The following is a 54,553-nucleotide window of genomic DNA, read 5'->3' on the forward strand; positions in this document are numbered from 1 at the left end:
TAAAATTGCAAAAAACTGCAGTTTTTTAGTTATTCATATCCAAGCACAGCTTTTATACAAACTTATCCACAGAAACCACCACATCCAGAGCTAGATTAGCCACTCCTCTACGAGCAACTCATGCCATTGGCTGGCTTTTCTGTAACAGATGAATGGAAGATCATCATTCGATAATAAGGGATACCTACCTATATAAGGAACTACACGATCAAGAGTAGGCAGTTGAGGCAGTTGAGGCAGTTGAGGCAGTTGAGGCAGTTGAGGCAGTTGAGGCAGTTGAGGCAGTTGAGGCAGTTGAGGCAGTTGAGGCAGTTGAGGCAGTTGAGGCAGTTGAGGCAGTTGAGGCAGTTGAGGCAGTTGAGGCAGTTGAGGCAGTATCAAAATCCATTAAAAGAAAAGCCGGGACAAGCCCGGCTTTTTCTTTATCACTCAGCAGCTGCTTCAGCAGCGGCCGGGCGGTCTACCAGCTCAATGTAAGCCATAGGGGCGTTGTCGCCTGCACGGAAACCGCATTTCAGAATGCGAGTATAGCCGCCGGCGCGCTCCAGGTAGCGCGGGCCCAGTTCATTGAACAGCTTAGCCACGATCGCGTTATCGCGAGTACGGGCAAATGCCAGGCGACGATTAGCAACGCTATCAGTCTTGGCAAGGGTGATCAGCGGTTCAACTACACGACGCAGCTCTTTTGCCTTAGGCAGAGTCGTCTTGATGATCTCATGACGAACCAGGGAGCTGGCCATGTTGCGGAACATAGCCTGACGATGGCTGCTGTTCCGGTTCAGTTGACGACCACTCAAACGATGGCGCATGACCTTATCCTTCTAACTAAATCTGTGAAACCCGTAATCTGGATTACTCGTCAGCGATGCTGGCGGGCGGCCAATTCTCGAGGCGCATGCCAAGAGACAGACCACGGGAGGCCAACACGTCCTTGATCTCAGTCAGGGACTTCTTACCGAGGTTAGGAGTCTTAAGCAACTCAACTTCGGTACGCTGTACCAGATCACCAATATAGTGGATAGCTTCTGCCTTCAGACAGTTCGCAGAACGAACTGTCAGCTCCAAATCATCGACAGGACGCAGCAGAATCGGATCAAACTCGGGTTTCTCTTCTTTCTTCTCGGGCACGCTGACATCGCGCAGATCCACGAAGGCTTCCAGTTGCTCGGCCAGAATAGTGGCAGAACGACGGATGGCTTCTTCAGGATCCAGAGTACCATTGGTCTCCATGTCGATGACCAGCTTGTCCAAGTCGGTACGCTGCTCCACACGTGCTGCCTCAACGTTGTAGGCAATACGAACGATGGGGCTGAACGCGGAGTCCAGCAGCAAGCGACCAATAGGACGCTCTTCATCATCGTTGTGAACACGAGCAGAAGCAGGCACATAACCACGACCGCGCTGAACTTTCAGGCGCATGCTGATTTCAGCATTAGCGCCAGTCAGGTGGCAGATTACGTGCTCCGGGTTTACGATCTCGACTTCATCACCGTGAGTGATATCACCAGCGGTAACGGGGCCTGTTCCAGACTTGGTCAGGGACAGAGTTACCTCGTCCTTGCCTTCCAGCTTCACAGCGATACCTTTCAGGTTGAGCAGGATTTCAAGAATGTCTTCCTGTACACCTTCTTTGCTGCTGTACTCATGCAGTACCCCGTCAATTTCGACTTCAGTAACTGCACAACCGGGCATAGAAGACAGCAAAATACGACGCAGGGCATTACCCAGCGTGTGACCAAAGCCACGCTCAAGTGGCTCGAGAGTCACTTTCGCATGAGTCGGGCTAACTTGCTCGATGTCAACTAGCCGCGGTTTAAGAAAATCTGTTACAGAACCCAGCATTGTGTCCTCTCTTTAGAAGCTAGCTTTACTTGGAGTAAAGCTCGACGATCAGCTGTTCGTTAATGTCGGCAGACAGGTCGGAACGCTCTGGCAGACGCTTGAAAGCACCTTCCATTTTAGCGGCATCAACCTCTACCCAAGTCGGCTTCTCGCGCTGACCAGCAACCTCGAGGGATGCTTTGATACGCGCTTGCTTCTTAGCCTTCTCACGAACGCAGATCACGTCCTCAGGGGAAACCTGGAAAGAAGGAATGTTCACAACGCGACCGTTGACCATGATGGCCTTGTGGCTCACCAGCTGACGAGATTCAGCACGGGTAGCACCGAAGCCCATACGGTAAACAACGTTGTCCAAACGACCTTCCAGCAGCTGCAACAGGTTTTCACCGGTGTTACCCTTTTGACGGGCAGCGTCGCGGTAGTAGTTGCGGAACTGTTTTTCCAATACGCCGTAGATACGACGAACTTTTTGTTTCTCGCGCAGCTGAACACCGTAGTCAGACAGACGCGCTTTACGCGCACCGTGTTGACCAGGAACGGTGTCAATCTTGCACTTAGAATCAATCGCACGAACACCAGACTTCAGGAAGAGGTCGGTGCCCTCACGACGGCTAAGCTTAAGCTTAGGACCGATATATCTTGCCATCTTCTTTCTCCAACAATCCTAGACCAAGTAGCTACAGCGTTACACGCGGCGCTTCTTGGGAGGACGACAACCGTTGTGCGGGATCGGAGTCACATCAGTAATGTTAGTGATGCGGAAACCAGCCGCGTTCAGAGCGCGGATGGAAGACTCACGACCGGGACCCGGACCTTTGACCATGACTTCCAGGTTCTTCACGCCGTATTCTTTGGCGATCTCACCAGCACGCTCAGCAGCTACCTGGGCAGCAAACGGAGTGGACTTACGGGAACCACGGAAACCTGAACCACCAGAGGTAGCCCATGACAGAGCATTGCCCTGACGGTCAGTAATGGTCACGATTGTGTTGTTGAAAGATGCATGAACGTGCGCAATACCGTCGCTCACTTGCTTTTTAACGCGCTTGCGAGCACGAGTCGGAGTTTTAGCCATTTTCTACCTTCCCGTTACTTCTTGATAGCCTTGCGCGGACCCTTACGGGTACGAGCGTTGGTCTTGGTACGTTGACCACGAACAGGCAGGCTACGACGGTGACGCAAACCACGGTAGCAACCCAGATCCATCAATCGCTTGATGTTCATGGAAATCTGACGACGCAGGTCACCTTCAACGGTGAATTTACCTACTTGTTCACGCAGACTCTCGATCTGAGCTTCGTCCAGGTCTTTAATTTTCACATTCTCAGCGATACCGGCTGCGGCACAGATGGCCTTGGAGCGGGTACGACCGACGCCATAAATAGCAGTCAAAGCGATGACTGCATGCTTATGGTCAGGAATGTTAATGCCAGCGATACGGGCCACTATTCACTCCTACATATAGTAGATTACGACCACCACAAAGCCCGTGAGCGGATACGTGGCGGTCAACCAATACACAACAAAAGTTGGCTGGCTATATTAGCCAGCACAACTATTTGTTGCAAGTACTAACCGTAAAAAATTAGCCTTGGCGCTGTTTATGCTTTGGCTCGCTGCAAATCACACGCACCACACCGTGACGCTTGATGATTTTGCAGTTACGGCAGATTGCCTTAACGGAAGCACGAACTTTCATTGCTTAACTCCGTAACTACGCCGACCTTTAGCGGCCGTAGCCCTTCAGGTTGGCCTTCCTCAGGACATCACCATATTGATGAGACATCATATGGGTCTGAACCTGAGCCATGAAGTCCATGATAACTACCACGATAATCAGCAGCGAGGTGCCACCGAAGTAGAACTGTACGTTCCAGGCAGTCATCAAGAACTGGGGTACCAGACAGATAAAGGTTATATAGAGCGCACCTGCCAATGTCAGGCGAGTCATAACCTTATCGATATAACGTGCTGTCTGCTCGCCCGGGCGGATCCCCGGGATAAAGGCTCCACTCTTCTTCAGGTTGTCTGCTGTCTCGCGGGGGTTGAACACCAGCGCGGTATAGAAGAAGCAGAAGAAGATAATGGCTGCTGCATAGAGCATCTCATACAAGGGCTGACCCGGCTGCAGGACCATAGAGACCTGTTGCAGGATGTCAGCGATCTTGCCCTCGCCCTGACCAAACCAAGAAGTAATGGTCCCTGGGAAGAGGATGATGCTGGATGCGAAAATCGCAGGAATCACACCGGCCATATTCACTTTCAACGGCAGGTGTGTGCTTTGCGCGGCAAATACCTGGCGGCCTTGTTGACGCTTGGCATAGTTAACGACGATACGACGCTGACCACGCTCCACGAACACCACAAAGTAAGTCACTGCGAAAACAATCAAGCCCAGCAACAACAACAGCAGGATGTGCAATTCCCCTTGACGTGCCTGTTCGGCCGTAGCGCCAATGGCATGAGGCAGACCAGCAACGATACCTGTGAAGATAATCAACGAGATACCATTACCAATCCCACGCTCGGTAATCTGCTCACCCAACCACATCAAGAACATGGTACCGGTGACCAGACTCACAACGGCCGTGAAATAGAAGCCCAAACCCGGATGAGTCACGAGTCCTTGCATCATATTCGGCAGACCGGTTGCAATACCAATGGCCTGGAACGTTCCCAAAACCAGCGTGCCCCAACGGGTATATTGGCTAATCTTGCGACGGCCGGATTCACCTTCCTTCTTGAGTTCAGCAAGAGCGGGGTGAACCACAGTCAGCAGCTGGATAATGATCGACGCCGAAATGTACGGCATGATCCCCAGCGCAAGAATAGAAGCACGCGAGAGTGCACCACCACTGAACATGTTGAACATCTCAATGATGGTGCCCTTCTGTTGTTGGAACAACTCGGCCAGTACGGCGGCGTCAATACCAGGAATCGGCACATAAGAGCCTGCACGGAAAACGATAATCGCCCCGAGAACGAAGAGCAGACGGCTCTTCAGTTCACTCAGACCACCCTGTGCTTTAACATCCAATCCTGGTTTCTTAGCCATTGTACTGATTATTCCTCGATTTTACCGCCAGCGGCCTCGATGGCTGCACGTGCACCTTTGGTGACGGACAGACCACGAACGGTCACAGCACGGTCAATGTTGCCAGACAGAACAACTTTAGCGAACACGATGTTTTTAGTAATAACACCGGCTTGCTTCAGAGTGCTCACGTCGACCACATCACCTTCTACCAGGGCGATTTCGTTCAGGCGCACTTCGGCAGAAACCAAAGATTTGCGAGAGAAGAAACCGAACTTCGGCAGACGGATTTTCAAAGGCATCTGGCCGCCTTCGAAACCGTTGCGGACTTTGCCGCCACCGGAACGAGAGGTTTGACCTTTAACACCACGACCACCGGTCTTGCCCAGACCAGAACCGATACCACGGCCCGGACGGTGCTTAACGCGCTTGGAGCCAGCGGCCGGAGACAGAGTATTCAGACGCATGCTTAGCCCTCCACCTTAACCATGTAATAAACCTGGTTGATCATGCCGCGTACGCAGGGAGTATCTTCCAGCTCAACGGTGTGACCAATGCGACGCAGACCCAGACCACGCAGAGTCGCCTTGTGCTTTGGCAGACGGCCGATAGAGCTGCGAGTTTGAGTTACTTTTACAGTGTTAGCCATGTCGCATTACCCCAGAATTTCTTCAACGCGCAGACCACGCTTGGCAGCGATCTGGGCCGGGGATTGACCCTGTACCAGAGCGTCGACAGTTGCGCGAACAACGTTGATTGGGTTGGTGGAACCGTAGGTCTTGGCCAGCACGTTGTGGATACCAGCAACTTCCAGAACAGCACGCATGGCGCCGCCTGCAATGATACCAGTACCTTGAGAGGCCGGCTTCATGAACACGGTGGAACCGGAGTGAACACCGCGCACCGGGTGGTGCAGAGTGCCGTTGTTCAGCTCAACCTTGTTCAGGTTACGCTTAGCCTGTTCCATCGCTTTTTGAATAGCGGCCGGAACTTCACGGGCTTTACCGTAACCGTAACCTACACGGCCGTTACCATCACCCACCACGGTCAACGCGGTGAAGGACATGATACGACCACCTTTAACAGTTTTCGAAACACGGTTTACTGCAATCAGCTTTTCTTGCAGTTCGCCGGCTTGAGATTCGACTTTAGCCATCTTCGACTCCTAGCTTAGAACTGAAGACCAGCGTCACGTGCAGCAGCTGCCAGAGCAGCGATGCGACCGTGATACTTGAAACCGGAACGATCGAAAGATACGTTCTGAACGCCTTTGGCAATAGCACGCTCAGCGATTGCTTTACCTACCGCGGTCGCTGCATCAGCGTTACCGGTGTATTTAATAGCTTCACTGATGGCTTTCTCTACTGTGGAAGCAGAGGCCAGAACTTCGGAACCGTTGGCTGCAATAACCTGCGCATAGATATGACGCGGGGTACGGTGAACAACCAGACGGGTAGCTCCCAGTTCCTGCATCTTTTTCCGAGCACGAGTAGCACGACGGAGACGAGCTGCTTTCTTGTCCATAGTGTTACCTTACTTCTTCTTAGCTTCTTTAGTACGCACTTGCTCGTTGGCATAGCGTACACCCTTGCCCTTGTAGGGCTCCGGAGCGCGGTAAGCACGGATATCGGCGGCGACTTGGCCAACCAGCTGCTTGTCGACACCACGCAGAACGATTTCTGTGGCAGTCGGGCACTCAGCGGTCACACCAGCCGGCAGCGCATGCTCTACCGGGTGAGAGAAGCCCAGAGCCAGCGCAACAGCATTGCCCTTGATGGAGGCTTTATAACCTACACCAACCAGCTGCAGCTTGCGCTCGAAGCCTTGGGTAACACCGATTACCATGTTGTTGACCAATGCACGGGCAGTACCGGCCTGAGCGTCAGCACCAGCGATGCCGTCGCGCGGGGCGAACTTCAGTACATTGTCTTCTTTGGTCACTTCTACACCGGCGTGAATAGAGCGAACCAAGGAACCTTTACCACCTTTGATGGACAGTTCCTGGCCGTTCAGAGTCACCTCTACGCCAGCAGGAATAGTGACGGGTGCCTTAGCAACACGAGACATTTCCTACCTCCTATTAAGCGACGTAGCAGATGATCTCACCGCCCATGCTTGCCTTGCGGGCAGCACGGTCAGTCATCACACCTTTAGACGTGGACACGATAGCAACACCGAGACCGCCCATAACTTTCGGCAGATCAGTAGTGCGCTTGTAAATACGCAGGCCGGGACGGCTCACGCGTTGGATCAGTTCTACAACTGGCTTGCCCTGGAAATATTTCAGTTCAATTTCCAGTTCCGGCTTCACGTCACCAGCTACGGAGTAGCCAGTGATGTAACCTTCTTCTTTCAGCACTTTGGCGATAGCCACTTTCAGCTTGGAAGAAGGCATGGAAACCGCAACTTTGCTCGCCGCCTGACCGTTACGGATGCGGGTCAGCATATCCGCGATCGGATCTTGCATGCTCATAAGTCTAACTCCCGAGATTCGTTACCAAGAAGCCTTCTTCAGGCCCGGAATTTCGCCCTTCATGGCATGCTCACGCACCTTGATGCGAGACAGGCCAAACTTGCGCAGGAAACCGTGCGGACGACCAGTAATATTGCAACGGTTACGCTGGCGGGACGGACTGGAATCACGGGGCAGCTGTTGCAGTTGCAGGACAGCATCCCAACGCGCTTCTTCAGAAGCGTTCATATCAACAATGATAGCTTTCAGCTCGGTTCGCTTGGAGGCGAACTTGGCTACCAGCTTCGCACGCTTTGCTTCACGTGCTTTCATGGAAGTTTTAGCCATAACCCTAACCTTACTTGCGGAATGGGAAGTTAAAGGCAGCCAGCAGAGCACGGCCTTCTTCATCGGTATTCGCGGAAGTGGTGATGGTGATATCCAGACCACGGACGCGATCGACCTTGTCATAGTCGATTTCCGGGAAGATGATTTGCTCACGCACGCCCATGGAGTAGTTACCACGACCGTCGAACGCTTTAGCGTTCAGGCCACGGAAGTCACGGATACGCGGTACGGAGATGCAAATCAGCCGTTCCAGGAACTCCCACATACGCTCGCCACGCAGGGTTACTTTACAACCTATCGGGTAGCCTTCACGAATCTTGAAGCCCGCAACAGATTTGCGAGCTTTGGTGATCAGCGGCTTCTGACCGGAAATGGCAGCCATATCGGCAGCAGCATTTTCCAGCAATTTCTTGTCAGAGATCGCTTCACCAACACCCATGTTCAGGGTGATTTTCTCGATCCGAGGGACTTGCATGATAGTCTTGTAACCGAACTGTTTGGACAGTTCATTTACTACATCGGATTTGTAGTAATCATGCAGTTTCGCCATCGTTAAACTCCAATTACTTCACAAGTTCGCCGGTGGATTTGAAGAAACGGACTTTTTTGCCGTCTTCAATCCGGAAACCAACGCGGTCAGCCTTGCCAGTGGCAGAGTTGAACAGCGCTACGTTAGATACATCGATGGGGGCTTCTTTGGTGACGATACCGCCAGCCTGACCCAGTGCGGGTACCGGCTTCTGGTGTTTCTTCACCTGGTTGATGCCTTCCACGATTACCTTACCTTTTGCAATCAGGACTTGAGTGACTTTGCCACGCTTGCCCTTGTCTTTGCCGGTAAGAACAATCACTTCGTCTTCGCGACGGATTTTAGCTGCCATCGTTCGACTCCTTACAGTACTTCGGGTGCCAGGGACACAATCTTCATGAACTTCTCATTACGCAGTTCACGAGTCACCGGGCCAAAAATACGAGTACCGATTGGCTGTTGGTTGTTGTTAAGCAACACAGCCGCATTGTTGTCGAAACGGATGACAGAGCCGTCCGGACGACGAACGCCTTTACGGGTGCGTACGACCACCGCGTTATACACATCACCTTTCTTCACTTTACCGCGAGGAATGGCTTCCTTGATGGAAACCTTGATGATGTCGCCGATGCCGGCGTAACGGCGGTGCGAACCACCCAGAACCTTAATACACATTACACTGCGAGCGCCGGAGTTGTCGGCAACACCCAGCATACTTTGCATCTGGATCATCTTAGTGCTCCGCTTTGTTTACTTCTTATCCCTCTCGGGATCTGGCTGCCTTCAAAAGGCGCGAAACTATAACACAGGATTTTTAGAAAAGGTAGCCTAAAAAACAAACGGCCCCGCTAAGGGGCCGTTTGGACTACAAAGTACCGATTAGGCCTTTTCTACAACGGCAACCAGGGTCCAGGACTTGGTCTTGGACAGCGGGCGGCATTCGCGGATTTCCACGAGGTCGCCAGCTTTGCATTCGTTGTTTTCATCATGTACGTGCAGCTTGGTAGTGCGCTTGATGATCTTACCGTAGATCGGGTGCTTTACCTTGCGCTCGATAGCAACAGTGATGGACTTGTCCATCTTGTCGCTGATTACACGACCTTGCAGAGTACGGATCTTGTCAGTCATTACGCACCTGCCTTCTCAGTCAGTACAGTCTTGATACGTGCGACGTCACGACGCACTTGTTTCAGAGTGTGAGTCTGAGCCAGCTGGCCGGTGGAAGCTTGCATGCGCATGTTGAATTGCTCACGCAGCAGACCCAGCAGCTCCTGGTTCAGTTCTTCGACGCTCTTTTGACGCAGATCTTGGGCTTTCATCACATCACCGTCTTAATTACGAAAGTGGTCTGAACGGACAGCTTAGCTGCGGCCAGGGCAAACGCTTCACGCGCCAGAGCCTCAGGTACACCATCCATCTCGTACAGAACCTTGCCAGGCTGGATCGGGCAAACCCAGTATTCCACGTTACCCTTACCTTTACCCATACGAACTTCGAGGGGCTTTTCGGTGATGGGCTTGTCCGGGAACACACGGATCCAGATCTTGCCTTGACGCTTAACGTGACGGGTCATGGCACGACGGGCTGCTTCGATTTGACGAGCAGTCAGTTGACCACGGGATGTCGCCTTCAGGCCAAAGGTACCGAAGGATACTTCGTTACCAGAGTTGGCCAGACCGCGGTTACGACCCTTGTGGGTCTTGCGGAATTTAGTACGCTTTGGTTGCAACATTTACCGAATCTCCTTACTTAGCAGCGCGGCGCTTGTTGTCACGCTTGGGCTTTGCAGGAGCTTGCTCTTGAGCAGCAGCGGCATTAACAGCAGCCAGACCGCCCAGAACTTCGCCCTTGAAGATCCAAACTTTAACGCCGATCACACCGTAAGTGGTGTGGGCTTCAGAAGTTGCGTAGTCGATGTCGGCACGCAGGGTGTGCAACGGCACACGACCTTCACGGTACCATTCGGTACGCGCGATTTCAGCGCCGCCCAGACGACCGGAAACTTCCACTTTGATGCCCTTGGCACCCAGGCGCATTGCGTTCTGTACGGCGCGCTTCATAGCACGACGGAACATTACACGACGCTCCAGCTGGGAAGTGATGCTGTCGGCAACCAGTTTGCCATCCAGCTCCGGCTTGCGGACTTCGGAAATGTTGATCTGAGCAGGCACGCCAGCAATTGCGGCTACAGCTTTGCGCAGTTTCTCAACGTCTTCGCCTTTCTTACCGATCACAACACCCGGACGAGCGGTGTGAATGGTCACACGGATGCTCTTGGCCGGACGCTCGATGGTGATCTTGGACAAGGACGCGTTTTTCAGTTCCTTGGTCAGGAACTGGCGTACTTGAAAATCGCTGTACAGGTTGTCAGCGAAGTCTTTGGTGTTCGCGAACCAGGTAGAATTCCAAGGCTTGGTAATACCCAGGCGAATGCCATTAGGATGTACTTTCTGACCCATTGCTTATCTCCCAGCCTTAGCGTCGGATACCACTACGGTGATGTGAGCGGTACGCTTGAGGATACGATCCGCACGACCTTTGGCACGCGGACGGATGCGCTTCATGGAGGGACCTTCGTCGACCATGATAGTAGCAACACGCAGCGCGTCGATATCGGCGCCTTCGTTGTGCTCAGCGTTTGCAATGGCAGATTCCAGCACTTTCTTCACCAGAGCTGCAGCCTTTTTCGGGCTGAAGGTCAGGATGTTCAGAGCCTTGTCTACGGACAGACCACGTACTTGATCGGCTACCAGACGAGCTTTCTGGGCAGAAGTACGGGCATAACGGTGTTTAGCGATAGCTTCCATCATTTATCCCTTAGCGCTTCTTAGCCTTCTTATCAGCAGCATGGCCGCGATAAGTACGAGTCGGTGCGAATTCACCCAGTTTGTGACCGATCATTTCTTCGGTAACGAAAACCGGAACGTGCTGACGACCATTATGGACAGCGATGGTCAAACCGATCATGTTCGGGATGATCATTGAACGACGGGACCAGGTCTTAACCGGCTTTTTATCCCCGCTTTCCACCGCTTTCTCTACCTTCTTCAGCAAGTGCAGGTCAATAAATGGACCCTTCTTGAGAGAACGTGGCATGGTGATTCCTCTATGTTAACAATTACTTGTTACGACGACGTACGATGTACTTGTCGGTACGCTTGTTCTTACGGGTCTTGAAGCCTTTAGCCTTCTGGCCCCATGGGGACACAGGCTGCATGCCCTTGTTGCGACCCTCACCACCACCGTGCGGGTGGTCGACCGGGTTCATCGCCATACCGCGAACGGTCGGACGAATACCACGCCAGCGGTTTGCACCGGCTTTACCCAGTTGACGCAGCATGTGCTCGGAGTTACCAACTTCACCGATGGTGGCGCGGCACTCGGCCAGAACTTTACGTACTTCGCCGGAACGCAGACGCAGAGTTACATAGTTACCTTCACGAGCCAGGATCTGGATGAAAGTACCAGCGGAACGAGCCAGCTGGGCACCTTTACCAGGCTTCATCTCAACAGCGTGAACGGTAGAACCGACCGGGATGTTGCGCATCGGCAGGGTGTTACCTACCTTGATTGCGGCATCAGCACCAGAAGCGATTGCATCACCAGCTTTCAGGCCTTTCGGAGCCAGGATGTAACGACGCTCACCGTCTGCATACAGCACCAGGGCGATGTTTGCGGTACGGTTAGGATCGTATTCCAGGCGCTCTACTTTGGCCGGGATACCGTCTTTGTCGCGCTTGAAGTCGACGATACGGTAGTGTTGCTTGTGACCACCGCCGATGTGACGGGTGGTGATGCGGCCGTTGTTGTTACGACCACCGGACTTGTCTTTCTTGTCCAGCAGAGCTGCAAAGGGCTTGCCCTTGTACAGGTCTTGGTTGACGATCTTGACGACGTGGCGGCGGCCCGGAGAAGTAGGCTTGCACTTAACGATTGCCATTTTTCAGAACTCCTCTTACTCGGCTGCGCCCATGAAGTCGATGTCCTGACCAGCTTTCAGGGTCACATAAGCCTTTTTCCAATCGGAACGACGGCCTACGCGTGCACCTGCGCGCTTGGTCTTACCCTTCATGTTCAGGGTACGGACGGTCTCAACTTCGACCTCGAACAGTTTCGCAACTGCAGCTTTGACTTCCGCCTTGGTGGCATCAACAGCAACTTTGAACACGATAGTGTTCTGCTTTTCTGCGACCATGGTGCTCTTTTCAGAGATGTGCGGAGCCTTCAGAACTTTCAGCAGACGCTCTTCACGGATCATGCCAGCATCTCCTCGATTTGCTTAACTGCGTCAGCAGTCATCAGAACCTTGTCGAAAGCGATCAGGCTGACCGGGTCGATACCGGCAACATCACGCACGTCAACTTTGTACAGGTTACGAGCAGCCAGGAACAGGTTCTCATCGACTTCAGCAGTCACGATCAGAACGTCAGTCAGTTCCATTTCTTTCAGCTTGGCGATCAGTTCTTTGGTCTTCGGAGCTTCGATGCCGAACTTCTCAACAACGATCAGGCGCTCTTGACGTACCAGCTCGGACAGGATGCTACGGATAGCACCGCGGTACATCTTCTTGTTTACTTTCTGGCTGTGATCTTGCGGCTTAGCTGCAAAAGTCACACCACCGGAACGCCAAATGGGCGAACGGATGGAGCCAGCACGGGCACGACCAGTACCCTTCTGACGCCACGGCTTTTTGCCGCCACCAGACACTTCAGAGCGAGTCAGCTGCGCACGAGTACCCTGACGGGCACCAGCGGCATAAGCAACGACAACCTGGTGAACCAGAGCTTCGTTGAATTCGCGCCCGAAGGTAGTCTCGGAAACTTCAAGAGCGCTCTTGGCGTCTTTCATTACCAATTCCATTACTATCTCCTCAGACGTTACGCTTTGACGGCAGGTTTAACGATCACGTTGCCGTTGGTTGCACCCGGTACTGCGCCTTTGATGAGCAGCAGGTTGCGTTCAGCGTCAACACGAACCAGTTCCAGGTTCTGAGTCGTTACACGCTCAGCACCCATGTGACCAGCCATCTTTTTGCCCTTGAATACACGGCCCGGGGTCTGGTTTTGACCGATGGAGCCAGGTACACGGTGGGACAGAGAGTTACCGTGGGTCATATCCTGGGTGCGGAAGTTCCAGCGCTTAACAGTACCGGCAAAACCTTTACCCTTGGATGTGCCGGTAACGTCTACCAGCTTAACGTCAGCGAGAAGATCTACTTTCAGCTCGCTACCAACAGTGAAAGTTTCACCGTTGTTCAGGCGGAATTCCCACAGACCGCGACCGGCTTCTACACCAGCTTTGGCGAAGTGGCCAGCTTCCGGCTTGGTTACACGGCTGGCTTTCTTGGCGCCAGTGGTAACCTGAATAGCGTTGTAGCCGTCGGTTTCTACAGATTTGACCTGAGTTACACGGTTAGCTTCAACTTCGATAACAGTCACCGGGATAGAAACGCCATCTTCAGTGAAGATGCGAGTCATACCCACTTTGCGACCTACAAGACCGATTGTCATTGTTATCAACCTCTTTCCGTAATTAACCCAGGCTGATCTGGACGTCTACACCAGCTGCCAGATCCAGACGCATCAGGGCGTCAACGGTCTTGTCAGTCGGCTCAACGATGTCTACCAGACGCTTGTGAGTGCGGATCTCGTACTGATCACGCGCATCTTTGTTGACGTGCGGGGAGATCAGGACGGTGAAGCGCTCTTTGCGAGTCGGCAGCGGAATAGGACCGCGAACCTGCGCGCCGGTGCGCTTTGCAGTTTCAACGATTTCCGCAGTGGATTGATCGATCAGGCGATGATCAAAAGCCTTCAGGCGGATACGGATTCTTTGGTTCTGCATTGACAGAGCTCCAATAGATAAAAGAACATAAATCAACACCGCCCGACCGAGATTGCTCCCGCCAGAGGTGTGATTTTTCACGTTTCCTCCCATATCGGGAGGACTGTATGGCTGGCCCCCGCAAGCGGGAAACTCAGCAAGCAGACATATCGTCTGGCTTACCTCATGGGTAAGCGGAGGGGATTATACGGATTTTTTCAATTTGCGCAAGAGAAGGCGAACAGATTGTGCGCAATTTTATGTGACAGATGGATCTCGCCAACGGCTGGGCAAGCCCTTGCCTGACAGGGGTAACGACAATGTTGCAAACAGGCTGGTAGACTGTGCGCCGGCCTTCGTCATCGGAACGACACCCCATGCTCAAAGATCAGAAAAAAGCCTATCAATATGGACTCTGCGCCGTCGCCCTCTGGTCGACGGTCGCCAGCGCCTTCAAGATCTCCCTCGCCTACTTTGAACCGGTACAGCTGCTGCTGGTCGCGGCCTGCACCTCGACCCTGACGCTGGGGGGGATCGTGGCCTGTCAGGGCAAACTGCCGCTGTTGCTCGGCTACATCAAGAGTCGTCCCCTCTACTATCTGGCACTGGGGGTACTCAACCCCTTCCTCTATTACCTGCTGCTGTTCAAGGCGTATGACCTGCTGCCCGCCCAACAGGCACAAACCCTCAACTACACCTGGGCCATCACCCTCAGTCTGCTGGCGGTGCCCTTCCTCGGTCAGAAGCTGCGCCGCCGCGACGGGGTCGCCATCGTGCTCGGCTACTTCGGCGCGCTGGTGATCGCCACCAGGGGGGATGTATTCGGTCTGCAGTTCGACAGCCCCCTCGGCGTCACGCTGGCACTGGTATCGACCCTGATCTGGGCCGGCTACTGGATCCTCAACACCCGCAACCAGGGCGACCCCATCGTCAGCCTGCTGCTGGGCTTCCTCATCAGCCTGCCCTTCATCGTCGCGGCAACCTGGCTGCTCTCGGACTTTGCCATGACCGCTTGGCAGGGGTGGGCCGGCGCCATCTACGTGGGGTTGTTCGAGATGGGTTTTGGATTCGTGCTCTGGCTGATGGCGCTGCGCCACGCCACCAACACGGCCCCCATCAGCAACCTCATCTTCATCTCGCCGTTTGCTTCGCTGGTGCTGCTCAACCTGTTGATCGGCGAAACCATCCACCCGGCCACCCCCATCGGGCTGGCGCTCATCGTCGCCGCCCTGCTGATCCAGCAACTGAAATACGGCAGGCGCTACCGCAAGACCAGCGAGCCGCAAGCCTGACATGCAAAGGGCGTATCCACGGATACGCCCTTTGTTCAATCAATCCACTCCAGCGGCTGGTTCTTGGGCAGCCGGATCTCCACCAGCAAGCCCCCCAGCTCGGAGCGCCCCAGCCTGATGGTGCCATGATGCTGGGACACAATCTTGGCGACGATGGCCAACCCCAGGCCGCTGCCGCTGCCGGTACGGGCCTCGTTGCCCTGGGTGAAGGGTTTGAGCACCCGGTAGTAATCCTGCTCCGGAATGCCGGGGCCATCATCCGACAGGCGCAGCCGCACCCAGTGACCATCGTCCTTGAGCTCGGCCTGCAGCCGGCTCGCACCGTAGCGCAGCGAATTGCCCGACAGGTTGTTGAGGATGCGGCGAATGCTGATGGGATTGCAGGCCACCCGCACCGCCTCGGCCGGCAACTCGAGCTCCACCTCCAGACCCTGATCGGTCTGCACCAGCAAGCTGTCGTGGATCAGCTGGGTCAGGTCGATCTGCTGGGTATCCAGCCCCTCGTCCGGCCGAATGTAGTCGATGAACTGATCGATGATGCCATTGGACTCGTCAATGTCCGCATTGATGCTCTCCTTGAGGTACTCATCCCCGGAGGACATCATTTCAGTCGCCAGCCGGATACGGGTCAGCGGGGTACGCAGATCGTGGGAGACACCCGCCATCATCAGGTTACGCTCCTCGATCAGGCCCTTGATGGAACTCGACATGTGATTGAAGGTGCGAGTCAGCCGACGCACCTCCCGCGAGCCCTGCTCCCCCAACGCATCGGGGAAATTGCCGCGCGCCACCGCCACGGCCCCCGCTTCCAGATCCTCCAGCGGCCGCACCAGCTGGCGGGCAAAGCGCCAGGCTGCGAACAGGGTCACCACCAGCAGCACACTCATGTAGAGGATCAGCGGCTCGATGTCGTCGTCCTCGATCTCGGTCAGCGGGATGCGCACCCACACCTTGTTGGCCTGGGGTGGCTGGATCCAGATGATGTAGTGATCCTGGATCTCGACCCTGACCTTGGTCTTGCCTCCCAGTTCGCGGCTGATGCTCTCTTCCAGATAGGTGTAGGGCTTGGACTCGTTGAGCCCGTGCTGCTCTGCCTCGGTCTGGGTATAGATGTCGCTGCCGGTCGCCACATAGACCAGCGCCTCGGCGTCTTCACTCAGCGCCAGCTGGTTGCTCTCGACCGGGAAGATGAGCTTGACCTGGTTGGCCAGCAGGTGGCTGATCTGCTTGACGGTCGGCGCCAGCAGATAGTTGTAGAAGGTGGCATAGGAGACAAACTGATAGACCACCAGCACGGCGGCCAAAAACCAGAGCATGCGGGAAAACATGCTGCTCACTTTCTTCATTCGCCATCACCGTCCGGCACGAACACATAGCCCAGACCCCAGACGGTCTGCAGATAACGGGGCTGCGCCGGATCCTGCTCCAGCAGGCGACGCAGACGGGAGACCTGCACGTCGATGCTGCGCTCGGTGGCGGTGTATTCACGACCGCGGGCCAGGTTCATCAGCTTGTCACGGGAGAGAGGCTCGCGCGGATGACTCACCAGCACCTTGAGCACGGCGAATTCACCGCTGGTCAGCGCAACCGGATCACCATCGCGGCTCAGCTCGCGGGTCGCCAGGTTGAGCTGATAGCTGCCAAAGCTCACCACCTTCTCGGCGGTAGAGGGGGCACCCGGCAACTCGATGGTGTGCCGGCGCAGCACGGCGCGGATCCGGGCCAGTAGCTCACGGGGATTGAACGGTTTGGGCAGGTAATCATCGGCCCCCATCTCGAGCCCGACGATGCGATCTACCTCATCCCCCTTGGCGGTCAGCATCAGCACCGGGATCTGGTTGCCAGCCTCGCGCAGGCGGCGGCAGATGGAGAGGCCGTCTTCCCCCGGCAGCATCAGATCAAGCACCATCAGGCTGAAGTTCTCACGGGTCAGCAGGCGGTCGGCCTGTTCACCATTGGCGACGCCCCGAACCACGAACCCCTGTTCGGTCAGGTAGCGCTCCAGCAGGGAACGTAATTTCAAATCATCGTCGACGACCAGAACCTTGTATTGCTGACTCATTGCTTGCCTCTCCTCTATATATGCTGCCAATACTAGAGCTCGGGCTCGTAACGGCCAAGCCTAAATATGTTACCGGTTATTGCCCATTCAGCCGATTTTGCGCCCCTTCACCCCGCGTCTTACCACTCAGGCATCCCCTCAGACGCCCCAGTTTTTGCTCGACAGCAAGGCGACAACGGATAAGATCTGCCGTGCCATAAGAGGCTCATCAGCCCCACTGACACAGGTAACGACCGATGAAGACCAAGCTGATCACCCGTGAAGGCTACAACAAGCTCAAACAGGAGCTCGATTTCCTCTGGCGCGAGGAGCGCCCCGAGACCACCCGCAAAGTGGCCTGGGCGGCCAGCCTCGGTGATCGCAGCGAGAATGCCGACTACCAATACAACAAGAAACGGCTGCGAGAGATCGACCGGCGAGTCCGTTACCTGCGCAAGTGCCTCGAGGAGCTGGGGATCGTCGACTACTCCCCCGCCCAGGAGGGCAAGGTCTTTTTCGGTGCCTGGGTCGAGGTGGAAAACGAGGAGGGAGAGACCAAGCGCTTTCGCATCGTCGGCTATGACGAGATCTTCGAGCGCAAGGATTACATCTCCATCGACTCCCCCATGGCCCGCGCCCTGCTCAAGAAAGAGGTGGGCGACGAGGCCATAGTGCGTACGCCAGTCGGTGACGCCTGCTGGTACATCAATGAGATCAGCTATCCCAAATAAGCCAGCGCCGGCCCTGACTACCAAATCGGCTGACGAGGCCAGGAGAGACCAAGCATGTCCGCCCACCGGGTATGACAAGCGTCGTTTTTGCCGGGGTGGCATCCCGCTGCCCGACCCCATATAGTGCTCACACCCGGCGCCTTGCGGCGCCAACCGGCCCGCGTGGCAGTAGCCCGGCTGGTACCTTGAGTACCGCCAGGACAGACCCCTGCCCGGCGACATCGCCTCGCGCCTGCCCGTTGACCAGGACCCGACCAAGAGACCCTCGATGCAAAGCCACGTAATAGAACATCAGATTGCCGGTGAGCTGAATGCCCGCCCGGAGCAGGTGCAGGCCGCCGTTCGCCTGCTGGACGAAGGCGCCACCGTGCCCTTCATCGCCCGTTACCGCAAGGAGGTGACCGGCGGTCTGGACGACAGTCAGCTGCGCACCCTGGAGAGCCGCCTCGGCTATCTGCGCGAGCTGGCCGATCGCCGCCAGGTGATCCTGCGCTCCATCGAGGAGCAGGGCAAACTCACCCCCGAGCTTGCACGCGAATTGAACGAGGCCGACAGCAAGACCCGGCTGGAGGATCTCTACCTCCCCTACAAACCCAAGCGCCGCACCAAGGGGCAGATGGCCATCGAGGCGGGATTGGAGCCACTGGCCGACCTGCTGCTGAGCGATCCGCTAAAGGATCCCGAGCAGGAGGCGGTTCGCTTCCTCAATGCCGAGCAGGGGATCACCGACGGCAAGGCCGCCCTCGACGGTGCCCGCTACATCCTGATGGAGCGCTTCGCCGAGCAGGCCGACCTGCTGGAGAAGCTGCGCGACTACCTGTGGCACAACGCCACCCTGCGTGCTCGCGTCGTGGCCGGCAAGGAGCAGGAAGGGGCCAAGTTCAAGGATTACTTCGAACACGACGAACCGCTGCACAAGGCCCCCTCCCACCGGGTGCTGGCCATGCTGCGCGGTCGCAACGAGGGGATCCTCAACCTGGCGCTGGTTGCCGGTGACGATGAGGGTGCCAGCCCCTGCGAAGGGATCATTGCCCATCACCTCAGGCTCAACCTGCAACACCGCCCGGCCGACAAGTGGCTGCAGGGGGTGGTGAGCTGGACCTGGAAGATCAAGCTCTCCTTGCAGATGGAGACCGAACTGATCGGCCGCATCCGCGAATCGGCAGAAGACGAGGCGATCAAGGTATTCGCCATGAACCTCAAGGATCTGCTGATGGCAGCGCCGGCTGGCATGCGCTGCACCATGGGGCTGGATCCTGGCATCCGCACCGGGGTCAAGGTGGCAGTGGTCGATGCTACCGGCAAGCTGGTCGATCACGCGACCATCTATCCGTTCGAACCCAAGCGCCAGGTTGACCAGAGTCTCAAGACCCTGAGCGAGCTGTGCCAGAAGCTCAAGGTCGAACTCATCAGCATCGGCAACGGTACCGCCTCGCGGGAAACCGACCGCCTGGTGAGCGATCTGTTCGAGCGCTACCCGGCCGCCAAGGCGCAGAAAATCGTGGTGAGTGAAGCGGGGGCATCGGTCTACTCCGCCTCCGAGCTCGCCTCCCAGGAGTTCCCGGATCTCGACGTCTCCATTCGTGGCGCCGTCTCCATCGCTCGCCGGCTGCAGGATCCGCTGGCCGAGCTGGTCAAGATCGATCCCAAGAGCATAGGCGTCGGCCAGTACCAGCACGATGTCGGCCAGAGCCAGCTGGCCCGCCGCCTCGATGCGGTGGTCGAGGATTGCGTGAACGCGGTCGGGGTGGATGTGAATACCGCCTCGGTCGCCCTGCTCAACCGGGTTTCCGGCCTCTCCCAGACCCTGGCCCAGAACATCGTCGCCTACCGGGACGAGAACGGCGCCTTCCAGCATCGTCAGCAGTTGCTGAAAGTGAGTCGGCTCGGGCCCAAGGCATTCGAGCAGTGCGCCGGCTTCCTGCGCATTCGTGGCGGCAGCAACCCGCTGGACGGCTCGGCGGTGCACCCAGAATCCTACCCAGTGGTGGAGCGGATCCTCGCCAAGCTGGAGCAGACCGTGGACAGCCTGCTCGGCAACAGCAGCCTGCTGCGCACTCTCAAACCCGCCGACTACACCGACGAGCAGTTCGGGGTGCCTACCGTCACCGACATCATCGGTGAGCTGGACAAGCCTGGCCGCGACCCGCGTCCCGAGTTCAAGACCGCCACCTTCAAGGAAGGGGTGGAGAAAATCAGCGATCTGGTGCCCGAGATGGTACTGGAGGGGGTGGTCACCAACGTCACCAACTTCGGCGCCTTCGTCGACATCGGCGTCCATCAGGACGGGCTGGTGCACATTTCTTCCCTCACCGATCGCTTCGTCAAGGATCCCCGCGAGGTGGTCAAGGCCGGTGACATCGTCCGGGTCAAGGTGCTGGAAGTCGACGTACCGCGCAAGCGCATCAGTCTGACCATGCGCCTGGATGAAAAAGCCGGCCAGCCAGCCCGCAAACCGGCCGAGTCACGCCACACCGGCAATACCAAGCCGAAGCAGGCACCGCGTCAAAGCCCCCCGGCCGATGGCGCCATGGGCAACGCCTTCGCTGCTGCCCTGTCGAAACTGAAGAAATAAGCCCCCAGAATGCAAAAAGCCCCGCGAGGGGCTTTTTTGTCGCTGTTGCTCGGCCTCATTGGGCCAGCGCAGCCAGAATGGCGTCAGCCTCTTGATGGGCTGCCAGTACTTCCCGCAGCCGGTTGAATGCCTTGCAGGCCTCTTGCGGATACTTGCCATAGGAGACCACGCCGGTATGGCTCCAACCTGCTGCCAGCATCACCTTCTTCTTGAAATGGGTGCCTTCGGTACCGCCCCCACCGAGCTGCATCAAGAACTGCTCCATCTGGAGGTGCGGCGGTGGTACACGGGAGAAGGTGGCAAAATCTTCCGGTTTGACTTCATCAAAGTGCATGACGACTCCTGTGAGCGTGGATGGGATTACCCCTCAGATTAGTTGCAAATGCCTGCTCGCGAGGGAAAAAACCGGGCTGAAATACGGTGGAAACCTCAGACACTCAAGCTCAGGTTCTGCTGGGCAGCAGGCTTGACTGCCTGCTGATAGCGCTGGGCGATGACCTGGTTGCGCTGCTCCATGTAGCCGTTCAGCACGCCCGTCTTGGCGCTGCCATCAGCAGCCAGGGCAGTATCAGGGTTGGATGAGAGCAGTGCCTTGCGGGCCTGTGCCTCCTTGGCCGCAGCACTTCTGGCTACGCTCAGATCCTGAGAGGAGGGCTCGGCAGGCGCCAGTGCAGCGGCACGCACCTGTTGCATCTTGGCGATGGTGGCTCTGGGATCGCCGGGGATGGTCCCGATGTCGATGGAGACGCCACCGCCGGTCGCGTAACGCTTGCCATCCGGCCCCATGGCAAACTCATAGGTAGGGCTGCCCGCATACTGACCACCGGTGCTTTGGTGCGCCTGTTCGTGAGTGCGCACCTCCTGATCCCTGTCGGCCAGCTCCTTGACCTGCAACTCCTGCTTCTGCTGTTGCTCCTGCTGCTTGGGATCCTGCTGTTTGTTGCGCTGGCCATCCTCACCGGTGGCCTCGACGAAGCGGTTATCGACCGCCGCCTGCGGGTTGCCGGTCTGGGCACCGTCTCGCGCCTGCTGGGAAACCTGATTGGGATTGGCCTGGCTGGCTCTGGACTTCTCTTTCTGGGAGCCGACTTCGGACTCGGCGTTGAAAGCCTCGCTCTGACGGCTCTGGGGGATGAGTGCCGCGCGACGATTGTCAGTGCGTGCCGATTCCGTCTGCGGTTGCAGCTGGTTGGGAATGATGGTCGGCAGACTGACATTGATGTTCATGTCACACCCGGATGTCTATCAGGGTTCCCATCATGTCGCTGGCGGTCTGGATCACCTTGGCAGAGGCGCCGGCCTGTACCTCGGCACTCTTGAGGTTCACCAGTTCTTCGGGCAACTGCACCTTGTCACCGCTCGGGGTGTTGAGCCTGGCGATCTGGCTGGACGCCTTGTCGGCGATCTGCTCCGCACGCTGAAAGCCTTGCACACCGCTGTTCAATGCTGAATCTATACGCATGACAACTCTCCTCTGACACTGGATTAATTATCCGCCACGCCAGAGGATTAATGAAGCAAATTGGCTATTTTTCAACCTACAAAATGTTCAATGATTTCAATGAACTGCTGTGGGTGGGAAATAAAGGGCGCGTGTGAGGCCTTTTCCAGCACCACACTGCGGCTGCTTGGGTAACGCTCGTCCAGCAGAGGGATGGACGCCTTGGGCACCAGTGAATCCAGCCGACCGTAGACCCGCAGCCAAGGCAGGCTCAATGGTGTCAGCTCATCGCGCAGATCGACCTCTGCCAGCAAACCGAGTCCGGCCTCCAGTGCGGCCAGCTGGGGAGCGGGCCGCTCCGCCAGCCAGTGGCGCAACTGGCGGATGTCGTCCCTGGCATGTTCGCTACCCATAGCCTGGATCGCTAGGAAGCGTTCGATGGTCTGCTTGAAGTCCCCTGCCAGCATCTGGTTGAAACCGGCCAGCACCTTGGGCGCAATCCCCGGCCATTCGTCACGGGCCATGAAACAGGGGGAGCTGGCCACCGTGATGAGGGAGTGCAGTCGCTCGGGATGGCTCAAGGCCAACTGGCTTGCCACCAGGCCACCGAGGGACCACCCCAGCAAATGGCACTGCTCCGGCAGAATGGCTGCCACCTGTTCAGCCAGCCAGGGCAGACTGTACTCTACCTCGCCTACCAGCGGACTGTTGCCAAAGCCGGGCAGATCCACCAGATGAACGCGATAGCGAGACGCCAGGGCCGGTACAATGCCGTGCCAGACCGCGCCATTCATTCCCCATCCGTGCAACAGCACCAGATCGGGCCCCTGACCAAACCGCTCAACCGACACGCTCATCTAGACTCAGATCCTGTTCACTCTGTTGGGGTCAGCATGTTAAAGCGGTTGCTCGCCAAAGCAAGTCCGATCCTCGGCAGCCATGCCGACTGGCAGGGCAACTGCCTGCTCTGCCAGCAGCCTTGCGATGTTGACCCCTTGCTGTGCACCTGGTGCCGACAGGCCCTGCAGCAAGCTGACCACACCTGCCGCTTGTGTGCAGCTCCCTTGCCGGCAATGCATGAAGAACGCCTGCCGATCTGCGGTCGCTGCCAGCGCAGGCCGCCGCCATGGGAGCGGCTGCAGGTCATCGGTGACTACCGGCCACCCTACCCCATGCTGATCCCCCGGCTGAAGTATTCCGGCCATATCCTGCTGGCCCCGCTGCTCGCCCGGCTGCTGGCCGATCATCTGGATCTCAGCGATCCGCCAGAGGCCATCATTCCGGTGCCTCTGCACTGGTGGCGCCAATGGTGGCGTGGCTTCAATCAGGCGGAAGAGATAGCCCTCGCTCTCAGCGAGCTGACCGGCATTCCTTGTGACAAGCGCCTGCTGCGCCGGGTCAGGGCAACCCCGCAGCAGACCAAGCTCAGTGCCGGCCAGCGGCGGCGCAATCTGCGCGGTGCCTTCCAGATCAGGCCCCACGCTTACCAGCACGTGGCGCTGCTCGATGATGTGGTCACCACGGGTGCGACCGCTGGCCATCTCACCCGTTTGCTCCATGAGAGCGGAGTCACAAAGGTGGAAGTGTGGGCCGTCTGTCGCACCCTCAAGCATCTCAAGTAACCATCGGCATGCTACCCAAGCCTTGCCAAGAGAGTTATCATGAATACCCTAGTCGTACACTCAGGTTTATGAGGATAGTGATGATCAGCATTTCCGACACCGCCCAGGCCCATTTCCGTAAACTGCTGGAAAAACAGCCTGATGGCACCAATATCCGGGTGTTTGTGGTCAATCCGGGAACCCAGAATGCCGAGTGCGGCGTATCATATTGCCCACCCGACGCGGTCGATCCGGAAGATCAACACCTGCCCTTCAGCGGCTTCGACTGCCTGGTCGATCCCCTGAGCGCCCCCTTCCTGGTGGATGCCACCATCGATTTCGTCACCGATCAGATGGGCTCCCAGCTCACCCTGAAAGCCCCGAACGCCAAGATGCGCAAAGTGGCCGACGACGCTCCGCTGATCGACCGTATCGAGTACGTGTTGATGTCCGAGGTGAACCCCATGCTGGCCGGTCACGGCGGCAAGGTCACCCTGGTCGAGCTGACCGAAGACAAGCTGGCCATCCTGCAGTTCGGCGGCGGTTGCAACGGTTGCTCCATGGTCGACTACACCCTGAAAGAGGGGATCGAGAAGCAGCTGCTGGAGAAATTCCCGGGCGAGCTCAACGGCGTCAAGGATGCCACCGAGCACCAGCGCGGCGATCACTCCTACTACTGATTTGCTGCCCTTGTCGCAAAGACATGCGGCAAAGAAAAGGCCCCGCCAGCTGGCGGGGCCTTTTGCGTTCTGCAGCGGGCGGATCACTCGTCCTTCTTGTCTCGCGACAACAGGGCGATAGCCGCCTCTTTCGGATTCTTGCCTTCGTACAGCACCTTGAAGATCTGCTCGCAGATGGGCATCTCGACGCCACAGCGGGCCGCCAGCAGATGCACCTCCTTGGTGTTGCGATAGCCTTCCACCACCTGGCCGATCTCGGTCATGGCGGTGTTCACGTCCTTGCCGGCCCCGAGGGCCAGCCCGAAGCGACGGTTGCGCGACTGGTTGTCGGTACAGGTCAGCACCAGATCCCCGAGCCCCGCCATCCCCATGAAGGTCTTGGCATCGGCTCCGAGCGCGGCGCCCAGGCGCTGCATCTCTACCAGGCCCCGGGTGATGAGCGCGGTCCTGGCGTTGGCGCCAAAACCCAGCCCGTCGGAGAGGCCGGCACCGATGGCGATGACGTTCTTGACCGCCCCGCCCAGTTGCAGACCGATGAAGTCCGGATTGGTATAGACCCGGAACGAACGGCCACAGTGCAGCAGCAGGGAGAGATCGTCGGCGAAGTCATCGTGGGTCGACGCCACCGAGATGGCGGTCGGCAGACCGGCGGCCAGCTCCTTGGCGAAGGTAGGGCCAGAGATGACCGCCAGCGGCATCTCGTCACCCAGCACCTCGCGTGCCACGTCTTGCAGCAGACGGCCGCTGTCCGGCTCCAGCCCCTTGGTGGCCCAGGCGATACGGGTATCCGGGCGCAGGAAGGGTTTGACCTGGGCCAGTACCTGACCGAACACATGGCTCGGCACCACCAGCAGCAGCACGGGGGCAGCTTGTACCGCCTGTTGCAGATCGGCGGTCAGCTGCAGATCGGCAGGAAAAGGGACATCCGGCAGAAAAGCCTTGTTGCAGCGGTCTTGTTCCAGCTCGGCGACATGGGCAGGGTCGTGACCCCACAGCAGGGTCGGATGACCGTTGCGCGCCAGAGAAATGGCAAGGGCGGAGCCATAAGACCCCGCCCCCAAGACCGAGATAGCGATCTGGTCGGCCATTATCAGGCTTCCGCAGTCGCCTGCTGGGCCTGTGCCTGCGCCATGTGCTGGGCAAACAGGGCATCGAAGTTGACCGGTGCCAGGTTCAGCTGCGGGAAGGAACCCTTGCTCACCAGGTTGGACACCGCTTCGCGGGCATACGGGAACAGGATGTTCGGGCAGAAGGCAGCCAGGCAATGTGCCAGTTGCGGCTCCGGCAGGTTGCCGATGGTGAAGATACCGGCTTGCTGAACTTCACACAGGAAGGCCGTTTCGGTTTCCAGCTTGCAGGTCACGGTCAGGGTCAGCACCACTTCATAGACGCTGTCGGCCAGGATGTTGGTCTTGGTGTCCATGTCCAGCTTGACGTCCGGCTGCCACTCTTTCTGGAAGATGTGCGGGGTATTCGGCGCTTCGAAGGAGACGTCCTTGGTGTAGACGCGCTGGATGTGGAATTCCGGTTGTACTTCCTGGTTGTTGATCTCTTCAGCCATTTTGTTTGATTCCTTTTTATGAAAATAGGTGGGCGCAGGCCCTTAAATCAGCGTTTTTTGGTCACCGGCAGATTCTCTGCACGCCACTGGGCCATGCCACCGCTGAGCACATACACCTGCTTGAAGCCGGCTTTGCTCAATTGGCGACCCGCGCCACCAGCGGTCATCCCCGACTCGCACACCAGTATGATGGGGGCATCTTTATGCTTTTCAACCGGGCCCAGATTATTGCTCTGGATCTGGCTGAGCGGCAGGTGCTGGGCACCGGCCAGATGGCCCTTGGCAAACTCTTCCTGACTGCGAATATCCACCACGGTGGCGTTTTCACGGTTGATCAGCAGGGTTGCGGTGTGGTTGTTCACCGACTTCACCGGAGAAAAACGAGCACGCACCGTGGTGTAAACCAGGGTGCCTGCCAGGCCGAACCAGGCTGCGGTCAGCAGCGGGTTGCGGGCCGCAAAATCCAAATACTCTTGCATCTTCTACTATCCAGGGACCAAGACAAGTGCCCGAGTATACATGGGGACCCAGCCAAGATCAGCCATCTTGGCGGCAAAGCGGGAGCGGGCTCCCACCAGACGGGGACGAGGGAAAGCGGCGGCATAAAAAGTGGCATTCAGCCCGCTGCGGCGAGGATTCGTCGAGTGGTGCGACAAGCCGGCGACAAAGACGAAACAGCTCGGCAACAGCGTGCGGCCCCCGCCGGACGGGGCTTGGCTATCAGGTGACTATTTCGGCAGATGTAGTAATATTACGCTAGTTTCACTTCCCGCAATTCATTCCTATCCGAGAGGACATAGCCTTATGTCAACAGCTAAGAAACCTTTGGTTCTGGTCATCATGGACGGTTGGGGCTACAGCACCAAGCAAGAGCACAACGCCGTCGCTGCCGCCAAGACTCCCAACCTCGACCGTCTCGCCCGTGACTACACCAGCACCCTGATCTCCGGCTCCGGCCTGGACGTGGGTCTGCCGGATGGTCAGATGGGGAACTCCGAAGTGGGCCACGTCAACATCGGCGCCGGTCGCATCGTCTATCAGGAACTGACCCGCATCTCCAAAGACATTCAGGACGGCGACTTCTTCCAGAACGTCGAGCTGGCCAAGGCTGTCGATGCTGCCGTGACCAAGGGCAAGGCCGTACACATCATGGGCCTGATGTCCCCGGGTGGCGTGCACAGCCACGAAGAGCACATCATGGGCATGATCGAAATGGCCGCCAAGCGTGGCGCCGAGCAGATCTACTTCCACGCCTTCCTGGATGGCCGTGACGTGCCGCCGCGCTCCGCCCAGTCCTCCATCGAGCAGTTCGATGCCCTGTTCGCCCGCCTGGGCAAGGGTCGCTTCGCCTCCATGATCGGCCGTTACTACGCCATGGACCGTGACAACCGCTGGGATCGCGTGCAGCAAGCCTATGACCTGATGACCCAGGGCAAGGGCGAGTTCACCGCCGACAGCGCCAGCGAAGCCCTGGCCGCCGCCTACGCCCGTGACGAGAACGACGAGTTCGTCAAAGCCACCCGCATCGGTGCCGCCGCCCCCATGCAGGATGGCGATGCGCTGATCTTCATGAACTTCCGTGCCGACCGAGCCCGCGAGATCACCCGCGCCTTCGTCGACAGCGACTTCACCGGCTTCGCCCGCACCGCCACCCCGGCGCTGAACTTCGTGATGCTGACCGAGTACGCGGCCGACATCAAAACCGCCTGTGCCTACCCGCCGACCGCGCTGGTCAACACCCTGGGTGAATGGCTGGCCAAGCAGGGCAAGACCCAGCTGCGCATCTCCGAAACCGAGAAGTACGCCCACGTCACCTTCTTCTTCAACGGCGGCGAAGAGGCCTGCTTCACTGGCGAAGATCGCGAGATCGTTGCCAGCCCGAAAGTGGCCACCTATGACCTGCAGCCGGAGATGAGCTCCGAAGAGCTGACCGACAAGCTGGTCGGCGCCATCAAGAGCGGCAAGTACGACGTCATCATCTGCAACTACCCGAACGGAGACATGGTCGGCCACACCGGCGTGTTCGACGCCGCGGTCAAGGCCTGTGAAGCGGTCGACCACTGCATCGGTCGCGTCACCGACGCGCTGGCCGAAGTGGGTGGCGAGTGCCTGATCACCGCCGACCACGGCAACGCCGAGAAGATGCTGGACGAAGAGACCGGTCAGGCCCACACCGCCCACACCAACCTGCCGGTTCCGCTCATCTATTTCGGTCGCAAGGCCGAGGTGGCTGAAGGCGGCAAATTGTCCGATCTGGCCCCCACCATGCTGACCCTGATGGGTCTGCCGGTACCGCCGGAAATGACTGGCAAGCCCCTGATGATTCTGAAATAATCCTTCCCCATGCGGGGATGCGAAGTTATTTCAACCAAAACCAGTCGCGTCGGCCTGTTGGCCGGCGCGCTGTTTTTTTGTCTGTCGTTCGGGCCGACCACGGCCCGGGCTGCCAACCAGCAGCTCGGTGCCATGCAGTCCCAGATCAAGGAACAACAGCAGACCATCAAGCTCAGCAAGCAGGAGCTTGCCAAGCTCAACACCCTGCTCAAGGCTGATGAGCAGGCCATCTCGGCCGCCGCCGCCAAGCTCGAGCAGACCAAGCAGCAGCTCAGAGAAAACCAGCAGAAACTGGTAGGGCTGCAGCAGGACAAGCTGGATCTGGAACAGCAGGCCAGCCATCAGAAGCAGTTGCTGGCCAAGCAGGCCGAGAGCGCCTTCACCGCCGGCAACCACGATTACCTCAAACTGCTGCTCAATCAGCAGGATCCGGCCAAACTGAGCCGTTCCCTCGACTACTACGACTACCTCAACAAGGCCCGCATCGAAGCCATCGAAGCGTTGCGTGCCACCCGCACCAAGCTGGCCAAAAACCAGCAGGCCACCAAAGAGACCGAAAGTCGGCTGCAAAGCCTGCTGAGCGAACAGCAACAGCATCACCAGAGCCTGCTGGCCAGCCAGCAGAGCCGCGCCAAGGTGCGCAACCAGCTGCAGCAATCGGTACAGGATGACGAACAGAAGCTGAGCAAGCTGGTCAAGGCGGAAAAAACCTTGAAGGCCCGGCTGGAAGAGCTGCGCCGCCAGCGAGAAGAGCAAGAACGGCGCGAACGGGCCGAGCGGGAACGCCTCGCCAAGCTGAAGGCGGAGCAGGAGCGGCAGCGCAAGCTGGCAGAGCAGCGCCGTGCCGAACAACAGCGGCTCGCCGCCCAGCAAAACAAGGCGGCCCAGCAACAGCAACCGGCCGAGGAAGTGGCCAGCAGCAAACCCGAGCGAGGTTCGGGGATCAGCAGCGCCGGCTATTACAGCGGGCTCAAGACCAACGGCAGCCTGCGCTGGCCGGTGCAGGGCCCCATCCTGATCGCCTACGGCTCGCCGCGCACCGCCGAACTGAAGTGGAAAGGCACCCTGATCGGCGCCAGTGAAGGCACCCAGGTCAAGGCGGTGGCCCCGGGCCAAGTGGTCTATGCCGACTGGCTCGACGGCTTCGGCATGCTGCTGGTGATCGATCACGGCCGCGGCTACATGAGCCTCTACGGTCACAACCAGTCGCTGCTGCGCCAGGTGGGCCAGAACGTGGAACAGGGTGAACCGGTGGCGCTGGTCGGCGACAGCGGCGGCCAGGACAGACCCGGCCTCTACTTCGAGATCCGCTATCAGGGCGAGGCGATCAACCCCACCAAGTGGCTGGCCAAGCGCTGATCACCGCCACCCGGCGCCAACCTGCCATCCAGAAAAGCCTGCATCCTGCAGGTTTTTTTGTTCGCCACCGGCAGCAGGCATGACGGCAGATGACGAAAACTTACCTCTTTTCCTGCCGGCTCAGGGGAAGACGATCAGTCCGATCTGCTCCAGCAAGGCCTGCTGCTGATCTTCGTTGATCTGCACCCCGTCCAGATTGACCCGCCGCAGATCCAGCCCCGGCAGATCGCACTGGCGCAGGTCACAACCCTGCAGGTTGACGCTGGCCCAATCTATTTGGCCAAACTCGGATCCGCTGAGATCGGAACCCGCCAGCGAGGCGCCGAACAGGTTGGCCCCCTGCCAGCGATTGCCGCTCAATTCGCATTGCTCCAGCAGGCACCCTTCAAAATTGGCGTAACTGAAGTTGTTGCCGGTCAGATGGGCCTCGCAGAAGTAGCTCTTGACGGTGATCTGGTTGGCAAAGCTGGCGCGGGAGAAGTTGATCCCCAGCGCCTGACAGTCGCGCAGATCCAGCCCCAGACATTGGCTTTGGCTGCAGTCGGCCATGGTGAGATCGCAGCGCAGGAAGCTGGCTTCCCGCAGGTCGCAGCCCTGCAGCAAACAACTCTGCTCGCTCTCCCGGTCATAGAAGCTGCAGTCGACGAAGCGGCATTCGGCCAGTTCGAGCCAGGAGAAGTTGCAGCCGATGAAACGGCAACCCTGGAACTGCTCCCCCTCCAGGTCTTGCTGCTCGAAGCGCACACCCTCGAAGCACTTGTCCTTGATCATCCCGCGACTCCCCCTGTTGATGGCGTCATATGCTGACTTTGTTAAACAAAAACGGTAATGTTACGTGTAACATTTCTGCCGGATCCCGAGATGAACGACACCCGCAAGCGCCGCCCCACCCTGCAGGACATAGCCGACCTGACCGGGGTCACCAAGATGACCGTCAGCCGCTACCTGCGCGACCCGCAAGCCGTGGCCGAGGGCACCCGCGAGCGGATCGCCGCCGCGGTGGAGGAGCTCGGCTACATCCCCAACCGGGCGCCGGACATTCTCTCCAACGCCACCAGCAAGGCGATCGGTATCCTGATCCCCTCCCTCTCCAACCAGGTCTTCTCCGCCGTGGTGCACGGCATCGAGTCGGTGACCCGGCCCGCCGGCTACCAGACCCTGCTGGCCCACTACGGCTACAGCCCGGAGCGGGAAGAGGAGCAGGTCGCCTCCCTGCTCTCCTATCACGTGGATGGCCTGATCCTCTCCGACAGCCAGCACACCGAGCGCACCCGCAAGATGATTGCCACCGCCGGCATCCCGGTGGTGGAGACCATGGATCTGCCGCAGAGCCCCATCGACATGGTGGTCGGCATGGATCACCGGGCAGCCGCCCGGGCCATGGTAACAGAGATGCTGCGCCGGGGCCGACGCAAGCTGGTCTATCTCGGCGCGCGGCTCGACGTGCGCACCCAGCTGCGGATGGAAGGCTACTACCAGGCGATGCAGGATTTCGGCCTGAGCGGCCAGCACCTGCTGACCGAGCAATCCTCCAGCTTCACCCTCGGCGGCCAGCTGCTGGAGCAGGCACTGGTGCGCTATCCCGATCTGGACGGCCTGTTCTGCACCAACGATGACCTGGCGGTGGGCGCCCTGCTGCAGTGTCAGGCCAAGTGGATACCCGTGCCCCAGCAGATCGCCATCGCTGGCAGCAACGCCCTCGACATCGGCCACGCCATGACCCCCAAGCTGGCCAGTATCGTCACACCGCGCAAGGAGATCGGCCGTGCGGCCGCCACCATGCTGCTGGCCCGCCTCAACGGCCAGCCGCTGGCCGACACCCGGCTAGACATGGGCTTCTCCCTGTACGAAGGGGACAGTCTGGGCTGAGGGCCAGATCCCCACCATACAGCCAAAACAGAGCAGGCCACCCTAGGGTGGCCTGCTTGCTTGGCAAACGGAAGGTCCGGCTCACGCCGGCGTCAAATCAGGATGCGACCAGGGAGACGGCTTCGCGGGAGAGGCGGGTCACCTCTTCCCAGTTACCGTTCTTGACGGCCTCGGCCGGCAGCATCCAGGAGCCGCCGACGGTGGCCACGCATTTCAGCGCCAGATAGTCGGCCACGTTTTTCGGACCGATACCGCCGGTGGGACAGAACTTCACCTGGGGCAGCGGCGCGGCGATGGCGGAGAGCGCCTTGGTGCCGCCGTTCGCTTCGGCCGGGAAGAATTTGAGGTGGTCGTAGCCTGCTTCCAGCGCCTGCATCACCTCGGACGGGGTGGCCACACCCGGGATCAGCGGCGCCGTGCTGTTGGCCGCGTGGGCCAGCAGGGCCGGGGTCATCCCCGGGGAGATGACGAAGCGGGCACCGGCGGCCACGGCAGCGTCAAACTGCGCGCAGTTGAGCACGGTACCTGCACCGACCATGGCATCCGGCATCGCCTTGGCGATGAGGGCGATGGCCTCCAGCGCCACCGGGGTGCGCAGGGTGATCTCGAACACCGAGATGCCGCCGTCCAGCAGCGCCTTGGCCATCGGCAGGGCCTGCTCCAGCTCGTTGATAACCATCACGGGTACCAGCGGGGAGGCGGCAAACACCTCGGCCGGGGTCACTTTCCAGTTCTGCATAGCTCTTCCTTAGTCAGCTCTTAATCAAAGATGGTAGCGCCACACTCGGCGCTCGATACCGCGCGACGCATCACGCTGAACAGTTCACGGCCCCACCCCTCTTGTTCCAGAGTGAGGTCAATCTCGGCCTGGGTACGGCCACTCAAATCGGTCAGGCAGTCAAGGCTGCCGTTTACCGCGTCCACCCGCAGCAGGTCGCCATCGGCAAGCAGGCCGATGGCCCCGCCGTGCAGCGCTTCCGGGGTGACATGGATGGCAGCCGGGATCTTGCCGGAAGCGCCGGAGAGACGGCCATCGGTAACCAGCGCCACCTTGTAACCCGCCTTCTGCAGGTTGCCGAGCACCGGCATCAGCTTGTGCAGCTCCGGCATGCCATTGGCGGCCGGGCCATTGTGGCGCACCACGATGACGGCATCCTGATTGAGATCGCCCGCCTTGTAGGCCGCCTCCACCGCATGCTGGGAGGAGAAGACCCGCGCCGGGGCTTCAATCACCCGATACTCGGGAGCCACAGCGGAGACCTTGACCACGGCGCGGCCCAGATTGCCTGCCAGCAGCTTGGTGCCGCCGGTAGCCTGAAATACGCTGCCGGAAGGCGACAACACGCTCGCATCGCCGCTCTCGCCCACCGGCTGCCATACCAGCTGGCCATCCACCAGTGCCGGACGGCTGAGGTAATCCTGCATCTCGCCAAACACCGGGGTGGCGTCCAGGTGGATCAGCCCCTCTTGCGCCAGCCGGCGCATCAGGCCGGGCACGCCACCCGCCTGTTCGAAGGCGTTGACGTCGGCCGGGCCGTTCGGATACATGCGCACCAACAGCGGCACCACGTCGGAGAGATCGCTGATGTCGTCCCAGGTCAGGTGCAGGCCGGCGGCGCGGGCCAGCGCCACCATGTGGATGCTGTGGTTGGTGCTGCCGCCGGAGGCGAGCAGGGCCACCAGCCCGTTGACCAGCGAGCGCTCATCGATCACCGCACTCAGGGGGCGATAGGCCGGGGAGCCGGGGATCATGGCGCTGATGCGGCGGGCCGCCTCGGCGGTCAGCGCCTGGCGCAGTTCGCTGTGCGGGTGCACGAAGGCGGAGCCCGGCAGCATCAGGCCCATGGCCTCGAACACCAGCTGGTTGGTGTTGGCTGTGCCGTAGAAGGTGCAGGTGCCCGCCGCATGGTAGGCGCCGCACTCCATCTGTAGCAGGGCGTCACGGCCCACTTCGCCGGCGGCGTACTGCTGGCGCACCTTCACCTTCTCGTCGTTGCTGATGCCACTCGCCATCGGGCCGGCGGGCACGAAGGCGGTGGGCAGGTGAGCGTGGGAGAGCGCCCCCATGATCTGGCCCGGCGCTATCTTGTCGCAGATGCCGAGCAGCAGGGTGGCATCGAAGGTGTTGTGGGAGAGCGACAGCGCGGTCGCCTGAGCGATCAGGTCGCGGGAGAACAGGGACATGTCCATCCCCGGCTGCCCCTGGGTCACGCCGTCGCACATGGCGGGCACGCCGCCAGCCACCTGGGCGCTGTGGCCCAGCTCGGCCAGCGCGGCCTTGATGATGTCAGGATAGCCCTGATAGGGCTGATGGGCGCTCAGCATGTCGTTGTAGGCGGTGACGATACCGACGTTGGCGCGGGTCATGTCGAGGATGCGCCCCTTCTCGTCACAGCTGGAGGCGGCCACGGCGTGGGCCAGGTTGCCGCAGGCCAGCGCGGCGCGGGTCTTGCCCTGATCGGCCTGACGCTGGATGCGGGCCAGGAAGGCCTGGCGACGGGCGGCACTGCGCTCGCGAATGCGGGCAGTGACGCTGGAAATGACCTGATGGATCATTGGGCTTGCTCCAATGCTGTGACGGCGCGATCAACCACCTGTTCGAAGGTGCCGTCGATATCGATGTGGAATACACCGGCTTCGCCGTCCGGGCGCTCCAGGGTATCGAACTGACTTTGTACCATGCTTTCGCGCATGAAGTGGCCCTTGCGGGCCCGCATCCGCTCGAGGATCAGCGGCTGACTGCCGTCGAGGAAGAGGAAGCTGACCGACTCGTTGCCTTCACGGATCTGGTCGCGATACTGCTTCTTGAGGGCCGAGCAGACGATGACGCCCACCTCGTTCTTCTGCTCCAGGCTGTAGGCCGCGTCGCGTATCCGCTCCAGCCAGGGGGCGCGATCCTCGTCGTTGAGCGGGTTGCCGCCGGCCATCTTCTGGATGTTGGCCCTGGGGTGCAGATCATCACCGTCGATGAACTTGGCGCCCAGCACGTCGGCCACCTTGAGGCCCACGCTGGACTTGCCGCTACCACATACACCCATCACGATAATGCTCTTACCCGCCATTGTTTGACCTCTATCTCATTTTTCAAAAAACGTGCTGCCGATGGGTTCTAACTTAGCACGTTACCGGTAACATGTTACCGGTAACAACAAGAATTGTGAAGTCTGCCACAGACTGAGCGCACTCATAGTCACCTGGGCAATCGAGTTTGAGCCCTGGCCATAAATCTAAATAAATCATAAAGATATGGTCTGCCGACGGATCGGCAGGGTGTCGACACTGAACTTGGAACAAGGAATGCACAACAATGTCTGACCTCTCCCTGATCATGACGGCCGCCGGCTCCATCGTGCTGCTGCTCTTTCTGGTGATGAAGGCCCGCCTGCACGCGGTCGTCTCCCTCATCCTGGTCTCCATGGTGGCGGGGCTCGCCGCCGGCATGAACCCGGCCGACATCGCCGCCACCATCCAGAAAGGGATGGGCGGTACCCTCGGTTTCGTCGCCGTGGTGGTGGCACTGGGCGCCATGTTCGGCAAGGTGATGGAAGTCACCGGCGCCCTCGACCGGGTGGCCCACACCCTGCTCGGCAAGTTCGGCGTCAAGCGCGCCAACTGGGCCATGGCACTGACCGGCTTCGTCTGCGCACTGCCGCTGTTCTTCGACGTGGCCGTGGTGCTGCTGATCGGCGTCGCCTTCGCCATCGTCCGCCGTGGTGGCGGCAGCGTGGTGAAGATCGGCATAGCCCTGCTGGCGGGCATCGCCACCTGCCAGGCCTTCCTGATCCCGGCACCGGGCCCCATCCTGGTGGCATCCCAGCTGGGCGCCGACTTCGGCTACATGATCCTGTTCGGCCTGATCGCCGCCGTTCCGGCCCTGATCCTGGCCGGTCCGCTGTTCGGCGAGCTGATCAGCAAGGTGGTCGACGTGCCGCTGCCGGCCGACGCCCAGAGCAGCGCCCACGACGACGGCCAGAACCTGCCCTCCTTCGGGCTGGCCATGGGTCTCATCGGCCTGCCGCTGCTGCTGATCGGTCTCAAGACCATCGTCGGCCGCTTCGTCGAGGTCGGCACACCCCTGCACGGCTGGCTGGAGTTCATCGGCCACCCCTTCACCGCCATCATGGTCGCCTGCCTGGCCGCCTTCTACCTGCTGGGGATCCGTCGCGGCATGTCCCGTGACGAGGTGATGAACGTCTGCAACAGCGCCATCCAACCGGCCGGCGTCATCATCCTGGTGACCGGTGCCGGTGGCGTGTTCAAGCAGATCCTGGTGGATTCCGGTGTCGGTGCCGCCCTTGGCAACATGCTGGCGGACTCCGGCCTGCCCATCGTCGCGCTGGCCTTCATCCTGGCGGCCGCGGTGCGGGTCATTCAGGGTTCCGCCACCGTCGCCATGCTGACCGCCTGCGGTCTGGTGCTGCCGATGCTGGAACCGCTCGGCCTGAACGGCGCCCAGCTGGCGGCGGTGACCATCGCCATCGGCGGCGGGGCCATCGTGCTCTCCCACGTCAATGACTCCGGCTTCTGGCTGGCCAACCGCTACCTCGGTCTCACCGAGAAGCAGACCCTGCAGACCTGGACCGTGATGGAGACCATCATAGGCACCACCGGCGGCGTGATGGCGATGATCATCTACAGCTTCCTCTGATCGCAACCGTGCGGAAAAAGGCCTCCAATGTGAGGCCTTTTTCATCTTTATGACGATTCTTTCTTTGGCTAACAGGGCGAGATTGCTAGAATCGCCTATCCATCGCTCCGAGTGGAACGCTTAACGCAGTGATTTCAGGTTTCTCTATGCATTCATCGGCACATTATCGACAGCTGCTGGCGCGCCTGCCCCAGATCGCCGTCGCCGCAGACCAGTTTGAAGTGCTCAACAGCGCCAAGGACTTCAAGAGCCGGATCCTCTCGCTCATCGCCAGCGCGCGTCAGCGTATCTATCTGGTGGCGCTCTATCTGCAGGATGACGAGGCGGGACGGGAGATCCTCTCCGCCCTCTACGCCGCCAAGCAGCGCAACCCGGCCCTCGACGTCAAGGTGTTCGTCGACTTCCACCGCGCCCAGCGTGGCCTGATCGGCAAGGGCAAGCAAGGTGGCAACCACCTGATGTATCAGGAGATGGCTGCCCGCCACGAGCACCAGATCGCCATCTACGGCGTGCCGGTGAAAGGACGTGAACTGCTCGGGGTACTGCACCTCAAGGGCTTCATCTTCGATGACACCCTGCTCTACTCCGGTGCCAGCCTCAACGACATCTACCTGCACCAGCAGGATCGCTACCGTTTCGACCGCTATCACCAGATCACCAGCCCGGAGCTGACCCGCAGCATGGTCAACTACGTGGATGACCTGTTCCTGCGCAGCGAGGCGGTGCAGCGGCTGGATCGCACCGACATCCCCAGCGCCAAGCAGCTGAAGGGGCCGATCCGCCGCTTCAAGCACAACCTGCGCCTCGGCCAGTACCGCTTCGACACCATGCCGGTCAACAGCCAGGAGGTAGCCATCACCCCGATGAGCGGCCTGGGCAAGCGCGGCAACCAGCTCAACAAGATGATCCGAACCCTGGTGCGGGCCACCGAGCGGGAGATCTTCATCTGCACCCCCTACTTCAACCCGCCCAAGGAGTTGAACAAGGATATCGAGGCCCTGCTCAAGCACGGCTGCAAGGTGACGATCGTGGTGGGCGACAAGACCGCCAACGACTTCTTCATTCCGCCGGAGGAGAAATTCTCCACCATCGGCGGTCTGCCCTATCTGTACGAGACCAACCTGCGCAAGTTCGCCGAGCGCAACCAGCATCACATCGATGCCGGCCGTCTCAACCTGATGCTCTGGTGCTGCGAGCGCAACTCCTACCACCTCAAGGGGATCTTCGTGGATGACGAGTGGGCCCTGCTCACCGGCAACAACCTCAATCCCCGCGCCTGGGCGCTGGATCTGGAAAACGGCCTGCTGGTCTACGATCGCCGTCACCTGCTGCGCCCCCAGTTCAACGCCGAGCGCGAGAACATCCTGGCCAACACCAAGCGCATCAGCCACTTCGATCAGATCGAGCAGATCCAGGACTACCCGGATCAGGTGCGCAAGCTGCTGGCCCGGATCCACAGGGTCAAGGCCCACATCCTGCTCAAGCGCATCATCTGACCGGCGCGCATCGCGCCTTCGGGTATCCTCACAAGGGCCTGCCGCACATCGGCAGGCCCTTGTCATTGTGGGCTCAGCTCCCGACCAGTCGAGCCCCAACCGCACGACGCGGCTTGCGTCGAGACAGCAATAAACCCTATCATCTGGACATATTTACAGTGTTTTCGGGCATCTAATTGATGAAATTGGATAAAATCTCCCTCGACAGCCTCAAGGGCGTCGGCAGCAAGATGCAGGAAAAGCTCGAACGGCTGGGGCTGGCCACGGTGCAGGATCTGCTGTTCCACCTCCCCCTGCGCTACGAGGACCGCACCCAGGTGTGGCCCATCGGCGATCTGCCGCCCGGCCTGCACGGCGCCGTCGAGGGGGAGATCCAGGACACTCAGCTGGTGATGGGGCGCCGCCGCATGCTGGTCTGCCGCATCAGCGACGGAACCGGCACCCTCACCCTGCGCTTCTTCAACTTCACCGCCGCTCAGAAGAACAGCCTGAGTCCGGGCCGGCTGATGCGCTGCTTCGGCGAAGTGCGCCCCGGCAAGTACGGGCTGGAGATGGCCCACCCCGAGTACAAGCTGCTCGGCGAGGAGCAGGCCGGCCAGACCGAAGAGGCGCTCACCCCCGTCTACCCGACCACCGAAGGGCTGCGCCAGCTCACCCTGCGCAGCCTCACCGATCAGGCGCTGGCCCAGCTCGAACTATACGGCGTGGAGGAGCTGCTGCCCGCCGGCCTCTATCCCCAGCAGATCGATCTGGCCGCGGCCCTGAAACTGCTGCACCGTCCGCCCCCCTCTGTCGCACTGGCCCTGCTCGAGAGCGGCCAGCACCCGGCCCAGCAGCGGCTGGTGCTGGAGGAGCTGCTGGCCCACAACCTCTCGGTCTTGAAGGTGCGGGCCCAGGCACAAACCCAGCTGGCCCGCGCCCTCAAGCCGGCGCCGGCGCTGGTAGAACAGCTGCTCGGTGCCCTGCCGTTCACCCCCACTGGCGCCCAGAACCGGGTGGTGGCGGAGATCGGCCGTGATCTGCAACAGAGCCACCCCATGATGCGGCTGGTGCAGGGGGACGTGGGCTCAGGTAAAACGCTGGTTGCGGCGCTGGCCGCCCTGCAGGCCATCGGCAACGGCTGTCAGGTGGGGCTGATGGCGCCGACCGAGCTGCTGGCCGAACAGCACGCCATCAACTTCGCCAAGTGGCTGGAACCGCTCGGCATCGGAGTCGGCTGGCTGGCTGGCAAGCAGAAGGGCAAGGCACGAGAAGAAGCGCTGGCCGCCATCGCCGATGGCAGCGTCAAGATGGTGGTGGGCACCCACGCCATCTTCCAGGAGCAGGTGGTGTTCCAGCGCCTAGCCCTGGTCATCATCGATGAACAGCACAGATTCGGCGTGCATCAGCGGCTCGCCCTGCGGGAAAAAGGGGAGCGCGAAGGGGTACATCCCCATCAGCTGATCATGACCGCCACCCCCATCCCCCGCACCCTGGCGATGACCGCCTATGCCGACCTCGATACCTCCATCATCGACGAGCTGCCACCGGGCCGCACCCCCATCACCACGGTGGCGCTGCCCGACAGCCGCCGCCAGGACGTGATCGAACGGGTCAGACTGGCCTGCGAAGAGGGCAAACAGGCCTACTGGGTCTGCACCCTGATCGAGGAGTCGGAGGTACTGGAGTGCCAGGCAGCCGAGGACACCGCCGCCGAGCTGCAGAACCTGCTGCCCGGCCTGCACATCGGGCTGGTACACGGCCGGATGCGGCCGGTCGAGAAACAGCGGGTGATGGAGGAGTTCAAGGCGGGCATACTGCAGCTGCTGGTCGCCACCACCGTCATCGAGGTGGGGGTGGACGTGCCCAACGCCAGCCTGATGATCATCGAAAACCCGGAGCGACTGGGGCTGGCGCAGCTGCACCAGCTGCGCGGCCGGGTCGGGCGCGGCTCGGTGGCCTCCCACTGCGTGCTGCTCTATCATGCCCCCTTGTCCAAGACGGCCCAGAGCCGGCTCGGGGTGCTGCGGGAGACCAACGACGGCTTCCTCATCGCCCAGCGGGATCTGGAACTGCGCGGCCCGGGCGAGTTGCTCGGCACCCGCCAGACCGGGCTGGCCGATCTCAAGATCGCCGATCTGGTACGGGATCAGCCGCTCATCCCGCAGGTGCAGAAGATGGCGCGCTTCTTGATGGACCGCCATCCAAACCATGTCGAACCCTTGATACGGCGCTGGCTCGGCCTGCGGGATCACTATTCCAATGCTTGACCAAGGCAGATGCAGAAGATGGTCACCTTGCCTGATGGATAGGCACCCGAGCCATGTCGAACCCTTGATACGACGCTGGCTCGGCCTGCGGGATCACTACTCGAATGCCTGACCTGCGGGATCACGCTGCCAACGCCTGATCACTCAACCAATACAGGAGGAAAGCGCTTATGAATTCCTGGCTGCGAGGCCTGCTCTACACCCTTGCCTTCCTGTTGCTCTTTGTCTGGGTCGGGCTCGGCCTGTTCGACGCCGAACGGGCCAAGGGGCCCATCGCCGGCTGGCTCAGCCAGCAGACCGGCGTGCCCGTCACCATAGGCCGGCTGGTGTTCAACCCCCTTCACCCCTACACCCTGCTGGCAGAACAGGTGAGTTACGGCAACGCCGTGACCCTCGACAAGATTTATCTCGAGATAGAGAGCATCGACTGGCTGAGCCGGGACGTGCGCATCGCCCATCTCGATCTCATCCGCCCGGCCATCAAGCTGCCGCTGCCCAACCAGCTGCCGAGCCTGCCGGTGCACTCCCTCACCATCGCCGACAGCACCATAGACCGGCTCAGCCTTGAGAGCGACGGGCTGACCCTGCGCGGCCTCAACGCCACCCTGAGCGACTGGCAGCTGCTCAATCCGGTGCGCCCGCCCCAGGCCAACCTGACCCTCAACATCAATGAGCTGGCGACCCCGGCCTGGGCCCTCTCCCGTCTCAATCTGGCCGGCCGGCTGGAGGGGCAGGTGCTGAGTACCGACAAGCTGACCGCCAACCTGTTCGACGGTCTGCTCGAAACCGGCATGGTGCTCGACTGGCCCGCCCGCAGCCTGCGGCTGAACAACCTCAAGACCCAGGGCATGCGCATCGAGTGGGGCACCCTTGCCAAAGCCGAATCCCCCCTGCGCCAGGTCAGCCTGGATCTCGGCCAGATCCGGGATCTCAGCTTCAACGACATCGAGCAGGAGCTGGCCCTCAACAACCTCAACGGCCAGCTGACCGCCTTCAACTGGCAGGCCGGCAGCACGCCCAGCGGCTACTTCTCGGGGACCCTCGGCGATCTCGGCCGTGGCCTGTTCCAGCTGGAATCCATCCAGGGCAAGGTCGCCTTCTCGCCCCAGCAGCTGGATGCCGAGTTGCAGGGCAAGGCCTATGAAGGGGAGTTCAACCTGGAGCTCTCCCTCGATCCCCTGCAGCAGAAGCTGACCCTCAAGGACATGGCGCTGAGCGGCATGGACATCAGCCTGCCGGAAGGGTGGTGGCAGGATTGGCAGCGCTGGCGCCCGCAGCAGATCGACATCCGCAAGCTGGCCTTCGACAAGCTCAAGGTGCTCTCCTTCGACGATACCCTGCCCCTGTCGCTGACCGGCTGGCAGTTCTATCTGACCGATCTCAGCCTGCGCGGCAACCAGCCGGGGCCGCTGCTGGGCCGGGCCCGGCTCGAGAGCGCCTGGTTCGAACTGGTGTGGGACGGCCTCAGCGCCCGCAACGGCGAGCTGGATGGCGAGCTGACGGCCGGCTCCTGGCAGCTCAACAAGCTCACCAGCTCGCTGCCGGATGAGGGCAGCCTCAGCCTGAGCGGCCAGTGGGGACGCGAGCCGGGCCAGACCAGCCGGTTGCAGCTCAAGGGCGAGAAACTGGATCTGGTGCAGTGGGGCAAGATCCTCCACTCCCCCGTCTCCTTCGCCGGCAAGATGGACCTGAACGCCGATCTGCAGGCGCTGCACGGCGGCACCCCGGGCGCCTGGCGCAGCTCCCTGCAGGGGAATATTGCGCTCGATGCCACCGAGCCGTTCTGGGACAAGGTGAAGATAGATCCGCTGCTGGATCAGTGGTTCAAGCAGGCGGCGGCACCAACCCTCACCCCGGCCGAGCTCTGGCAGGCGATGCAGGAGGGCGACACCCCCTTCTATCGCATCAAGCTGCAGGGCAAGGTGGCGCAGGGCCAGCTGAAGATCGAGCAGGCCGGCGCTTCCACCATCACCCACCTGCTGGGGGTGCAGGGCAGCGTCGATCTGGTCAATGAGCAATGGCAGCTGGATCTGGGCGTCCTCAACGGCCAGCACTGCGCCGAGCTGCTCGGCCAGTGGCGCGGGCCGCTCGCCGAGCCAACCCTCAGCTGGGGCTTCCAGCAAAAACCGGACGGCTGCGGCTGGGAAACCGGCGTGCGCTACCCGCCACAGGGCAACAGCAGCCCGCTCTGGCGACCGGCGCCGAAGGCCCCAGCCGCACAGGCGGCCAACGGCTAGCCGACAGAAAGCAACAAGGCCTCGTGATGAGGCCTTGTTGCTTGATGGGAACCAGCGTGGGGCTACTGGCCCGGCCGTTTCACCGGCTGCACCACGTAGTGACCGAGGAACTCGGCCGCCAGCTTGTCGCCGCTGAACAGCTTGATCTTGAGGCTGAACTTGGCAGATTCGCCAGCCTTGAGCGGCTCGAGCACGGCGGGCATGCCTTCGCGCGCCACCCGCGCCTCCGGCTCCTCCTTGACCGGCCGGTAGTACTTGATGTTGCCCTCCGCCAGCACTGTATCCCCCACCAGTCCCGCCTCCTTGAGCTGCAGCCAGATCAGGCCCCAGCCCGCCAGCACGCACTGGCTGTAGATGCTGCCGGCGAACATGGTGTCATGCACGTTGAGATTGGCCGCCAGATTGGCCTTGAGGTGGAAGGTCTGGCCGTCGTAGTGGGTGATGTGCACCCCCATCTTCTCGCTGATGGGAATGCCGCGTGACCAGCGGGTGGTGAGATCCTGGCACCACTCCGACCGGTATTGGATGGTCTGCAGCGGACTCAGGGACTTGATCATCTGGCGGTGCGGAATGCGGCCGAAGGAGACAGGGCCTTCCCCCACCTCCAGGAAGCCGCACTTGCGGTAGAACTCCACCGCCTCCTGGCGAGCATTCATCACCAGCCGCTTCACCTTCTCGCTGCGGGCCAGCTGTTCGAGATCTTCCACCATGCGGGCACCCAGCCCCTGACCGCGAAATTCGGGGCGCAGCGCCATGAAGCGGATCTGGGCCTCGTCACCGCCGACAAACAGCCGCCCCACCGCGATGGGCGTGCCGTCGGGGGCCAGCATCAGCCGGTGAATGGCGACGGTATCGTATTCATCCCGCTCGGAACCGACGGGCAGATTGAAGGGTTTACGCAGAAGTTCCCAGCGCAACTGGTAGTAAGCGTCCAGCTCGGCGGCCGTTTGAGGAGTGACTACCCGGTACATAAAGCGATCCTTGAGTTAGCGCCTACGGACAGACGGAAGGGCTTGCGCACCCATGCCTCCCAGCTCAACTGATAATGGGCATCCGGTTCGGCTGCCGTCTGGGGGGTGACCACCCGGTACATAGTTCCATCCTTGAGTTACACTGGTCGAAAACCATCTTGCCGTGCAAATTCATGGACTTCAATCTGCAAGCGTACCAAGCCGACCACTTATTGCACCTCAGCGCCAAGCCCCAGCGCCGGCTCACCGTACAGGAAAATGCCCATCACCGCTGGCTGGAGATCGACGGCGTGGTGCAGTCGGCCATGTCCCTGGCCGAACCCGCCACCCTCTGCCTGCCGCACCAGCAGGTGATCGCCTGTCTGCTGCCTGAGCAGGCCGGCAGCATCCTCGAGCTGGGGCTGGGGGGTGGCGATCTTACCCGCCATCTGCACCAGCGCTGGCCCGATGCCCGTCACGAGTGCGTCGACCTCGACGAAGAGGTGATCACCCTCTATCAGCTGTTCTTTCAGCCTGACCACCACCCGCAGCGCACGCCAACCCTGCACCAGGCCGATGCCCTCGCCTTTCTGGAACAGAGCGAGGCGCAGTACGACCTCATCCTGCTCGACCTGTTCAGCCAGGACGGCAATCCGCCGCTGCTGTTCCAGGAGCGGATCTATCAGGCGCTGGCCCCCCGTCTGAACGGCGAGCTCATCATCAACCTGCTGCCGCGCACCCGCCTCGAGCTGACCCGGGTGCTGATGCTGCTGGAGCAGTGGGTCGGCCCCACCACCCCCTACCCGGTGCCGGGGCTGCGCAACGTCCTGCTGCACACGGCCCCTCGCTACGAGCTGGCGTCAGACCTGTAGCCAGAAGGTAACCGGGCCGTCATTGACCAGCGCCACCTTCATGTCGGCGGCGAAGCGGCCGGTGGCGGTCGGGATGCCGCTGGCAGCGGCCTGCGCCACGAAATAATCATACAGCCGCTCGGCCTCGACCGGATGGGCGCCGCCGGAGAAGCTGGGCCTCATCCCCTTGTTGGTATCCGCCGCCAGGGTGAACTGGGAGACCACCAGCAGGCTGCCACCCGCCTGACTCACGTTGAGGTTCATCTTGCCATTCTCATCGGAGAAGATGCGGTAACCGCTCACCTTGTGCAGCAGCTTGTCGGCCTTGGCCTCGTCATCCCCCTGCTCCACCCCGAGCAGCACCAGCAGACCCTGGCCGATAGCCCCGGTCACCTCGCCCTCTACCGTTACGCTGGCCTCGCTGACCCGCTGAATCAGTGCAATCACATCCCTCTCCTCTCAAAACGAAACGACCACCCCCATCTGCTGATGGGGGCGGTCGTCGATGCTAACAGCAAGGGACCGGATCAGGCCAACTCCTCGGCGCCCGGTCGCTCATATTCACCAAGGCAGGCGGTGGTTTCCGCGCCAAGCAAGACCACCAGCCAGCTCAGGCAGTCCACATAGGCCCAGACAAACAGCATGGTCGCCAATGCCAACAACAAGGTTCAAGCCAGCTCTTCTGAGGCAGGCCGCTCATATTCGCCGAGGCAGGCAGTGGTCTCGGCGCCCAGCAGCACCACTAGCCAGCTCAGGTAGACCCAGACAAACAGGATGGGGATGGTCGCCAGCGCGCCATAGATGGCCTGATAGGAGGGGAAGTTGGTGATGTAGATGGCAAAGCCGCGCTTGGCCAGCTCGAACAGGGTGGCCGCCACCAGGGCCCCGATGAAGGCGTGCATCAGCCGCACCTTGCAGTTGGGCACCACGGTATAGACCAGCAGGAAAGTCAGTACCGAAAACAGGAACGGCAGGCCGCGCAGCAACAGATAGCCGATGCCGAACAGGCTCTCGGCCCCGAACAGCCGCAGCGAGAAAATGTAGGAGGAGATGGCGATGCTGGCCCCAATGAGCACCGGGCCCAGAGTCAAGATCATCCAGTACATGGCGAATGCCTGGGCCAGCGGCCGGCTCTGGGTGGAGCGCCATATGTAGTTGAGGTTCTTGTCGATGGCCGAGATCAGCATCAGCGCCACCACGATCAGGGCGCCGATGCCGACTGCCGTGGTGTTGGTGGCGTTCGCCACGAAGCCGTCGATGTACTCCTTGAGCATCTCGCCAGCGGTAGGCACGAAGTTGTGATAGACGAACTGCTCCATCGCCTGCTTCAGGCTCTGAAACACCGGAAAGGCCGACATCATGCCGAATACCACGGCGATCATGGGCACCAGGGAGAGCAGGGTCACATAGGCCAGATAGCCGGCGGTGACCGTCAGCCTGTCCTGCTGGAAACGGCCCCAGACGAACTGGGCGAAGTGGCCGCCATCGTGGCGTAAAAAAGAGAGGGCATGGCCAAGACGGCCGCCGAATTTCTGCTGCATTGTCGCTCCCAACGTCTTCATAGTGCAGACATTGTGTCAGATAGCATGGTCATTTGACCACCCATGGGCCGGCCGGGTGCGACTCGCATCGGCACCTGCAACCGCCTGCCCGCGACGAGCAGGCATAAAAAAAGAGGCCCGAAGGCCTCTCTCTGTCTGTCGATGAACAGATATCAAGCACGGCCGGCGCGCTTGCGATCCATCTCGGTCAGCAGTTTCTTGCGGATACGGATGCTCTTCGGAGTGACTTCAACCAGTTCGTCGTTGTCGATGAACTCCAGAGCTTGTTCCAGCGACATGCGGATCGGCGGAGTCAGCACCTGGGCTTCGTCGGTACCGGAGGCACGCATGTTGGTCAGCTGCTTGCCTTTCAGGCAGTTCACGGTCAGGTCGTTGGAACGGGAGTGAATACCGATCACCTGGCCTTCGTACACTTCGGTCGCGTGACCGATGAACAGACGACCGCGGTCTTGCAGACCGAACAGGGCATAGGTCAGCGCCTTGCCGGTGGCGTTGGAGATCAGCACGCCGTTCTGACGCTCGCCGATGCTGCCACCCTTGTGCGGACCGTAGTGGTCGAAGGTGTGGTACAGCAGACCGGTACCGGAAGTCAGGGTCATGAACTCGGTCTGGAAGCCGATCAGGCCACGGCTCGGGATCATGAAGTCAAGGCGAACACGGCCCTTGCCATCCGGGGTCATGTTGGTCATCTCGCCCTTGCGCAGGCCGAGTTGCTCCATCACGGAACCCTGGTGCGCTTCTTCCACGTCCACGGTTACGGTTTCGAACGGTTCTTGCAGAACGCCGTCTACGGTGCGCAGGATAACTTCCGGACGGGATACCGCCAGCTCGTAACCTTCGCGACGCATGTTTTCGATCAGGATGGACAGGTGCAGTTCACCACGGCCGGAGACACGGAACTTGTCCGGATCATCGGTCTCTTCCACGCGCAGGGCCACGTTGTGGACCAGCTCCTGGTTCAGACGCTCCAGGATGTTGCGGGAGGTCACGAACTTGCCCTCTTTGCCGGCGAACGGTGAGGTGTTGACCTGGAAGGTCATGTTCACGGTAGGCTCGTCAACGGAGAGCGGCGGCAGCGCTTCAACGGCGCCGTTGTCACAGATGGTGTCGGAGATCTTCAGCTCGCCCAGACCGGTGATGGCGATGATGTCGCCAGCTTGCGCATCGGCCACTTCGGTACGGGACAGACCCAGATAACCCAGCACCTGACCGACCTTGCCGGTACGGGACTTGCCGTCGGCACCGACGATGGTGACCTGCTGGTTGGTCTTGACACGACCACGGGTGATGCGGCCGATACCGATGACGCCAACATAGGAGTTGTAGTCCAGCTGGGAGATCTGCATCTGGAAACCACCGTCGGCATCAGCCTTGGGCGCTTCCACGTTGTCGACGATGGCCTGGAACAGGGGTTCCATGTTATCGGACTCAACGTCCTGATCCATGGTGGCCCAACCGTTCAGTGCAGAGGCGTAAACAACTTTGAAGTCCAGCTGTTCGTCGGTGGCACCCAGGTTGTCAAACAGATCGAATACCTGATCCATTACCCAGTCAGGACGAGCACCCGGACGGTCGATCTTGTTGATGACCACGATCGGCTTCAGACCCTGGGCGAATGCCTTCTGGGTCACGAAACGGGTTTGCGGCATCGGACCGTCAACGGCGTCAACCAGCAGCAGCACAGAGTCAACCATGGACAGTACGCGCTCTACCTCACCACCGAAGTCGGCGTGACCCGGGGTATCAACGATGTTGATGCGGTAGTCGTTCCAGCGGATCGCAGTGTTCTTGGCGAGAATGGTGATGCCACGTTCCCGTTCCAGATCATTGGAGTCCATGATCCGTTCCTGGCCTTCCGTGGAGCGGTCCAGGGTGCCGGACTGCTGCAGCAGCTTATCAACCAGAGTCGTTTTGCCGTGGTCAACGTGCGCAATAATCGCAATATTGCGTAAATTCTCTAACATTCTCGCCTCAATCACCGGGTAAAATTGGGCGCTAATTGTACTCTCGCCTTTGTGATCTGCCTAGCAGAATTGCAGTACATTCGCGCACAACAGGGGATCAGGATCATAGACCTTCCGATCAAAGCCTGCTTAGATGGGGGCTGACCGTATAACGCGCACCATTTTAGTGCACCAAAACGATCCATAGATGCACTACTTTGAGGCGTAACGCGCTGAGATGGCGGGTCTCAGGGCTGGCTGATAGCCCCAAATGCCCTGAAATCAAGCTGTCACAAACTTGGCACGATACTGGCTTATGTGAATGTGATGACGCATTCACCCTAAGAGTTTTAACACCGGAGGTTACTTAGCATGTCAGCCCAGAACGTTTTGGCCCTGATCCAGGAACACGAAGTCAAGTTTGTCGACCTGCGCTTTACCGACACCAAGGGTAAAGAGCAGCACGTATCCATCCCTTCCCATCAGGTTGACGAAGATTTCTTCGAAGACGGCAAGATGTTCGATGGCTCCTCCATCGGCGGCTGGAAGGGCATCAACGAATCAGACATGGTGCTGATGCCGGATGCGGCCTCCGCCAAACTGGATCCGTTCACCGAAGAGACCACCCTGAACATCGTCTGTGACGTGCTGGAACCGGCCACCATGCAGGGCTACGACCGCGATCCGCGCTCCATCGCCAAGCGTGCCGAAGACTTCCTGAAGTCCAGCGGCATCGCCGACACCGTGCTGTTCGGGCCGGAGCCGGAATTCTTCATGTTCGACAACATCACCTTCTCGAACACCATGGGCCACAGCTTCGTGAAGATCGAATCCGAAGAAGCCGCCTGGAACTCCGGTACCGATTACGAGCATGGCAACAAGGGTCACCGTCCTTTCGTCAAGGGTGGCTACTTCCCGGTTGCACCGGTTGACTCCTCCCAGGACATCCGTGCCGCCATGTGTCTGGTCTTGGAAGAAATGGGCCAGGTCGTTGAAGCTCACCACCACGAAGTGGCGACTGCCGGTCAGAACGAGATCGCGACCCGTTTCAACACCCTCACCCTGAAAGCGGATGAAGTGCAGGTGCTGAAGTACGTGATCCACAACGTGGCCCACGCCTACAACAAGACCGTCACCTTCATGCCGAAACCCATGTTCGGTGACAACGGCTCCGGCATGCACTGCCACCAGTCCCTGGCCAAGAACGGCGTCAACCTGTTCGCCGGTGACCTGTACGGCGGTCTGTCCGAGATGGCGCTGCACTACATCGGCGGCATCATCAAGCACGCCAAGGCCATCAACGCCTTCGCCAACCCGACCACCAACTCCTACAAGCGTCTGGTACCGGGTTATGAAGCACCGGTCATGCTGGCCTACTCTGCCCGCAACCGCTCTGCCTCCATCCGTATCCCGGTCGTGCCGAGCCCGAAAGCTCGCCGCATCGAAGTGCGCTTCCCGGATCCGGCTGCCAACCCGTACCTGGCCTTCGCAGCCCAGCTGATGGCCGGTCTGGACGGCATCATCAACAAGATCCACCCGGGCGATGCCATGGACAAGAACTTGTATGACCTGCCGCCGGAAGAAGCAGCCGAAGTGCCGACCGTGGCCGGCTCTCTGGACGAAGCCCTGGCCGCGCTGGATGCGGATCGCGAGTTCCTGACTCGCGGCGGCGTATTCAGCGACGACTTCATCAACTCCTACCTGGAGCTGAAGCAGCAGGACGTTGACCGCGTGCGCATGACCCCGCACCCGCTGGAGTTCGAACTGTACTACTCCGTTTAATCCGGAACCCAGCTCAGAACTTGACCAAACCCGCCGACAGGCGGGTTTTTTCTCTGATAGGATTAAGCAAAATCCCGTCAAGGAGAGATGGATGAAAAACGCCAACCCAGTATGGATGCTGAGCCTGTTGCTGCTGGCCGCCACCGGCGCCCAGGCTGCCAAGGTATACTCCTGGACCGACAGCCAGGGGGTCGTTCACTACACGGATGCCCCTCCCCCCGGCCAGAAAGCCAAGGAGGTCGATCTGCGCGTCGCCCCCTTCATCGGCAGTTCACCCCGCTCGGTGCAAGTTGACAACTTCAACAGCCTCACCGGCGTCGATGCCAAGAAAGAGAAGGAAGCGGCCAAGCTGGTGATCGAACTGCTCTCCCCGGAACAGGGCAGCACTCTGCGCGACAACACCGGCAACGTGGTGTTTCAGGGTCAGATCAGCCCCCAACCGCCGACCCAGTACGATGTGCGCCTGACCCTAGACGGTAAGGCGGCCCCCATCGTTAAAAACTCGCTCGCCATCCGGGTCGAAAACCTCGATCGCGGTGCCCATGAGGCCCAGCTCGAGCTGCTCGCCAAAGACGGTACGATCCTTGCTAAATCCAAGCCAGTCACCTTCTACCTGCACCGGGCCAGCATCAATCCTGCACCCAAAGTGACCCCCCTCAACAACAAGGGGTGATCCTGTGCCTCGATACGGGTAGACTAAATGCACCACATTGGTGCATTGCTGGTGTATAGCACCGTTTTAGGGAGAAACCTGTGCCAACCCGCCCGGATCAAGCCAAGATACTGCTCGATAACTTGCTGACCGCCGTCATTCTGATGGATGAACGGCTCTGCATCCAGTTCGTCAACCCCGCCGCCGAGCAGCTGCTCTCCCTCAGTCAGCGCCGGCTGATCGGTATCGAACTGCCCCACCTGCTGGAGCATATCTCTCTCGATCTGCAGAGGCTAAAGCAGTGCCTCAGCTCGGGGCAGGGCTTCACCGATAGCGAAGTGACCCTGGTGGTGGAAGGAGAGCCCAGACTGGTGGAGATGAGCGTCAGCCCGCTGGCCGATCATGAGCAACGGCTGATGGTGGTGGAGCTGCGCAAGATCGACCAGCAGAAGAAGATCAGCCAGGAGCTGCAGCAGCATGCCCAACAGCAGGCGGCCAAGGAGCTGGTGCGCGGCCTGGCCCACGAGATCAAGAATCCCCTCGGCGGTCTGCGCGGCGCGGCCCAGCTGCTGCAAAAGGAGCTGCCCGACCCCGCCCTGCGCGAATATACCGGCATCATCATCGAACAGGCCGACCGGCTGCGGGTGCTGGTCGATCGGTTGCTCGGTCCCCAGCGCCCGGGTCGTCACCAGATGCACAACGTCCACTCGGTACTGGAGCAGGTGCGTCGGCTGGTAGAGCTGGAGCTGCCACCGACGGTGCGCATCGAGCGGGATTACGATCCCAGCATCCCGGAGTTCGAGATGGAGCCGGACCAGCTGCAGCAGGCCTTCCTCAATATGGTGCGCAACGCCGCCGAGGCCATCGGCGAGCAGACCGGCCTCATCCGCATCAAGACCCGCACCGCGTTCCAGATCACTATCCACGGCCAGCGCTACCGGCTGGCGGCCGAGATCAAGATCATCGACAACGGCCCCGGCATCCCGGACGCCATCCGCGACACCCTCTTCTATCCGATGATCACCGGCAAGGAGGGGGGCACCGGGCTCGGCCTCTCCATCGCCCAGAACCTGATCGACCAGCACAAGGGGCGGATCGATTGCATCAGCTGGCCCGGCCACACCGAATTCACCATCTTTCTACCGCTTCGCAAATAAGGGAACGTCATGACAGCAAAAGTGTGGATCGTCGATGACGACAGTTCTATCCGCTGGGTGCTGGAGCGCACCCTCGGCAGTGAAGGTTTCGAGTGCGAGAGCTTCGCCGATGGCGAGGCGCTGCTGAGCTCGCTGGAGATGCGCTCGCCGGACGTGATCCTCTCCGACATCCGCATGCCCGGCATCGACGGCCTCAGCCTGCTTGAGCAGATCCATCGCCGCCAGGCCGACCTGCCCATCATCATCATGACCGCCCACTCGGATCTAGACAGCGCGGTCAATGCCTACCAGCGCGGAGCCTTCGAATACCTGCCCAAGCCGTTCGACATCGACGAGGCGGTCACCCTGGTGCGCCGCGCCGAGAATCACCTCAAGGAGCTGCGCACCAAGCGCAAGGCACGCCAGCAGGATCCGGCCAGCAGCCCGGAGATCATCGGCGAGGCACCGGCGATGCAGGAGGTGTTCCGCGCCATCGGCCGGCTGTCGCGCTCCAGCATCTCGGTGCTGATCAACGGCCAGAGCGGCACCGGCAAGGAGCTGGTCGCCCACGCCCTGCACAAGCACAGCCCGCGCGCCCACAAGAACTTCATCGCCCTCAACATGGCCGCCATCCCGAAAGATCTCATCGAATCGGAGCTGTTCGGTCATGAGAAGGGGGCCTTCACCGGCGCCAACAACATTCGCCACGGCCGCTTCGAACAGGCCGACGGCGGCACCCTGTTTCTCGACGAGATCGGCGACATGCCGCTGGATGTACAGACCCGGCTGCTGCGGGTACTGGCCGACGGCCAGTTCTACCGGGTCGGCGGCCATCAGCCGGTGCAGGTGGATGTGCGGATCATCGCTGCCACCCACCAGAATCTGGAGAAGCGGGTGGCAGACGGCGAGTTTCGGGAAGACCTGTTCCACCGCCTGAATGTCATCCGGATCCACATTCCCGCCCTCAAGGAGCGGCGTGAGGACATTCCCCAGCTGGCCCAGCACTTCCTGCTGCGGGCGGCCAAGGAGCTGAACGTGGAGGCCAAGAGTCTGCATCCGGATACCCAGGCCTACATCAGCCGCCTGCCCTGGCCGGGCAACGTGCGCCAGCTGGAGAACGTCTGCCGCTGGCTTACCGTGATGGCCTCTGGCCAGGAGGTGCTGGTGAGCGATCTGCCCACCGAGCTGCTGACCCCCATCACCAGCACCGCCGAACCGGGTCAGCCGGCCCTATCCGGCGGCTGGCAGCAGCAGTTGCAGGATTGGGTCGCCGCCAAGCTGGCGCTGGGGGAGACCGACATCCTGGCCGATGCCCTGCCCCAGTTCGAGCGGATCATGCTGGAAACCGCGCTGGACCATACCCATGGTCACAAACAGGAGGCGGCACGGCTGCTCGGTTGGGGGCGCAACACCCTCACCCGCAAGCTGAAGGAACTCGACCTCTCCTGAGTCCTTGGGAAAAACGATTCCCATCACGCCTTGGCAAATCACCGACCAATAAGACCCCGTTTGATTTCAAACGGGGTATCTTTTTTGAGATCACTGCCTAGAATGGCAGGCTTTCACACCCGACTCGAAGAAGGCGCCATCATGATTGACAGATCTCTTCCCCTGACCGACCTGCACCGCCATCTGGACGGCAACATCCGCCCGCAGACCATCCTCGAGCTGGGCCGTCAGCACAACATTCAACTGCCCGCCTTCGAGCTGGAGGCGCTGCGCCCCCATGTGCAGATCGTCGAGAATGAGCCGAGCCTGGTCGCTTTCCTCAAGAAGCTGGACTGGGGCGTGGCCGTACTGGCCGACTACGACGCCTGCCGCCGGGTCGCCTACGAAAACGTAGAAGATCTGCTGCGCGCCGGCATCGACTATGCCGAACTGCGTTTCAGCCCGGCCTACATGGCGATGGCCCACAAGCTCCACCCGCAGGGCGTGGTCGAAGCCATCATCGACGGCGTGGCGGCCGGCAGCCGCGACTTCGGCATCAAGACCAACCTGATCGGCATCATGAGCCGCACCTTCGGCACCGAGCAGTGCAAGCAAGAGCTGGATGCCTGCCTGGCCCATCGCGATCGGCTGGTCGCCATCGATCTGGCCGGCGATGAGCTGGGCTTCCCGGGCGAGCTGTTCACCGACCACTTCCGCCGGGTGCGTGATGCGGGCATGCGCGTCACCGTGCACGCTGGTGAAGCCGCCGGCCCCGAGAGCATGTGGCAGGCCATCCGCGAGCTGGGTGCCGAACGTATCGGCCATGGCGTCAAAGCCATTCAGGATCCGGCCCTAATGGCCTATCTGGCCGAGCACCGCATCGGCATCGAGTCCTGCCTCACCTCCAACGTTCAGACCACCACGGTGGCAAGCCTGACCGAACACCCGATCCGCCAGTTCTTGGCAGCCGGCGTGCTGGCTTGCCTCAACACCGACGACCCGGCGGTGGAAGGCATCGACCTGCCCCACGAATACGAGGTGGCGGCCCCGGCTGCCGGCATGACCGCCAGCGAGATCCGCACCGCCCAGCAGAACGGCCTGACCCTAGCCTTCCTGAGCGAGGCCGAGAAGGCCGAGCTGAGCGCCCGCGCAGCCCAGCGCTGAGCAGGGGCAAGCCCAATAAAAAAACCGCCTCTCGGCGGTTTTTTTATTTTCCAACGACATCGACCGGCTTAGATCACTCGGGAGAACTGCTGCTGACGCGCCTTGCTCCGCAGGTAGACATCGAAACACATGCAGATGTTGCGGATCAGCAGCTGACCGGTGGAGACCACTTCCAGCCCCTCTTCGGTCATCCGCACCAGGCCGTCATCGATGAAGGTCTGCAGCAGCTTGAGATCTTCCGCGAAGTACTCCCTGAACACCAGGCCATGGGCCTGCTCGACGGCGGCAAAGTTCAGGCGAAAATCGCAGATGAGGCGCTTGATCACCTCTCGGCGGATCAGGTCATCCAGATTGAGAGAGCACCCCTTCCACTGGGCATGCCCCAGCGTTTCCACCTGGCCATAGTAGGCCTTGAGCTCTTTCTGGTTCTGGGAATAGGCATCGCCAATCATGCTGATGGAAGAGACCCCCAGCCCCAGCAGATCGCAATCCCCCTGGGTGGTATAGCCCTGGAAGTTGCGGTGCAGCTTGCCCTCACGCTGGGCTACCGCCAGCTCGTCGTCCGGCTTGGCGAAGTGATCCATGCCGATGAACTGATAACCACGGCCGGTCAGGAAGGCGATGGTGTCCTGCAGCATGGCCAGTTTTTCCTGCGGCGCCGGCATATCCGCCTCTTTCAGCTTGTGCTGGGCGGCAAAACGGCTCGGCAGGTGAGCATAGTTGAAGATGGAGAGGCGGGCCGGGTCGGTCTTGAGCACCTCTTCCAGGGTGTGATGGAAGCTCTCCCGGTTCTGGTGCGGCAGGCCGTAGATGAGATCCAGGTTGGTGGAACGAAAGCCCAGTTCGCGGGCCCGTTCCAGCATGGCGCGGATGAAGTCGTTGTCCTGCTCGCGGTTGACCGCGACCTGGACCTCCTTGTTGAAATCCTGCACACCAAGGCTGA

General features: G+C 60.2%; 64 protein-coding genes and 1 pseudogene (1 of these 65 cut by a window edge). 18 read left to right on the forward strand and 47 right to left on the reverse strand.

The window, feature by feature from the left end; all coding sequences use genetic code 11:
* Positions 1-425: 425 nt before the first annotated feature.
* The 28 genes from rplQ to rpsJ form a co-directional block, all read right to left on the reverse strand.
* On the reverse strand, positions 426-809 hold the full coding sequence (gene rplQ, locus OKC29_RS19800; protein WP_005307999.1) for a 50S ribosomal protein L17: 384 nt from the start codon (positions 807-809) through the stop codon (positions 426-428).
* A 43-nt stretch (positions 810-852) separates the two neighbouring features.
* Positions 853-1,842 (reverse strand): DNA-directed RNA polymerase subunit alpha, encoded by a 990-nt coding sequence (locus OKC29_RS19805; protein ID WP_005307997.1) that lies wholly within the window; start codon positions 1,840-1,842, stop codon positions 853-855.
* 25 nt (positions 1,843-1,867) lie between these two features.
* Complete coding sequence (gene rpsD, locus OKC29_RS19810) at positions 1,868-2,488, reverse strand: 30S ribosomal protein S4 (RefSeq protein ID WP_011704319.1); 621 nt, start codon at positions 2,486-2,488, stop codon at positions 1,868-1,870.
* A gap of 39 nt (positions 2,489-2,527) precedes the next feature.
* On the reverse strand, positions 2,528-2,917 hold the full coding sequence (gene rpsK, locus OKC29_RS19815) for a 30S ribosomal protein S11 (RefSeq protein WP_005319702.1): 390 nt from the start codon (positions 2,915-2,917) through the stop codon (positions 2,528-2,530).
* Between the two features lie 14 nt (positions 2,918-2,931).
* Positions 2,932-3,288: a 30S ribosomal protein S13 gene (gene rpsM / locus OKC29_RS19820; RefSeq protein ID WP_005307991.1), complete on the reverse strand. Its 357-nt coding sequence runs from the start codon at positions 3,286-3,288 to the stop codon at positions 2,932-2,934.
* A gap of 139 nt (positions 3,289-3,427) precedes the next feature.
* Complete coding sequence (rpmJ, locus tag OKC29_RS19825) at positions 3,428-3,541, reverse strand: 50S ribosomal protein L36 (RefSeq protein WP_005319705.1); 114 nt, start codon at positions 3,539-3,541, stop codon at positions 3,428-3,430.
* Between the two features lie 27 nt (positions 3,542-3,568).
* Entirely contained in the window at positions 3,569-4,897 is a 1,329-nt protein-coding gene (secY, locus tag OKC29_RS19830) for a preprotein translocase subunit SecY (RefSeq protein WP_010672567.1), read from the reverse strand.
* An 8-nt stretch (positions 4,898-4,905) separates the two neighbouring features.
* Complete coding sequence (gene rplO / locus OKC29_RS19835) at positions 4,906-5,343, reverse strand: 50S ribosomal protein L15 (protein ID WP_005307987.1); 438 nt, start codon at positions 5,341-5,343, stop codon at positions 4,906-4,908.
* Between the two features lie 2 nt (positions 5,344-5,345).
* Positions 5,346-5,525, reverse strand: coding sequence for a 50S ribosomal protein L30 (gene rpmD, locus OKC29_RS19840; protein ID WP_005307985.1), 180 nt, complete (start codon positions 5,523-5,525; stop codon positions 5,346-5,348).
* Positions 5,526-5,531: 6 nt separating this feature from the next.
* Complete coding sequence (gene rpsE / locus OKC29_RS19845; RefSeq protein ID WP_011704318.1) at positions 5,532-6,032, reverse strand: 30S ribosomal protein S5; 501 nt, start codon at positions 6,030-6,032, stop codon at positions 5,532-5,534.
* Between the two features lie 14 nt (positions 6,033-6,046).
* Complete coding sequence (rplR, locus tag OKC29_RS19850) at positions 6,047-6,400, reverse strand: 50S ribosomal protein L18 (protein ID WP_011704317.1); 354 nt, start codon at positions 6,398-6,400, stop codon at positions 6,047-6,049.
* Between the two features lie 9 nt (positions 6,401-6,409).
* Positions 6,410-6,943 (reverse strand): 50S ribosomal protein L6, encoded by a 534-nt coding sequence (gene rplF, locus OKC29_RS19855; protein ID WP_005307981.1) that lies wholly within the window; start codon positions 6,941-6,943, stop codon positions 6,410-6,412.
* Positions 6,944-6,956: 13 nt separating this feature from the next.
* Positions 6,957-7,349: a 30S ribosomal protein S8 gene (gene rpsH / locus OKC29_RS19860; RefSeq protein ID WP_011704316.1), complete on the reverse strand. Its 393-nt coding sequence runs from the start codon at positions 7,347-7,349 to the stop codon at positions 6,957-6,959.
* Between the two features lie 21 nt (positions 7,350-7,370).
* Positions 7,371-7,676: a 30S ribosomal protein S14 gene (gene rpsN, locus OKC29_RS19865; protein ID WP_011704315.1), complete on the reverse strand. Its 306-nt coding sequence runs from the start codon at positions 7,674-7,676 to the stop codon at positions 7,371-7,373.
* Positions 7,677-7,686: 10 nt separating this feature from the next.
* Positions 7,687-8,226, reverse strand: a complete 540-nt coding sequence (gene rplE, locus OKC29_RS19870; protein WP_005331162.1) for a 50S ribosomal protein L5 — start codon at positions 8,224-8,226, stop codon at positions 7,687-7,689.
* A 13-nt stretch (positions 8,227-8,239) separates the two neighbouring features.
* Positions 8,240-8,557 carry a 50S ribosomal protein L24 gene (gene rplX, locus OKC29_RS19875; protein WP_005307977.1) on the reverse strand — a complete coding sequence of 106 codons (318 nt, stop codon included), beginning with the start codon at positions 8,555-8,557 and terminating at the stop codon, positions 8,240-8,242.
* 11 nt (positions 8,558-8,568) lie between these two features.
* Complete coding sequence (gene rplN, locus OKC29_RS19880; RefSeq protein WP_005307975.1) at positions 8,569-8,937, reverse strand: 50S ribosomal protein L14; 369 nt, start codon at positions 8,935-8,937, stop codon at positions 8,569-8,571.
* Positions 8,938-9,084: 147 nt separating this feature from the next.
* A complete protein-coding gene (gene rpsQ / locus OKC29_RS19885; protein ID WP_005307966.1) occupies positions 9,085-9,333 on the reverse strand; it encodes a 30S ribosomal protein S17 in 249 nt (82 codons plus the stop codon).
* Positions 9,333-9,524: a 50S ribosomal protein L29 gene (gene rpmC, locus OKC29_RS19890; protein ID WP_005307965.1), complete on the reverse strand. Its 192-nt coding sequence runs from the start codon at positions 9,522-9,524 to the stop codon at positions 9,333-9,335. The genes rpsQ and rpmC overlap by 1 nt, the downstream gene beginning before the upstream one ends.
* The gene (rplP, locus tag OKC29_RS19895; protein WP_005307963.1) at positions 9,524-9,937 is read right to left on the reverse strand and encodes a 50S ribosomal protein L16; all 414 of its coding nucleotides are present in this window, start codon (positions 9,935-9,937) and stop codon (positions 9,524-9,526) included. Before rplP ends, rpmC begins: the two co-directional genes overlap by 1 nt.
* Positions 9,938-9,950: 13 nt before the next feature.
* Complete coding sequence (gene rpsC, locus OKC29_RS19900; protein ID WP_005331168.1) at positions 9,951-10,664, reverse strand: 30S ribosomal protein S3; 714 nt, start codon at positions 10,662-10,664, stop codon at positions 9,951-9,953.
* Between the two features lie 3 nt (positions 10,665-10,667).
* Positions 10,668-11,012 (reverse strand): 50S ribosomal protein L22, encoded by a 345-nt coding sequence (gene rplV, locus OKC29_RS19905; RefSeq protein ID WP_011704314.1) that lies wholly within the window; start codon positions 11,010-11,012, stop codon positions 10,668-10,670.
* 10 nt (positions 11,013-11,022) lie between these two features.
* Positions 11,023-11,301: a 30S ribosomal protein S19 gene (gene rpsS, locus OKC29_RS19910; RefSeq protein WP_005307960.1), complete on the reverse strand. Its 279-nt coding sequence runs from the start codon at positions 11,299-11,301 to the stop codon at positions 11,023-11,025.
* A gap of 22 nt (positions 11,302-11,323) precedes the next feature.
* A complete protein-coding gene (gene rplB / locus OKC29_RS19915; protein WP_005307957.1) occupies positions 11,324-12,145 on the reverse strand; it encodes a 50S ribosomal protein L2 in 822 nt (273 codons plus the stop codon).
* Positions 12,146-12,160: 15 nt separating this feature from the next.
* Positions 12,161-12,463 (reverse strand): 50S ribosomal protein L23, encoded by a 303-nt coding sequence (gene rplW, locus OKC29_RS19920; RefSeq protein WP_005307955.1) that lies wholly within the window; start codon positions 12,461-12,463, stop codon positions 12,161-12,163.
* Complete coding sequence (gene rplD / locus OKC29_RS19925) at positions 12,460-13,065, reverse strand: 50S ribosomal protein L4 (protein ID WP_005340616.1); 606 nt, start codon at positions 13,063-13,065, stop codon at positions 12,460-12,462. The genes rplW and rplD overlap by 4 nt, the downstream gene beginning before the upstream one ends.
* A gap of 17 nt (positions 13,066-13,082) precedes the next feature.
* Positions 13,083-13,715 (reverse strand): 50S ribosomal protein L3, encoded by a 633-nt coding sequence (gene rplC, locus OKC29_RS19930; protein ID WP_010672559.1) that lies wholly within the window; start codon positions 13,713-13,715, stop codon positions 13,083-13,085.
* 22 nt (positions 13,716-13,737) lie between these two features.
* Positions 13,738-14,049, reverse strand: a complete 312-nt coding sequence (gene rpsJ / locus OKC29_RS19935) for a 30S ribosomal protein S10 (RefSeq protein WP_005307944.1) — start codon at positions 14,047-14,049, stop codon at positions 13,738-13,740.
* Between the two features lie 356 nt (positions 14,050-14,405).
* Here rpsJ and OKC29_RS19940 point away from each other — a divergent pair, with 356 nt between their 5' ends.
* On the forward strand, positions 14,406-15,320 hold the full coding sequence (locus tag OKC29_RS19940; protein WP_073348671.1) for a DMT family transporter: 915 nt from the start codon (positions 14,406-14,408) through the stop codon (positions 15,318-15,320).
* Positions 15,321-15,355: 35 nt separating this feature from the next.
* Here OKC29_RS19940 and envZ read toward each other — a convergent pair whose 3' ends face one another.
* Positions 15,356-16,666 (reverse strand): two-component system sensor histidine kinase EnvZ, encoded by a 1,311-nt coding sequence (gene envZ / locus OKC29_RS19945; protein WP_017410611.1) that lies wholly within the window; start codon positions 16,664-16,666, stop codon positions 15,356-15,358.
* Positions 16,663-17,382, reverse strand: coding sequence for an osmolarity response regulator transcription factor OmpR (ompR, locus tag OKC29_RS19950; protein ID WP_073348670.1), 720 nt, complete (start codon positions 17,380-17,382; stop codon positions 16,663-16,665). The genes envZ and ompR overlap by 4 nt, the downstream gene beginning before the upstream one ends.
* Before the next feature lie 236 nt (positions 17,383-17,618).
* On the opposite strand from ompR, the gene greB reads away from it, so the two are divergent.
* Positions 17,619-18,092: a transcription elongation factor GreB gene (gene greB, locus OKC29_RS19955; protein ID WP_011704309.1), complete on the forward strand. Its 474-nt coding sequence runs from the start codon at positions 17,619-17,621 to the stop codon at positions 18,090-18,092.
* Positions 18,093-18,360: 268 nt separating this feature from the next.
* Positions 18,361-20,667 carry a Tex family protein gene (locus tag OKC29_RS19960; RefSeq protein WP_073348669.1) on the forward strand — a complete coding sequence of 769 codons (2,307 nt, stop codon included), beginning with the start codon at positions 18,361-18,363 and terminating at the stop codon, positions 20,665-20,667.
* A gap of 55 nt (positions 20,668-20,722) precedes the next feature.
* Here OKC29_RS19960 and OKC29_RS19965 read toward each other — a convergent pair whose 3' ends face one another.
* The 4 genes from OKC29_RS19965 to bioH form a co-directional block, all read right to left on the reverse strand.
* Positions 20,723-21,001, reverse strand: a complete 279-nt coding sequence (locus tag OKC29_RS19965; protein WP_016349110.1) for a hypothetical protein — start codon at positions 20,999-21,001, stop codon at positions 20,723-20,725.
* A 95-nt stretch (positions 21,002-21,096) separates the two neighbouring features.
* The gene (locus OKC29_RS19970; protein WP_073348668.1) at positions 21,097-21,894 is read right to left on the reverse strand and encodes a putative metalloprotease CJM1_0395 family protein; all 798 of its coding nucleotides are present in this window, start codon (positions 21,892-21,894) and stop codon (positions 21,097-21,099) included.
* 1 nt (position 21,895) lies between these two features.
* On the reverse strand, positions 21,896-22,129 hold the full coding sequence (locus OKC29_RS19975) for a flagellar basal body rod C-terminal domain-containing protein (protein ID WP_011704305.1): 234 nt from the start codon (positions 22,127-22,129) through the stop codon (positions 21,896-21,898).
* Positions 22,130-22,200: 71 nt separating this feature from the next.
* On the reverse strand, positions 22,201-22,965 hold the full coding sequence (gene bioH / locus OKC29_RS19980) for a pimeloyl-ACP methyl ester esterase BioH (RefSeq protein ID WP_049046729.1): 765 nt from the start codon (positions 22,963-22,965) through the stop codon (positions 22,201-22,203).
* Positions 22,966-23,001: 36 nt separating this feature from the next.
* Between bioH and OKC29_RS19985 the strand changes: the two genes are divergently transcribed.
* Together OKC29_RS19985 and nfuA are read left to right on the forward strand one after the other, a co-directional pair.
* Positions 23,002-23,730: a ComF family protein gene (locus tag OKC29_RS19985; RefSeq protein ID WP_049046731.1), complete on the forward strand. Its 729-nt coding sequence runs from the start codon at positions 23,002-23,004 to the stop codon at positions 23,728-23,730.
* Between the two features lie 80 nt (positions 23,731-23,810).
* On the forward strand, positions 23,811-24,389 hold the full coding sequence (gene nfuA / locus OKC29_RS19990; RefSeq protein WP_011704302.1) for a Fe-S biogenesis protein NfuA: 579 nt from the start codon (positions 23,811-23,813) through the stop codon (positions 24,387-24,389).
* 83 nt (positions 24,390-24,472) lie between these two features.
* Here the strand turns inward: nfuA and gpsA are convergent, their stop codons facing one another.
* Genes gpsA through OKC29_RS20005 form a run of 3 tightly spaced genes read right to left on the reverse strand, consistent with a single transcriptional unit; the run spans position 24,473 to position 26,429 of the window.
* Positions 24,473-25,477 (reverse strand): NAD(P)H-dependent glycerol-3-phosphate dehydrogenase, encoded by a 1,005-nt coding sequence (gene gpsA, locus OKC29_RS19995; protein WP_039215255.1) that lies wholly within the window; start codon positions 25,475-25,477, stop codon positions 24,473-24,475.
* A gap of 2 nt (positions 25,478-25,479) precedes the next feature.
* Positions 25,480-25,950, reverse strand: a complete 471-nt coding sequence (secB, locus tag OKC29_RS20000; RefSeq protein WP_011704300.1) for a protein-export chaperone SecB — start codon at positions 25,948-25,950, stop codon at positions 25,480-25,482.
* A 47-nt stretch (positions 25,951-25,997) separates the two neighbouring features.
* A complete protein-coding gene (locus OKC29_RS20005) occupies positions 25,998-26,429 on the reverse strand; it encodes a rhodanese-like domain-containing protein (protein WP_073348667.1) in 432 nt (143 codons plus the stop codon).
* 325 nt (positions 26,430-26,754) lie between these two features.
* Here OKC29_RS20005 and gpmM point away from each other — a divergent pair, with 325 nt between their 5' ends.
* Both gpmM and OKC29_RS20015 read left to right on the forward strand, forming a co-directional pair.
* Complete coding sequence (gene gpmM, locus OKC29_RS20010) at positions 26,755-28,284, forward strand: 2,3-bisphosphoglycerate-independent phosphoglycerate mutase (protein WP_029305011.1); 1,530 nt, start codon at positions 26,755-26,757, stop codon at positions 28,282-28,284.
* A 9-nt stretch (positions 28,285-28,293) separates the two neighbouring features.
* A complete protein-coding gene (locus OKC29_RS20015; RefSeq protein ID WP_073348665.1) occupies positions 28,294-29,643 on the forward strand; it encodes a peptidoglycan DD-metalloendopeptidase family protein in 1,350 nt (449 codons plus the stop codon).
* A gap of 120 nt (positions 29,644-29,763) precedes the next feature.
* Here OKC29_RS20015 and OKC29_RS20020 read toward each other — a convergent pair whose 3' ends face one another.
* Positions 29,764-30,414, reverse strand: coding sequence for a Qnr family pentapeptide repeat protein (locus tag OKC29_RS20020; RefSeq protein WP_073348664.1), 651 nt, complete (start codon positions 30,412-30,414; stop codon positions 29,764-29,766).
* Positions 30,415-30,504: 90 nt separating this feature from the next.
* On the opposite strand from OKC29_RS20020, the gene OKC29_RS20025 reads away from it, so the two are divergent.
* Positions 30,505-31,512: a substrate-binding domain-containing protein gene (locus OKC29_RS20025; RefSeq protein ID WP_005307868.1), complete on the forward strand. Its 1,008-nt coding sequence runs from the start codon at positions 30,505-30,507 to the stop codon at positions 31,510-31,512.
* A gap of 97 nt (positions 31,513-31,609) precedes the next feature.
* On the opposite strand, the gene OKC29_RS20030 is transcribed toward OKC29_RS20025, so the two are convergent.
* Genes OKC29_RS20030 through OKC29_RS20040 form a run of 3 tightly spaced genes read right to left on the reverse strand, consistent with a single transcriptional unit; the run spans position 31,610 to position 34,574 of the window.
* Positions 31,610-32,251, reverse strand: coding sequence for a bifunctional 4-hydroxy-2-oxoglutarate aldolase/2-dehydro-3-deoxy-phosphogluconate aldolase (locus tag OKC29_RS20030; RefSeq protein ID WP_073348663.1), 642 nt, complete (start codon positions 32,249-32,251; stop codon positions 31,610-31,612).
* Between the two features lie 20 nt (positions 32,252-32,271).
* The gene (edd, locus tag OKC29_RS20035; protein WP_073348662.1) at positions 32,272-34,068 is read right to left on the reverse strand and encodes a phosphogluconate dehydratase; all 1,797 of its coding nucleotides are present in this window, start codon (positions 34,066-34,068) and stop codon (positions 32,272-32,274) included.
* Complete coding sequence (locus OKC29_RS20040; protein ID WP_039215262.1) at positions 34,065-34,574, reverse strand: gluconokinase; 510 nt, start codon at positions 34,572-34,574, stop codon at positions 34,065-34,067. The genes edd and OKC29_RS20040 overlap by 4 nt, the downstream gene beginning before the upstream one ends.
* 245 nt (positions 34,575-34,819) lie before the next feature.
* Between OKC29_RS20040 and gntU the strand changes: the two genes are divergently transcribed.
* The 4 genes from gntU (at position 34,820) to OKC29_RS20060 (ending at position 42,142) form a co-directional block, all read left to right on the forward strand.
* Positions 34,820-36,160, forward strand: coding sequence for a gluconate transporter (gntU, locus tag OKC29_RS20045; protein WP_073348661.1), 1,341 nt, complete (start codon positions 34,820-34,822; stop codon positions 36,158-36,160).
* Positions 36,161-36,306: 146 nt separating this feature from the next.
* Positions 36,307-37,656, forward strand: a complete 1,350-nt coding sequence (pssA, locus tag OKC29_RS20050; RefSeq protein WP_162275564.1) for a CDP-diacylglycerol--serine O-phosphatidyltransferase — start codon at positions 36,307-36,309, stop codon at positions 37,654-37,656.
* A 179-nt stretch (positions 37,657-37,835) separates the two neighbouring features.
* The gene (recG, locus tag OKC29_RS20055) at positions 37,836-39,905 is read left to right on the forward strand and encodes an ATP-dependent DNA helicase RecG (RefSeq protein ID WP_073348659.1); all 2,070 of its coding nucleotides are present in this window, start codon (positions 37,836-37,838) and stop codon (positions 39,903-39,905) included.
* 170 nt (positions 39,906-40,075) lie between these two features.
* Positions 40,076-42,142, forward strand: coding sequence for an AsmA-like C-terminal region-containing protein (locus OKC29_RS20060; protein WP_073348658.1), 2,067 nt, complete (start codon positions 40,076-40,078; stop codon positions 42,140-42,142).
* 62 nt (positions 42,143-42,204) lie between these two features.
* Here the strand turns inward: OKC29_RS20060 and OKC29_RS20065 are convergent, their stop codons facing one another.
* On the reverse strand, positions 42,205-43,113 hold the full coding sequence (locus OKC29_RS20065; RefSeq protein WP_043126567.1) for a bifunctional GNAT family N-acetyltransferase/hotdog fold thioesterase: 909 nt from the start codon (positions 43,111-43,113) through the stop codon (positions 42,205-42,207).
* Positions 43,114-43,286: 173 nt separating this feature from the next.
* On the opposite strand from OKC29_RS20065, the gene OKC29_RS20070 reads away from it, so the two are divergent.
* On the forward strand, positions 43,287-43,964 hold the full coding sequence (locus OKC29_RS20070) for a spermidine synthase (protein ID WP_044801139.1): 678 nt from the start codon (positions 43,287-43,289) through the stop codon (positions 43,962-43,964).
* Here the strand turns inward: OKC29_RS20070 and dtd are convergent.
* From dtd to typA, 4 genes and pseudogenes are all read right to left on the reverse strand, one after another.
* On the reverse strand, positions 43,953-44,390 hold the full coding sequence (gene dtd, locus OKC29_RS20075) for a D-aminoacyl-tRNA deacylase (RefSeq protein WP_016349092.1): 438 nt from the start codon (positions 44,388-44,390) through the stop codon (positions 43,953-43,955). The genes OKC29_RS20070 and dtd overlap by 12 nt on opposite strands.
* 80 nt (positions 44,391-44,470) lie before the next feature.
* A pseudogene (locus tag OKC29_RS20080) lies at positions 44,471-44,602 on the reverse strand (virulence factor BrkB family protein); the annotation flags it as partial.
* A gap of 9 nt (positions 44,603-44,611) precedes the next feature.
* Complete coding sequence (locus OKC29_RS20085) at positions 44,612-45,484, reverse strand: virulence factor BrkB family protein (RefSeq protein ID WP_017410593.1); 873 nt, start codon at positions 45,482-45,484, stop codon at positions 44,612-44,614.
* 173 nt (positions 45,485-45,657) lie between these two features.
* Positions 45,658-47,469, reverse strand: coding sequence for a translational GTPase TypA (typA, locus tag OKC29_RS20090; protein ID WP_011704285.1), 1,812 nt, complete (start codon positions 47,467-47,469; stop codon positions 45,658-45,660).
* 351 nt (positions 47,470-47,820) lie between these two features.
* On the opposite strand from typA, the gene glnA reads away from it, so the two are divergent.
* From glnA to add, 5 genes are all read left to right on the forward strand, one after another.
* Complete coding sequence (gene glnA / locus OKC29_RS20095) at positions 47,821-49,230, forward strand: glutamate--ammonia ligase (RefSeq protein WP_011704284.1); 1,410 nt, start codon at positions 47,821-47,823, stop codon at positions 49,228-49,230.
* A 91-nt stretch (positions 49,231-49,321) separates the two neighbouring features.
* A complete protein-coding gene (locus OKC29_RS20100; RefSeq protein ID WP_016349091.1) occupies positions 49,322-49,903 on the forward strand; it encodes a DUF4124 domain-containing protein in 582 nt (193 codons plus the stop codon).
* Between the two features lie 80 nt (positions 49,904-49,983).
* Positions 49,984-51,039 carry a nitrogen regulation protein NR(II) gene (gene glnL, locus OKC29_RS20105; protein ID WP_011704282.1) on the forward strand — a complete coding sequence of 352 codons (1,056 nt, stop codon included), beginning with the start codon at positions 49,984-49,986 and terminating at the stop codon, positions 51,037-51,039.
* Positions 51,040-51,048: 9 nt separating this feature from the next.
* The gene (glnG, locus tag OKC29_RS20110) at positions 51,049-52,467 is read left to right on the forward strand and encodes a nitrogen regulation protein NR(I) (protein WP_073348655.1); all 1,419 of its coding nucleotides are present in this window, start codon (positions 51,049-51,051) and stop codon (positions 52,465-52,467) included.
* A gap of 141 nt (positions 52,468-52,608) precedes the next feature.
* Positions 52,609-53,610 (forward strand): adenosine deaminase, encoded by a 1,002-nt coding sequence (gene add / locus OKC29_RS20115; RefSeq protein ID WP_029302465.1) that lies wholly within the window; start codon positions 52,609-52,611, stop codon positions 53,608-53,610.
* A gap of 68 nt (positions 53,611-53,678) precedes the next feature.
* On the opposite strand, the gene hemN is transcribed toward add, so the two are convergent.
* Positions 53,679-54,553, reverse strand: partial view of an oxygen-independent coproporphyrinogen III oxidase gene (hemN, locus tag OKC29_RS20120; protein ID WP_073348654.1) — the 3' portion only. It continues 499 nt past the right edge of the window; only the last 875 of its 1,374 coding nucleotides appear in the window; the start codon falls outside the window, past its right edge; the stop codon is at positions 53,679-53,681.

Origin of the sequence: Aeromonas sp. QDB34 (assembly GCF_027705405.1) — a bacterium.
Lineage (GTDB): Bacteria > Pseudomonadota > Gammaproteobacteria > Enterobacterales > Aeromonadaceae > Aeromonas > Aeromonas hydrophila.

Coding starts and splice junctions, on each gene's coding strand:
- rpsD (WP_011704319.1), bottom strand. CDS start 2,488: ATGGCAAGATATATCGGTCCTAAGCTTAAGCTTAGCCGTCGTGAGGGC.
- rplW (WP_005307955.1), bottom strand. CDS start 12,463: ATGATCCGTGAAGAGCGTCTGCTGAAAGTTCTGAAGGCTCCGCACATC.
- OKC29_RS19940 (WP_073348671.1), top strand. CDS start 14,406: ATGCTCAAAGATCAGAAAAAAGCCTATCAATATGGACTCTGCGCCGTC.
- bioH (WP_049046729.1), bottom strand. CDS start 22,965: ATGAGCGTGTCGGTTGAGCGGTTTGGTCAGGGGCCCGATCTGGTGCTG.
- OKC29_RS19805 (WP_005307997.1), bottom strand. CDS start 1,842: ATGCTGGGTTCTGTAACAGATTTTCTTAAACCGCGGCTAGTTGACATC.
- rpsJ (WP_005307944.1), bottom strand. CDS start 14,049: ATGCAGAACCAAAGAATCCGTATCCGCCTGAAGGCTTTTGATCATCGC.
- rplE (WP_005331162.1), bottom strand. CDS start 8,226: ATGGCGAAACTGCATGATTACTACAAATCCGATGTAGTAAATGAACTG.
- OKC29_RS20005 (WP_073348667.1), bottom strand. CDS start 26,429: ATGCAAGAGTATTTGGATTTTGCGGCCCGCAACCCGCTGCTGACCGCA.
- pssA (WP_162275564.1), top strand. CDS start 36,307: ATGCATTCATCGGCACATTATCGACAGCTGCTGGCGCGCCTGCCCCAG.
- OKC29_RS20025 (WP_005307868.1), top strand. CDS start 30,505: ATGAACGACACCCGCAAGCGCCGCCCCACCCTGCAGGACATAGCCGAC.
- typA (WP_011704285.1), bottom strand. CDS start 47,469: ATGTTAGAGAATTTACGCAATATTGCGATTATTGCGCACGTTGACCAC.
- rplR (WP_011704317.1), bottom strand. CDS start 6,400: ATGGACAAGAAAGCAGCTCGTCTCCGTCGTGCTACTCGTGCTCGGAAA.
- rpmJ (WP_005319705.1), bottom strand. CDS start 3,541: ATGAAAGTTCGTGCTTCCGTTAAGGCAATCTGCCGTAACTGCAAAATC.
- edd (WP_073348662.1), bottom strand. CDS start 34,068: ATGATCCATCAGGTCATTTCCAGCGTCACTGCCCGCATTCGCGAGCGC.
- OKC29_RS20085 (WP_017410593.1), bottom strand. CDS start 45,484: ATGCAGCAGAAATTCGGCGGCCGTCTTGGCCATGCCCTCTCTTTTTTA.
- OKC29_RS20015 (WP_073348665.1), top strand. CDS start 28,294: ATGCGGGGATGCGAAGTTATTTCAACCAAAACCAGTCGCGTCGGCCTG.
- gpmM (WP_029305011.1), top strand. CDS start 26,755: ATGTCAACAGCTAAGAAACCTTTGGTTCTGGTCATCATGGACGGTTGG.
- rpsS (WP_005307960.1), bottom strand. CDS start 11,301: ATGCCACGTTCTCTCAAGAAGGGTCCATTTATTGACCTGCACTTGCTG.
- secB (WP_011704300.1), bottom strand. CDS start 25,950: ATGGCTGAAGAGATCAACAACCAGGAAGTACAACCGGAATTCCACATC.
- rplC (WP_010672559.1), bottom strand. CDS start 13,715: ATGACAATCGGTCTTGTAGGTCGCAAAGTGGGTATGACTCGCATCTTC.
- OKC29_RS20100 (WP_016349091.1), top strand. CDS start 49,322: ATGAAAAACGCCAACCCAGTATGGATGCTGAGCCTGTTGCTGCTGGCC.
- nfuA (WP_011704302.1), top strand. CDS start 23,811: ATGATCAGCATTTCCGACACCGCCCAGGCCCATTTCCGTAAACTGCTG.
- rpsN (WP_011704315.1), bottom strand. CDS start 7,676: ATGGCTAAAACTTCCATGAAAGCACGTGAAGCAAAGCGTGCGAAGCTG.
- glnA (WP_011704284.1), top strand. CDS start 47,821: ATGTCAGCCCAGAACGTTTTGGCCCTGATCCAGGAACACGAAGTCAAG.
- rpmC (WP_005307965.1), bottom strand. CDS start 9,524: ATGAAAGCCCAAGATCTGCGTCAAAAGAGCGTCGAAGAACTGAACCAG.
- OKC29_RS20020 (WP_073348664.1), bottom strand. CDS start 30,414: ATGATCAAGGACAAGTGCTTCGAGGGTGTGCGCTTCGAGCAGCAAGAC.
- greB (WP_011704309.1), top strand. CDS start 17,619: ATGAAGACCAAGCTGATCACCCGTGAAGGCTACAACAAGCTCAAACAG.
- rpsC (WP_005331168.1), bottom strand. CDS start 10,664: ATGGGTCAGAAAGTACATCCTAATGGCATTCGCCTGGGTATTACCAAG.
- rplV (WP_011704314.1), bottom strand. CDS start 11,012: ATGGAAGCTATCGCTAAACACCGTTATGCCCGTACTTCTGCCCAGAAA.
- add (WP_029302465.1), top strand. CDS start 52,609: ATGATTGACAGATCTCTTCCCCTGACCGACCTGCACCGCCATCTGGAC.
- rplP (WP_005307963.1), bottom strand. CDS start 9,937: ATGTTGCAACCAAAGCGTACTAAATTCCGCAAGACCCACAAGGGTCGT.
- OKC29_RS19975 (WP_011704305.1), bottom strand. CDS start 22,129: ATGCGTATAGATTCAGCATTGAACAGCGGTGTGCAAGGCTTTCAGCGT.
- OKC29_RS19960 (WP_073348669.1), top strand. CDS start 18,361: ATGCAAAGCCACGTAATAGAACATCAGATTGCCGGTGAGCTGAATGCC.
- OKC29_RS20070 (WP_044801139.1), top strand. CDS start 43,287: ATGGACTTCAATCTGCAAGCGTACCAAGCCGACCACTTATTGCACCTC.
- OKC29_RS20060 (WP_073348658.1), top strand. CDS start 40,076: ATGAATTCCTGGCTGCGAGGCCTGCTCTACACCCTTGCCTTCCTGTTG.
- rpsQ (WP_005307966.1), bottom strand. CDS start 9,333: ATGACTGACAAGATCCGTACTCTGCAAGGTCGTGTAATCAGCGACAAG.
- OKC29_RS20040 (WP_039215262.1), bottom strand. CDS start 34,574: ATGGCGGGTAAGAGCATTATCGTGATGGGTGTATGTGGTAGCGGCAAG.
- rpsE (WP_011704318.1), bottom strand. CDS start 6,032: ATGGCTAAAGTCGAATCTCAAGCCGGCGAACTGCAAGAAAAGCTGATT.
- gpsA (WP_039215255.1), bottom strand. CDS start 25,477: ATGGCCGACCAGATCGCTATCTCGGTCTTGGGGGCGGGGTCTTATGGC.
- OKC29_RS19985 (WP_049046731.1), top strand. CDS start 23,002: ATGTTAAAGCGGTTGCTCGCCAAAGCAAGTCCGATCCTCGGCAGCCAT.
- rplF (WP_005307981.1), bottom strand. CDS start 6,943: ATGTCTCGTGTTGCTAAGGCACCCGTCACTATTCCTGCTGGCGTAGAG.
- OKC29_RS19965 (WP_016349110.1), bottom strand. CDS start 21,001: ATGCACTTTGATGAAGTCAAACCGGAAGATTTTGCCACCTTCTCCCGT.
- gntU (WP_073348661.1), top strand. CDS start 34,820: ATGTCTGACCTCTCCCTGATCATGACGGCCGCCGGCTCCATCGTGCTG.
- rplD (WP_005340616.1), bottom strand. CDS start 13,065: ATGGAATTGGTAATGAAAGACGCCAAGAGCGCTCTTGAAGTTTCCGAG.
- secY (WP_010672567.1), bottom strand. CDS start 4,897: ATGGCTAAGAAACCAGGATTGGATGTTAAAGCACAGGGTGGTCTGAGT.
- rpsH (WP_011704316.1), bottom strand. CDS start 7,349: ATGAGCATGCAAGATCCGATCGCGGATATGCTGACCCGCATCCGTAAC.
- OKC29_RS20030 (WP_073348663.1), bottom strand. CDS start 32,251: ATGCAGAACTGGAAAGTGACCCCGGCCGAGGTGTTTGCCGCCTCCCCG.
- rplN (WP_005307975.1), bottom strand. CDS start 8,937: ATGATCCAGATGCAAAGTATGCTGGGTGTTGCCGACAACTCCGGCGCT.
- OKC29_RS19970 (WP_073348668.1), bottom strand. CDS start 21,894: ATGAACATCAATGTCAGTCTGCCGACCATCATTCCCAACCAGCTGCAA.
- envZ (WP_017410611.1), bottom strand. CDS start 16,666: ATGAAGAAAGTGAGCAGCATGTTTTCCCGCATGCTCTGGTTTTTGGCC.
- rplO (WP_005307987.1), bottom strand. CDS start 5,343: ATGCGTCTGAATACTCTGTCTCCGGCCGCTGGCTCCAAGCGCGTTAAG.
- glnG (WP_073348655.1), top strand. CDS start 51,049: ATGACAGCAAAAGTGTGGATCGTCGATGACGACAGTTCTATCCGCTGG.
- rpsK (WP_005319702.1), bottom strand. CDS start 2,917: ATGGCTAAAACTCCGACTCGTGCTCGCAAGCGCGTTAAAAAGCAAGTG.
- rplX (WP_005307977.1), bottom strand. CDS start 8,557: ATGGCAGCTAAAATCCGTCGCGAAGACGAAGTGATTGTTCTTACCGGC.
- ompR (WP_073348670.1), bottom strand. CDS start 17,382: ATGAGTCAGCAATACAAGGTTCTGGTCGTCGACGATGATTTGAAATTA.
- rplQ (WP_005307999.1), bottom strand. CDS start 809: ATGCGCCATCGTTTGAGTGGTCGTCAACTGAACCGGAACAGCAGCCAT.
- rpmD (WP_005307985.1), bottom strand. CDS start 5,525: ATGGCTAACACTGTAAAAGTAACTCAAACTCGCAGCTCTATCGGCCGT.
- recG (WP_073348659.1), top strand. CDS start 37,836: ATGAAATTGGATAAAATCTCCCTCGACAGCCTCAAGGGCGTCGGCAGC.
- OKC29_RS20065 (WP_043126567.1), bottom strand. CDS start 43,113: ATGTACCGGGTAGTCACTCCTCAAACGGCCGCCGAGCTGGACGCTTAC.
- rplB (WP_005307957.1), bottom strand. CDS start 12,145: ATGGCAATCGTTAAGTGCAAGCCTACTTCTCCGGGCCGCCGCCACGTC.